Origin of the sequence: Flagellimonas amphidinii (assembly GCF_013090115.1) — a bacterium.
Classification (GTDB): domain Bacteria; phylum Bacteroidota; class Bacteroidia; order Flavobacteriales; family Flavobacteriaceae; genus Flagellimonas; species Flagellimonas amphidinii.
This window is the reverse complement of sequence record NZ_JABFNN010000033.1, coordinates 57,672-112,125: the sequence shown is the minus strand read 5'-3', so window position 1 is coordinate 112,125 and position 54,454 is coordinate 57,672. Positions and strand designations below refer to the sequence as shown.

General features: G+C 38.5%; 47 protein-coding genes and 1 pseudogene (1 of these 48 running past the window's edge). 29 read left to right on the top strand and 19 right to left on the bottom strand.

Translation table 11 applies throughout. The features are described from left to right. The 9 genes and pseudogenes from HJC33_RS10210 to HJC33_RS10170 form a co-directional block, all read left to right on the top strand. Positions 1-195, top strand: a pseudogene (locus tag HJC33_RS10210) (T9SS type A sorting domain-containing protein); the annotation flags it as partial. 111 nt (positions 196-306) lie between these two features. Continuing rightward, entirely contained in the window at positions 307-3,771 is a 3,465-nt protein-coding gene (locus tag HJC33_RS10205; protein WP_246245522.1) for a hypothetical protein, read from the top strand. A gap of 18 nt (positions 3,772-3,789) precedes the next feature. Then, positions 3,790-5,082: a glycosyl hydrolase family 17 protein gene (locus HJC33_RS10200; RefSeq protein ID WP_171658724.1), complete on the top strand. Its 1,293-nt coding sequence runs from the start codon at positions 3,790-3,792 to the stop codon at positions 5,080-5,082. 81 nt (positions 5,083-5,163) lie between these two features. Continuing rightward, complete coding sequence (locus HJC33_RS10195; protein WP_171658723.1) at positions 5,164-6,729, top strand: MFS transporter; 1,566 nt, start codon at positions 5,164-5,166, stop codon at positions 6,727-6,729. Positions 6,730-6,764: 35 nt separating this feature from the next. Beyond that, a complete protein-coding gene (locus HJC33_RS10190) occupies positions 6,765-7,652 on the top strand; it encodes a glycoside hydrolase family 17 protein (RefSeq protein WP_171658722.1) in 888 nt (295 codons plus the stop codon). 553 nt (positions 7,653-8,205) lie between these two features. Next, positions 8,206-9,174 carry a thioredoxin-disulfide reductase gene (gene trxB / locus HJC33_RS10185; protein WP_171658721.1) on the top strand — a complete coding sequence of 323 codons (969 nt, stop codon included), beginning with the start codon at positions 8,206-8,208 and terminating at the stop codon, positions 9,172-9,174. 366 nt (positions 9,175-9,540) lie between these two features. After that, positions 9,541-10,857 (top strand): 3-keto-disaccharide hydrolase, encoded by a 1,317-nt coding sequence (locus HJC33_RS10180; RefSeq protein ID WP_409557869.1) that lies wholly within the window; start codon positions 9,541-9,543, stop codon positions 10,855-10,857. Between the two features lie 10 nt (positions 10,858-10,867). After that, complete coding sequence (locus HJC33_RS10175; RefSeq protein ID WP_171658719.1) at positions 10,868-12,193, top strand: Gfo/Idh/MocA family protein; 1,326 nt, start codon at positions 10,868-10,870, stop codon at positions 12,191-12,193. Positions 12,194-12,196: 3 nt separating this feature from the next. After that, positions 12,197-13,375: a Gfo/Idh/MocA family protein gene (locus tag HJC33_RS10170; protein ID WP_171658718.1), complete on the top strand. Its 1,179-nt coding sequence runs from the start codon at positions 12,197-12,199 to the stop codon at positions 13,373-13,375. A 72-nt stretch (positions 13,376-13,447) separates the two neighbouring features. Here HJC33_RS10170 and HJC33_RS10165 read toward each other — a convergent pair whose 3' ends face one another. The 5 genes from HJC33_RS10165 to HJC33_RS10145 all read right to left on the bottom strand — a co-directional run bounded on the left by HJC33_RS10165 (position 13,448) and on the right by HJC33_RS10145 (position 17,643). Then, positions 13,448-13,897 (bottom strand): hypothetical protein, encoded by a 450-nt coding sequence (locus tag HJC33_RS10165; protein ID WP_171658717.1) that lies wholly within the window; start codon positions 13,895-13,897, stop codon positions 13,448-13,450. 196 nt (positions 13,898-14,093) lie between these two features. Continuing rightward, positions 14,094-14,816 (bottom strand): head GIN domain-containing protein, encoded by a 723-nt coding sequence (locus HJC33_RS10160; protein ID WP_171658716.1) that lies wholly within the window; start codon positions 14,814-14,816, stop codon positions 14,094-14,096. Positions 14,817-14,899: 83 nt separating this feature from the next. After that, on the bottom strand, positions 14,900-16,642 hold the full coding sequence (locus tag HJC33_RS10155) for a PspC domain-containing protein (protein ID WP_171658715.1): 1,743 nt from the start codon (positions 16,640-16,642) through the stop codon (positions 14,900-14,902). A 10-nt stretch (positions 16,643-16,652) separates the two neighbouring features. Then, positions 16,653-16,982, bottom strand: coding sequence for a PadR family transcriptional regulator (locus tag HJC33_RS10150; protein ID WP_171658714.1), 330 nt, complete (start codon positions 16,980-16,982; stop codon positions 16,653-16,655). A 178-nt stretch (positions 16,983-17,160) separates the two neighbouring features. Continuing rightward, positions 17,161-17,643 carry a DUF4870 domain-containing protein gene (locus HJC33_RS10145; RefSeq protein ID WP_171658713.1) on the bottom strand — a complete coding sequence of 161 codons (483 nt, stop codon included), beginning with the start codon at positions 17,641-17,643 and terminating at the stop codon, positions 17,161-17,163. A 167-nt stretch (positions 17,644-17,810) separates the two neighbouring features. Here HJC33_RS10145 and HJC33_RS10140 point away from each other — a divergent pair, with 167 nt between their 5' ends. From HJC33_RS10140 to HJC33_RS10120, 5 genes are all read left to right on the top strand, one after another. Continuing rightward, the gene (locus tag HJC33_RS10140; RefSeq protein ID WP_171658712.1) at positions 17,811-18,266 is read left to right on the top strand and encodes a DUF4442 domain-containing protein; all 456 of its coding nucleotides are present in this window, start codon (positions 17,811-17,813) and stop codon (positions 18,264-18,266) included. A gap of 152 nt (positions 18,267-18,418) precedes the next feature. Then, positions 18,419-18,748, top strand: a complete 330-nt coding sequence (locus HJC33_RS10135) for a YegP family protein (RefSeq protein ID WP_171658711.1) — start codon at positions 18,419-18,421, stop codon at positions 18,746-18,748. 114 nt (positions 18,749-18,862) lie between these two features. Further along, a complete protein-coding gene (locus tag HJC33_RS10130) occupies positions 18,863-19,660 on the top strand; it encodes a TIGR00266 family protein (protein ID WP_171658710.1) in 798 nt (265 codons plus the stop codon). 42 nt (positions 19,661-19,702) lie between these two features. Beyond that, positions 19,703-20,356 (top strand): DUF2461 domain-containing protein, encoded by a 654-nt coding sequence (locus HJC33_RS10125; protein WP_171658709.1) that lies wholly within the window; start codon positions 19,703-19,705, stop codon positions 20,354-20,356. Positions 20,357-20,366: 10 nt separating this feature from the next. Next, on the top strand, positions 20,367-20,954 hold the full coding sequence (locus HJC33_RS10120) for an NUDIX domain-containing protein (RefSeq protein ID WP_171658708.1): 588 nt from the start codon (positions 20,367-20,369) through the stop codon (positions 20,952-20,954). On the opposite strand, the gene HJC33_RS10115 is transcribed toward HJC33_RS10120, so the two are convergent. Next, the gene (locus HJC33_RS10115) at positions 20,948-22,234 is read right to left on the bottom strand and encodes a D-alanyl-D-alanine carboxypeptidase (protein WP_171658707.1); all 1,287 of its coding nucleotides are present in this window, start codon (positions 22,232-22,234) and stop codon (positions 20,948-20,950) included. The genes HJC33_RS10120 and HJC33_RS10115 overlap by 7 nt on opposite strands. Positions 22,235-22,349: 115 nt before the next feature. Here HJC33_RS10115 and HJC33_RS10110 point away from each other — a divergent pair, with 115 nt between their 5' ends. After that, positions 22,350-22,550 carry a hypothetical protein gene (locus tag HJC33_RS10110; protein WP_171658706.1) on the top strand — a complete coding sequence of 67 codons (201 nt, stop codon included), beginning with the start codon at positions 22,350-22,352 and terminating at the stop codon, positions 22,548-22,550. 39 nt (positions 22,551-22,589) lie between these two features. On the opposite strand, the gene HJC33_RS10105 is transcribed toward HJC33_RS10110, so the two are convergent. After that, positions 22,590-23,531, bottom strand: a complete 942-nt coding sequence (locus tag HJC33_RS10105) for a LysR substrate-binding domain-containing protein (RefSeq protein WP_171658705.1) — start codon at positions 23,529-23,531, stop codon at positions 22,590-22,592. 160 nt (positions 23,532-23,691) lie between these two features. On the opposite strand from HJC33_RS10105, the gene HJC33_RS17450 reads away from it, so the two are divergent. From HJC33_RS17450 to HJC33_RS10090, 3 genes are all read left to right on the top strand, one after another. Then, complete coding sequence (locus HJC33_RS17450) at positions 23,692-25,542, top strand: sigma 54-interacting transcriptional regulator (RefSeq protein WP_171658704.1); 1,851 nt, start codon at positions 23,692-23,694, stop codon at positions 25,540-25,542. 172 nt (positions 25,543-25,714) lie between these two features. After that, entirely contained in the window at positions 25,715-26,272 is a 558-nt protein-coding gene (locus HJC33_RS10095) for an OsmC family protein (RefSeq protein WP_171658703.1), read from the top strand. 21 nt (positions 26,273-26,293) lie between these two features. Then, positions 26,294-29,782, top strand: a complete 3,489-nt coding sequence (locus HJC33_RS10090) for a 4Fe-4S binding protein (RefSeq protein ID WP_216366682.1) — start codon at positions 26,294-26,296, stop codon at positions 29,780-29,782. A gap of 10 nt (positions 29,783-29,792) precedes the next feature. On the opposite strand, the gene HJC33_RS10085 is transcribed toward HJC33_RS10090, so the two are convergent. Together HJC33_RS10085 and HJC33_RS10080 are read right to left on the bottom strand one after the other, a co-directional pair. Continuing rightward, positions 29,793-33,311, bottom strand: a complete 3,519-nt coding sequence (locus HJC33_RS10085; protein WP_171658702.1) for an ATP-binding protein — start codon at positions 33,309-33,311, stop codon at positions 29,793-29,795. A 20-nt stretch (positions 33,312-33,331) separates the two neighbouring features. Then, on the bottom strand, positions 33,332-33,751 hold the full coding sequence (locus HJC33_RS10080; protein ID WP_171658701.1) for a DUF2141 domain-containing protein: 420 nt from the start codon (positions 33,749-33,751) through the stop codon (positions 33,332-33,334). A gap of 211 nt (positions 33,752-33,962) precedes the next feature. Between HJC33_RS10080 and HJC33_RS10075 the strand changes: the two genes are divergently transcribed. Next, positions 33,963-36,125 (top strand): TonB-dependent receptor, encoded by a 2,163-nt coding sequence (locus HJC33_RS10075; RefSeq protein WP_171658700.1) that lies wholly within the window; start codon positions 33,963-33,965, stop codon positions 36,123-36,125. 4 nt (positions 36,126-36,129) lie between these two features. Here HJC33_RS10075 and HJC33_RS10070 read toward each other — a convergent pair whose 3' ends face one another. Beyond that, the gene (locus HJC33_RS10070) at positions 36,130-36,552 is read right to left on the bottom strand and encodes a DoxX family protein (protein ID WP_171658699.1); all 423 of its coding nucleotides are present in this window, start codon (positions 36,550-36,552) and stop codon (positions 36,130-36,132) included. A gap of 154 nt (positions 36,553-36,706) precedes the next feature. Next, positions 36,707-37,204, bottom strand: coding sequence for a GNAT family N-acetyltransferase (locus HJC33_RS10065; protein WP_171658698.1), 498 nt, complete (start codon positions 37,202-37,204; stop codon positions 36,707-36,709). Positions 37,205-37,507: 303 nt separating this feature from the next. Here HJC33_RS10065 and HJC33_RS10060 point away from each other — a divergent pair, with 303 nt between their 5' ends. After that, the gene (locus tag HJC33_RS10060; protein ID WP_171658697.1) at positions 37,508-39,283 is read left to right on the top strand and encodes a PorP/SprF family type IX secretion system membrane protein; all 1,776 of its coding nucleotides are present in this window, start codon (positions 37,508-37,510) and stop codon (positions 39,281-39,283) included. Between the two features lie 6 nt (positions 39,284-39,289). Here HJC33_RS10060 and HJC33_RS10055 read toward each other — a convergent pair whose 3' ends face one another. From HJC33_RS10055 to HJC33_RS10040, 4 genes are all read right to left on the bottom strand, one after another. Then, positions 39,290-39,898 (bottom strand): FMN-binding negative transcriptional regulator, encoded by a 609-nt coding sequence (locus tag HJC33_RS10055; protein WP_171658696.1) that lies wholly within the window; start codon positions 39,896-39,898, stop codon positions 39,290-39,292. Positions 39,899-40,083: 185 nt separating this feature from the next. Further along, positions 40,084-40,602: a nuclear transport factor 2-like protein gene (locus HJC33_RS10050; protein WP_171658695.1), complete on the bottom strand. Its 519-nt coding sequence runs from the start codon at positions 40,600-40,602 to the stop codon at positions 40,084-40,086. A gap of 414 nt (positions 40,603-41,016) precedes the next feature. Further along, positions 41,017-41,862, bottom strand: coding sequence for a DUF4249 domain-containing protein (locus tag HJC33_RS10045; protein ID WP_171658694.1), 846 nt, complete (start codon positions 41,860-41,862; stop codon positions 41,017-41,019). Positions 41,863-41,866: 4 nt separating this feature from the next. Next, positions 41,867-44,266, bottom strand: a complete 2,400-nt coding sequence (locus HJC33_RS10040) for a TonB-dependent receptor (protein WP_246245521.1) — start codon at positions 44,264-44,266, stop codon at positions 41,867-41,869. Between the two features lie 205 nt (positions 44,267-44,471). Here HJC33_RS10040 and HJC33_RS10035 point away from each other — a divergent pair, with 205 nt between their 5' ends. From HJC33_RS10035 to HJC33_RS10000, 8 genes are all read left to right on the top strand, one after another. Continuing rightward, positions 44,472-45,581 carry a glycoside hydrolase family protein gene (locus HJC33_RS10035; RefSeq protein WP_171658693.1) on the top strand — a complete coding sequence of 370 codons (1,110 nt, stop codon included), beginning with the start codon at positions 44,472-44,474 and terminating at the stop codon, positions 45,579-45,581. Between the two features lie 161 nt (positions 45,582-45,742). Then, positions 45,743-46,366 carry a tetratricopeptide repeat protein gene (locus HJC33_RS10030; RefSeq protein WP_171658692.1) on the top strand — a complete coding sequence of 208 codons (624 nt, stop codon included), beginning with the start codon at positions 45,743-45,745 and terminating at the stop codon, positions 46,364-46,366. Next, entirely contained in the window at positions 46,363-47,712 is a 1,350-nt protein-coding gene (locus HJC33_RS10025; RefSeq protein ID WP_171658691.1) for a 2TM domain-containing protein, read from the top strand. The genes HJC33_RS10030 and HJC33_RS10025 overlap by 4 nt, the downstream gene beginning before the upstream one ends. Positions 47,713-47,929: 217 nt before the next feature. Continuing rightward, entirely contained in the window at positions 47,930-48,208 is a 279-nt protein-coding gene (locus HJC33_RS10020) for a 2TM domain-containing protein (RefSeq protein WP_171658690.1), read from the top strand. Between the two features lie 43 nt (positions 48,209-48,251). Continuing rightward, positions 48,252-48,554 (top strand): 2TM domain-containing protein, encoded by a 303-nt coding sequence (locus HJC33_RS10015; protein WP_171658689.1) that lies wholly within the window; start codon positions 48,252-48,254, stop codon positions 48,552-48,554. Next, positions 48,545-48,859 (top strand): 2TM domain-containing protein, encoded by a 315-nt coding sequence (locus tag HJC33_RS10010; RefSeq protein WP_171658688.1) that lies wholly within the window; start codon positions 48,545-48,547, stop codon positions 48,857-48,859. The genes HJC33_RS10015 and HJC33_RS10010 overlap by 10 nt, the downstream gene beginning before the upstream one ends. 6 nt (positions 48,860-48,865) lie before the next feature. Then, positions 48,866-49,201 carry a 2TM domain-containing protein gene (locus HJC33_RS10005; RefSeq protein ID WP_171658687.1) on the top strand — a complete coding sequence of 112 codons (336 nt, stop codon included), beginning with the start codon at positions 48,866-48,868 and terminating at the stop codon, positions 49,199-49,201. Between the two features lie 14 nt (positions 49,202-49,215). Then, positions 49,216-49,971 (top strand): LytR/AlgR family response regulator transcription factor, encoded by a 756-nt coding sequence (locus tag HJC33_RS10000; RefSeq protein WP_171658686.1) that lies wholly within the window; start codon positions 49,216-49,218, stop codon positions 49,969-49,971. 88 nt (positions 49,972-50,059) lie between these two features. On the opposite strand, the gene HJC33_RS09995 is transcribed toward HJC33_RS10000, so the two are convergent. Next, the gene (locus HJC33_RS09995) at positions 50,060-51,253 is read right to left on the bottom strand and encodes an LETM1-related biofilm-associated protein (RefSeq protein WP_171658685.1); all 1,194 of its coding nucleotides are present in this window, start codon (positions 51,251-51,253) and stop codon (positions 50,060-50,062) included. A 244-nt stretch (positions 51,254-51,497) separates the two neighbouring features. On the opposite strand from HJC33_RS09995, the gene HJC33_RS09990 reads away from it, so the two are divergent. Then, positions 51,498-52,148 (top strand): OmpW/AlkL family protein, encoded by a 651-nt coding sequence (locus tag HJC33_RS09990; RefSeq protein WP_171658684.1) that lies wholly within the window; start codon positions 51,498-51,500, stop codon positions 52,146-52,148. A 60-nt stretch (positions 52,149-52,208) separates the two neighbouring features. Here the strand turns inward: HJC33_RS09990 and HJC33_RS09985 are convergent, their stop codons facing one another. The 3 genes from HJC33_RS09985 to HJC33_RS09975 all read right to left on the bottom strand — a co-directional run. Beyond that, entirely contained in the window at positions 52,209-53,219 is a 1,011-nt protein-coding gene (locus HJC33_RS09985; protein ID WP_171658683.1) for a bifunctional helix-turn-helix transcriptional regulator/GNAT family N-acetyltransferase, read from the bottom strand. A 121-nt stretch (positions 53,220-53,340) separates the two neighbouring features. Next, on the bottom strand, positions 53,341-53,964 hold the full coding sequence (locus HJC33_RS09980) for a hypothetical protein (RefSeq protein WP_171658682.1): 624 nt from the start codon (positions 53,962-53,964) through the stop codon (positions 53,341-53,343). 394 nt (positions 53,965-54,358) lie between these two features. Continuing rightward, a protein-coding gene (locus HJC33_RS09975) for a bifunctional alpha/beta hydrolase/OsmC family protein (RefSeq protein ID WP_171658681.1) crosses the window boundary here: on the bottom strand, positions 54,359-54,454 show its 3' portion. Its footprint extends 1,125 nt past the window's final position; only the last 96 of its 1,221 coding nucleotides appear in the window; its start codon lies off the right edge, out of view; the stop codon is at positions 54,359-54,361.

Sequence of the window (54,454 nt, the reverse complement as noted above, 5' to 3'; positions counted from 1 at the left end):
GGAGAAGTTTTGGTCGTTGTACCGTTGACCCCTGGTTCATGGAACAGTGTGGATCTGCCAATCGGAGATTTCACAGGGATGACCTGGGATAGCGTGATTCAAATGAAGTTTGATGGTCAGTTCAATGGAGATGGCAGTGCCAATACAGATCCATTTGATATCTATCTGGACAATATCTATTTCTATAGAAACTAAGAATGTCTTAATGTTTATCAATTAGGCTGGAGAAATTTTTCTTCAGCCTGTTCAACCTAATAAGAAGGAAAACTCTAATTCTTTCAAATTATAGTTAAGTCAACCATAGTAATGAATATGCAGGTTGTCATCAAAAAAGAAGTCAAAGAAGGTATTGAAAATAAGATGGAGCAGATTCGAATAGAAGACGATTATTTTTTCAAAATTTCCAATAGCGATCAATTAAGGCCTTTCTTTATGAGCATTGTAAGTGATTCCGATCACTGGATGTTCATAGGTAGTAATGGTGGTATTTCCACAGGAAGAAGGAATGCTGAATATTCACTTTTTCCCTATTATACTGATGATAAGATTATTGAATCCCAAGAAATTACAGGAAGTAAGACCATTTTTAGAGTTGATACTGAAAATGGAGTGCAACTTTGGGAGCCATTTTCCCAAAGAACAGATGACTTGTATGCATTAACGAGGAATCTATATAAGAGTGTACACGGCAATAAAGTACTGTTTGAGGAAATAAATCATGACTTAGGACTTTCTTTCAGTTATAAATGGAGTTCTAGTGATTTATATGGATTTGTTCGACAGTGTTCTCTTAACAATCATTCCGACCATACCATTAAAATTTCGGCTTTGGATGGAATCCAGAATATTTTGCCCTACGGAGTGGGTAGCGACCTCCAGAACAGACAGAGCAATTTGGTTGATGCTTACAAGCGAAGTGAGCTTGTTAAGGAGACAGGTTTAGGAATTTACGCTCTAAGCGCTATTATTGTGGATAAAGCGGAGCCCAGTGAAGCCCTCAAGGCTAACATTGTATGGTCAAAAGGGCTTGAAAACCCTAAATACTTACTATCCTCTCTACAACTTCCCAACTTCAGAAAAACAGGGGTAATTGAAACAGAATATGATATCAAGGCCGAAAAGGGAGCTTATTTCATAGCTACGGATTTTATAATACAGCAAGAAGAGCAAAAGAAATGGCTATTTGTAGCCAATGTCAATCAAAATCACTCCAATATAGTTGCTATTGCAGAGCAAATTCAGAAAGATGAGAGCATTTCTGAACAAATTATACAGGATATTGAAAAAGGAACGCAAAATTTAATACAACTGGTTGCTGCTTCAGATGGATTGCAAATGTCCCAGGATAGACTCCGAGACACTCGCCATTTTTCCAATACCCTGTTCAATATTATGAGAGGAGGCATCTTTGATGATAATTATTGGTTGGAAAAAGAGGATTTTATCGGTTATCTGAGAAAAGCCAACAAAAAGGTTTACAAAAGCTCAGGGGAGATGCTTCTGGAGCTTCCCGAAAAGTTCACCTTGAGAACACTAAGGATTATTATTGAAAACGCGGATGACAAAGATTTTATCAGGCTTTGTATGGAGTACATGCCGTTAAAATTCAGTAGAAGACACGGGGACCCAAGTAGGCCATGGAATCGGTTTTCCATCAACCTAAGGGATGAAAATGATGGTTCCAAAATTTTGGATTACGAAGGAAACTGGAGGGATATCTATCAAAACTGGGAGGCGTTGGCACATTCGTATCCAGAGTTTGTGGATAGTATGATTTTCAAGTTCTTAAATGCCAGCACATTTGATGGCTATAATCCCTATAGAATTACCAAAGATGGTTTTGACTGGGAAATTATTGAGCCGGATGATCCTTGGTCCTATATAGGATATTGGGGCGATCATCAGATTATTTATTTACTTAAATTTTTGGAATTTCTAGAAAACCGAAAGTCTGGAAAATTGGCAAACTATTTCAACCAAAATGCATTTGTTTACGCCAATGTTCCTTACCGTATCAAGAGTTATGGGGACATTCTTAAAAATCCAAAGGATACTATTGATTTTGATTTTAAGTCTGACACCCAAATTCGTGCCAAAAGAAATGAAATAGGTGCCGATGGCGCTTTATTAAATGATAGTGACGGCAATATCCATAGGGTCAATTTCATGGAAAAGATTTTGGCAACAGTTTTGTCAAAACTCTCAAATTTTATTCCAGAAGCAGGTATTTGGATGAATACACAAAGACCGGAATGGAACGATGCGAACAATGCACTTGTGGGGAATGGGGTTTCCATGGTAACCTTATATTACTTAAGACGATTCCTAAAGTTCTTTCAGGGAATTTTAAAAGAATCAGATTTTACCAAAATTGAAGTGTCTTCTGAATTATTCAAGTTCTTCAATGATATTTTAAGCGCTTTTGATCAATATGTCTCTGTACTCACAGGTAAGGTGGATAATACCACTCGTAAACAGATTATGGATGCTTTGGGACAATCAGGCAGTAATTATCGATTGCAAATTTATCAACATCTATTTTCTGGAAAAAAAGAATCAATTTCCAAGGATGCACTTGAACAATTGGTAACGGTCAGTCTTCAATTTTTGGAACATTCTATTAAATGCAACAAAAGGAAAGATGGGATGTATGATGCCTATAATCTCATGACGGTGGAAAATGACAAGGAAGTTTCCATTTCCCATTTAAGCGAAATGCTCGAAGGTCAAGTGGCAGTCCTCAGTTCTGGATATTTAAGTTCCAAAGAAGCTGTTGACGTTCTGGATGCTTTAAAAAGCAGTGATTTGTTCAGGGAGGATCAATACAGCTATTTATTGTATCCAGCGAAAGAATTACCGCTCTTTATGGAAAGGAATACAATTCCACATGAAGCTGTTGAAAACATTGAACTCTTTCAACAATTGTTGGCCGATGAAAACCTTCTGATCATAGAAAAAGATGTCAAAGGCGAAGTTCATTTCAATGGGAATTTTAAGAATGCAAAAGATGTGGAGCTCGTTTTAGATGCAATATCTGGAACAAAGTATGCAGAACTATTAGAGCAAGATAAAGCAAAAGTGCTTCAGGTCTTTGAAGATATTTTTGACCATAAATCATTTACAGGAAGATCAGGGACTTTTTATGGCTATGAAGGTTTGGGTTCCATCTACTGGCACATGGTATCCAAACTTTTATTGGCAGTTGAGGAATGTTGTTTGAAAGCTGTTGAGAATGGGGAAGATGACGAAATAGTTGGAAGGCTCTTGGAACATTTCTATGAAATTAATGAGGGAATTGGAGTGCACAAGTCTCCTTCACTGTATGGTGCATTTCCCACAGACCCTTACTCGCACACCCCTACAGGAAAAGGAGCTCAGCAACCGGGGATGACAGGTCAGGTGAAAGAAGATATTCTAAGCAGATTTGGAGAGCTGGGAGTTTTTGTGAAAGAAGGAAAACTACATTTTGCACCATGCCTTTTGCGCAGAGAAGAATTTTTAAAAATTCCCAAAGTCTTTGAGTATTTGGACACAAACTCCAGCCTAAGAAAAATAAAGTTGGAGAAAGACACACTTTCTTTCACTTATTGTCAAACACCTATTATCTACAGGATTTCAGAGAAGGAGGACATGGAGGTAATTCTCCAAGAGGGCTCCTCTATAGCTTTTGATGGTTTATGGTTGGATGAAGACACGAGCAAAAAAATATTTGAAAGAACTGGGGAAATCAGTTTGGTCAAAGTGAATATTACAGAAAAGAAATTAAGATGAGTACAAAAGAGAAACGGTATGAAATCAATTATTGCATTTACTGTTGTTGCAATGGTTATGGTCACTTGCATTTCATGTAAGGAGTCAGACAAGAAAGAGCGTACAAACCAATCCCAAATACAAAAACAAGTGACGGCTAAAGATATTTTAGGCAACCCCGAATATTTGGCAATTTCCTATGGAGGATATAGAGAGATTACCAGAGAAATACAACCAACCATTGAAGAATTGAAAGAAGATATGAAAATTCTTTCAGCTATGGGTATCAAAATAGTAAGAACCTACAACGTGCAATTAGAGCAAGCTCCAAATTTGCTCAAAGCTATACAAGAACTAAAAGAAGAAGACCCAAATTTTGAAATGTATGTAATGTTGGGGGCTTGGATAGATTGTAAAAATGCTTGGACAGGTATGGAACCGGATCATTTTACGGAAAGTGAAAAAAATGAAGGGGAAATAAAAAGGGCAGTCGCCTTGGCAAAGAAGTATCCTGAAATTGTGAAGATTCTCGCAGTTGGGAATGAAGCCATGGTTAAATGGGCAACAAGCTATTATGTACAGCCATGGGTGATTTTAAAATGGGTGAATCATCTTCAAAACCTCAAGGAAAATGGAGAATTGCCCCAAGACCTTTGGATTACCAGCTCAGATGATTTTGCCTCTTGGGGTGGGGGGGATTCAAGCTATCATACAGAAGATTTGGAAAAGTTGATAAAGGCTGTGGATTATATTTCCATGCACACTTATGCCTATCACAATACCCATTACAACCCAGAGTTTTGGTGGGTGCCAGAGGATGAGGAACAACTTTCTGATATGGAAAAAATAGAAGCGGCCATGCTTAGGGCAAAAACTTTTGCCATGTCGCAGTATGATGCTGTATCTAATTATATGAAAAGCCTTGGAGTGCATAAACCCATACACATTGGGGAAACAGGTTGGGCCACAATTTCAAATGGGCAATATGGCCCAAAGGGTTCCAAGGCAACCGATGAATTTAAAGAAGCCCTATATCACAAGCATATCAGGGAATGGACCAATGAGGAAGGAATATCCTGCTTTTATTTTGAGGCTTTCAATGAAAAATGGAAAGATGCTCAAAATAGTCAAGGTTCCGAGAACCATTTTGGACTGTTTACACTGGATGGAAGGGCAAAATATGCTTTATGGGATCTAGTGGATCAAGGAGTATTTGAAGGCCTTACCAGAAATGGAAACTCAATTACGAAAACATATAGTGGAGATAAAGAGACTTTGATGAAGGATGTTCAGATTCCACCCTCGAAAAAAGAACAGGAAGCTATTCATTAGCCATAGAACTAGAAGCCACCATTGATTTTGGTGATGCCGAGAAAATAACTAAACCAAAAATATAACTAAAAACCAAACGATATGTCACAATACAAAACAGCCGCAAAAGACAAGGTGCCGGTAAGGCAAAAAGCTGCCTTTGGTGCAGGTCATTTTGTACTTAATCTCTTACCAGGAGTATTAGGCGTTTATCTTCAGGTATTTATCCTAACAGCATTTGGAATGGACCCAGTTTGGGCAGGCCTTTTGGGGGGATTACCCAGAATATTCGATGCAATTACCGATCCCATAATGGGTTTCATATCAGACAATACCAAATCTCGTTGGGGTAGAAGGAGACCTTATATTTTTGGCGGAGCCATAATTAGTGGGATACTTTTCATTTTGATGTGGCAACTGGATGAAAATGCATCGCAAACGTTCAATTTTTGGTATGTAATGATTTTGCAAATTCTATTCCTAGTTGGGAATACCATGTTTGCAACGCCACTTGTTGGATTGGGGTATGAGATGACCTCAGATTATAATGAGAGAACCCGTCTAATGAGTTTGGCAAACTCCATGGGGCAAATAGCTTGGATGATCGTGCCTTGGTTATATGTCATCATCCCCGATGCAAATACTTTTGATAATCCTGCCCAGGGAGTCCGGACCATGGCAGTTATTGTTGGGGTGGTTTGTATTGCATTCGGAATCTTACCCGCGTTCTTTTGCAGGGGTATTGATTCAGCTCATATGGAAAATCGACAAGAAATCAATTTTAAAACACTTTCGGCCAACTTGAAGGATTTGGTCAAGGGAATAAAACAGGTATCTAAAAACAAACCTTTTATGAAACTCTGTGGAGCTACCTTTTTGGTATTTAATGGATTTCAATTGGTCGCTGCTTTTTCTGTCTTCATTATTGTGTTTTATATGAATCAGGGTAGCTGGGAACAGGCGGGTACATGGCCAGCCTGGTTTAATACACTAAATGCCATGATCACAGCGTTTTTAGTGATTCCTATTATTTCAAAAATGGCAACAAAGTGGGGGAAAAGAAAAGCTTTTTTAATTTCTACATTTTTGTCGATTATAGGCTATTCATTAAAATGGTGGGGCTTTGATATCCAACTTAATGATAGTTTCAACCAAACTGCTTTTGGACAAAGTTTGAACAGTGGAGTGGCCTCAATCTTTAATTTTCTTGATCCTTATTTGGAAAGTGTTGGGATGACATGGTTCAGTGTGGATGCTAGTAATGGAATCCCGTGGCTCATCTTTGTACCTATCCCATTATTTGCTTTTGGTATGGGAGGGTTGTTTACCCTAATGATGAGTATGACTGCAGATGTTTGCGACTTGGATGAGCTTGAGAATGGAATGCCAAGAAAAGAAGGGACTTTTGGAGCTATTTATTGGTGGATGGTAAAATTGGGCCAGGCTTTGGCAATTATATTGAGTGGTGTTATATTGAAGATTGTTGGATTTGACCAAAACATAAGCCAACAAGCCGCTGAAACCATGTCGCGACTTAGAATTGCTGATATTGTTGTGCCTGCCACTACCGCGGCAATGGCAATGATAGTAATGTGGAGATATAGTCTTAGTGAAAAGAGAGCCAAAGAAATTAAGGCCGAATTGGTGAGTCGTAGAGGAGAACTTTAGTTTAGGGGAATTAGTTTGAATAATACAATTATATCATGTCTTCAAGGAGAAAAGAAAAATTTTTGGCGCTAGCTGCCTTGGATTATCGAGGTAAGTCTTTGCATCAATTACAGACCATTGGCAAAGAGGTTTTGGAAAGTGGTATGCACGGATTGTGCTTTAGCCCTTATGAAGAAGGGCAAAGACCAGGAGACCAGATCTCGGAACAGCAAATTCGTCGAAGAATGGAAATCATAAAGCCTTATACCCGATGGATACGTTCATTCTCATGTACGGATGGCAATGAAATCATTCCTAAAATCGCAAAGGAATATGGTATCAAAACAATGGTAGGGGCCTGGTTGGGAGATGATCCAAAAATTAATGAAAGAGAAGTTGCGGGATTGATTACGTTGGCCAATGAAGGTTATGTAGATTTGGCCGCTGTAGGCAATGAGGTAATGTACAGGGGTGATTTGGCTGAGAATGAACTCTTGGATTTTATTTTTTTGGTAAAAGATTCCATTCCAGAAATTACTGTAGGTTATGTTGATGCCTATTATGAATTTGTGGAAAGACCTCGGATTACAGAAGCCTGTGATGTAATTCTTGCCAATTGCTATCCTTTTTGGGAAGGTTGTGATTTGGATTATTCACTACTCTATATGAAAGATATGTACCAAAGAGCCCTTAGAGCTGGTAATGGAAAAAAAGTGATTATTTCCGAAACGGGCTGGCCCAGTAAGGGGACAAATTTGGAAGGGGCCTTTCCATCCTACGAAAATTATCTTAAGTATTTCATCAATACCCAAAGATGGGCCAAAGAGGAGAATATTGAGATTTTTTATTTCTCTTCTTTTGATGAATCTTGGAAAGTAGGCGCAGAGGGGGATGTAGGAGCCTTTTGGGGGCTTTGGGACAAAGAGGAGAAGTTGAAATTTTGAAAAATCAACCAAATCTAGGTTCATCAAGCTTATCATTTTTCTAAGAATCGAATAAGCGTACTGTCTAATTTCATACATTGATCCAAAACACCCATTCGTTAAAAGATAGACCCCATTGATTAATTTAGGGAGTATCATGGGGAGATTCCATCCTATGTTTGTTCAAGAGAACGAAAAGCTTTTTAAAAATTAAAAGCAAACCTCCAAAAAATAGGATGGGGTAATTGTAGGGGTACTTTTAGTGTTCTTTATCCAAATCGTCTTATTCAAAAGAGGTTCCCGTTACGCCGAGGGGTTTTGAGGTTGAGCCCCTTGGTTGTAGCGGATTTTAAAAAAATGTTTCCACATGACTTGACCTACTTATCAGAAAAAAAGAGCTATTAAAGGCTCTTTTTTTTTATGCAAATACTAAACCTCAGGAAGTTTTCTGGTTCAGAATACCATTGTTTACATCTTGTGAAAAAAAGAGCAACTCAAGAACTTGGTTTTACATGTAAGTTTCAAGACAAAAAACCTACTTTTGTATAAGAACATATTGAGGAAGATTTTTGTTATGTCAGAACAAGTTGAAAGAATTAAAACATTGATTATCGGATCGGGTCCAGCAGGTTATACAGCTGCCATTTATGCAGCAAGAGCCGATTTGAAACCTATAATGTATACCGGTATGGAACCTGGAGGGCAGTTGACAACTACTACAGAGGTTGATAACTTTCCTGGATATCCTGAAGGGATTGATGGCCCTACTATGATGGTGCAATTGCAACAGCAGGCAGAGCGGTTTGGAACAGAAGTAAGAGTTGGAATGGTCACAGCGGTCGATTTCAGTAATGAAGTTGGCGGGATTCATAAAATCACGGTTGACGATTCCAAACATATTGAAGCTGAAACGGTTATTATTTCTACAGGGGCATCAGCAAAATATTTGAATATCCCTAGCGAGCAACGGTTAAGAGGAGGAGGTGTTTCTGCTTGTGCCGTTTGTGATGGATTTTTCTACAAAGGCCAAGAAGTAGCCATTGTAGGTGCTGGTGATACTGCTGCAGAAGAAGCTTCGTACTTAGCCAATATCTGCAAGAAAGTAACCATGTTGGTGCGTAAAGATTATATGCGTGCCTCTAAGGCTATGCAGCATCGTGTTAATAGCATTGAGAATATAGAGGTTCGTTACAATACCGAAGTGGATGAAGTTATAGGCGATCAAGTAGTTGAAGGTCTAAGAATGGTGAACAATCAGACTGGGGAGAAGGAAGAAATAGAGATTACAGGTCTTTTCATTGCCATTGGGCATAAACCCAATACAGATATCTTCAAAGGTCAGTTGGATATGGATGAAACTGGATACATTTTAACTGAGGGAAAATCCACTAAAACCAACAAACCAGGTGTTTTTGCAAGTGGTGATGTTCAAGATAAGGAGTATAGGCAAGCTGTAACTGCTGCAGGCACAGGATGTATGGCCGCATTGGACGCAGAACGTTATTTAGCCATGGTAGAAAGTCATGAGACAGCTGTTTCTTAGCTGTTTTTAAAAAGTAAATAATAAAAAAGTGGGCAATTTGCCCACTTTTTTATTATGGTTTGGATTTAGGTTTTATTATACAGGACACTTTATATATGGTCAAGGTTGATTTCATTTCAATATCACAAACTATTTTGTGATTTTTATGAATCGCTGTGGTTTAATTGATTCATAAAGCAAAGAAATTATAGTAAATTGTGTCGGAGTTGGGTAGCTCGTCCTACTCAATCTTCAAAAAAATGCTTCATCTTGAAGCATTTGGCTTATCCAAAAACTGAAAAATTTCTAAAGACAAACCAAGTGAAAAAAAACAAACGCTTTTTTAATGCCAACATAATAGGGGCATTATTTTTATCGACCCTTGTTGTGGGATGCAACCAAGAGCCAGAGGAAGAAGTTCCATGGCAATCGTTGTTTAATGGAAAGACCCTTGAGGGATGGACCATATTGAACGGTGATGCAGAGTACCTTATTGATGATGAAAGTATAGTAGGGATAACCAAACATGACACACCAAATACCTTTCTGACAACAGAAAAAACCTATGGGGATTTTATTTTGGAGCTGGATTATCTTGTTGATTCCACTATGAACTCTGGGATTCAAATCCGTAGCAATAGCATACCAGAATTTCTAAATGGGAGGGTACATGGTTACCAAGTAGAGATAGACCCATCGGAAAGAGCTTGGAGTGCAGGTATTTATGATGAGGCAAGAAGAGGCTGGTTGGTACCACTTGTGGGAAATGAAGAAGCCCAAAAAGCTTTTCATCAGCACCAATGGAACCATTACCGAATTGAGGCCATTGGGGACACCATCAAAACTTGGATCAATGATGTGGAAGCATCATACTTGATAGATGATGCAACTCCGGACGGTTTTATAGGGCTTCAGGTACATAGTATTGGAGAAGACCAAAAAGCAGGAACTGAAATTCGGTGGAAAAACATCCGAATCCTCACCGATAGCCTTCAGAAATACAGCAAGAAATCGACTTTGCAACCCGTTGTCACCAAAAACCATCTCACACACCATGAAAAAGAAGGTGGATGGGATTTGCTCTGGGACGGAGAATCCACAAAAGGGTGGCGTGGCGCTAAATTGGACCACTTTCCTACGGAAGGTTGGATTATCGAAAATGGAGAGCTCATAGTTTTGTCCACTGGTGGTGGGGAATCAGAAGCGGGCGGTGATATTGTTACGGAAAAACAATACAACAATTTTGAACTAAAGCTGGATTTTAAAATAACAGAGGGGGCCAATAGCGGCATAAAGTACTTTGTGGACACCGAAATGAACAAAGGAGCAGGATCTGCCATTGGTCCAGAATACCAAATACTGGATGACGCCCGTCATCCGGATGCAAAATTAGGTAATCATGAAGGCAGTAGAACATTGGCTTCATTATATGATCTCATTAGGGCGGATACCTTAAAATATGTAAAACCGATTGGTGAATGGAACTCTGCCCATCTTATTTCAAAAGACAATCATATCGAACATTGGTTGAATGGCATGAAGGTGTTGGAGTATGATCGAATGAGCAATGATTTCAAAAAACTAGTGTCCGAGAGCAAGTATAAGATCTGGCCGGATTTTGGCGAAGCGGAAAAAGGAAATATCCTGTTACAGGATCATGGCGATAGGGTAGCATTTAGAAATATTAAAATCAAGGAACTCTAAAGATTTTGTCATGAACAAAAGAAGGGATTTTATTAAAAAAACTGGCCTTGGGGCCACAGGATTGACCTTGGCGGGGATTATGCCCGCGCAGGGCTTTTCAAATATTTTAGGAGCCAATGACAGGCTGAGGGTAGCTGTTATAGGGGTTCGAAGTAGGGCAAAGGCCCATATCATAGCAATTCATCAAGATGCCAATGCGCAGATTGTTTACAATTGTGATGTTGATGATGTAATTATTGAAGAACACAATGTCTGGTGCCAAGCCAATATTGGTTATGTGCCCAAAGTTGAAAAAGACTTTAGAAAGGTGTTGGATGATAAGAGTGTGGATGCGGTTTTTATTGCAACCCCCGAACATTGGCATGCGCCCATGGCGATTATGGCACTACAGGCCGGAAAGCATGTATATGTGGAAAAGCCCTGCAGTCACAACCCTTATGAAAATGACCTTTTGGTGGCAGCGCAAAAGAAATATGGCAAAAAGGTTCAAATGGGGAACCAACAGCGTTCTGCCATAACATCCATTACGGCGATAAACGATATCCGGAATGGAATTATTGGGGAGCCCTATAAAGCAGAAGCGTACTATTCCAATAACAGGGGCTCCATTGGTAAAGGTTCTAAAATTGAAGTACCCAAGACCTTGGATTGGGAACTCTGGCAGGGACCTGCACCGAGAGAATCCTACAGGGATAATGTGCATCCGTACAATTGGCATTGGTTCCGCAATTGGGGTACAGGTGAAATCCATAACAATGGAACCCATGAAATTGATATCAGTAGGTGGGCATTGGGGGTCGACCTACCAGAAACGGTAACTTCATTTGGTGGAAAATATACTTATGATGATGATTGGGAGTTTGTGGACAACCAACAAGTGACCTACTCCTTTCCCGGAAATAAGTTCATCACATGGACAGGGCATAGCCGAGGCATCATGAAACCGGAACGGCCCGGAAGGGGAACTACCATTTACGGCAGCAAAGGAACCATTGAACTGAGCAGGAATTTTTATAAGCTCTATGATTTGGCAGGCAATCCAATTAAGCTGGAGTTTGAAAAATCATCCAGCGCAACTACCAATACACAGGGCATAGGCGGTTTGGATGTGGACCACGTGAAGAATTTTTTCAACGGAATACGAAAAGATGAATCACTACATGCCGATATCAAAGATGCCAGTATTTCCACAATGCTATGTCATTTAGGGAATTTTGCCCAAGATGCTGGACATACCCTTCAAATTGATGTTAAAACCGGAAAGATCCTCAATGATGGGGCAGCGATGAAGAACTGGAAAAGAGAATATGAAAAGGGTTGGGAGCCCAAGCTTTAAAAAATGAATAGAAGAGATTTTGTAGTAAAGAGCGGCACGGCTGCAATGGGAGTTTCAGCGCTAAGCGCTGGCATGTATGCGCCATTCACCACTAAAACAGTGAATGTTGGTGTAATTGGAACAGGAGATAGAGGAGGAGGACTTGCAGCCATTATGCGAGGAATTCAAGATTTGAATGTTACGGCATGTTGCGATGTACTTCCATTTAGATTGGAGGATGGAATTAAAAAGGCTGGGGGCAGTGCAAAGGGCTATTCTGATTATAGAAAATTATTGGATAACAATGCTATTGATGCCGTAATTGTTACCACCCCTTTTAGCACCCATGAACAGATTGCCCTAGATGCCCTTGACGCTGGAAAGCACGTTTATTGCGAAAAGACCATGGGAAAGGGTTATGAGGGAATCAAAAGAATGCTCCAAGGAGCTTCCAATTCAAAAAAAGTGTTCCAAACAGGACATCAATTTCATAGTTCCCGGTTGTATACCCATGTGGTCAAAATGATAAAGGAGGGTGAAATAGGTAGAGTGGTGGACATTGAATGCCAATGGAACCGGAATGGAGATTGGCGTAGACCAGTGCCCAAGTCAGAATATGAACGTGCCATCAACTGGAGAATGTACAGGGAGTTTTCAGGTGGTCTTTTGGCCGAGCTCTGTTCCCATCAATTGGATTTGACCAACTGGATTTTGGAGGCCACTCCATTGCGTGTTGTTGGTGAAGGGGGCATCGACTATTGGAAAGATGGTAGGGAAACCTATGACAATGTGCATATGATCTATACCTATCCCAATGGAGTTCGGGCCAAGTTTACTTGTCTTACAAGCAACTCGAAAGATGACTATCTGATTAAAATTCTTGGCGATAAGGGAACCATTACCATTGACTATACCAAGGCATGGTTCTATCCGGAGAAAAAACAGGAAACAAAAACTCTTGGTGAAGTGGATGGTGTTTCTGGAGCTACTTTGAAATGGGATCAAGATAAGGGATACCCAATTGAAGTAGAGCATTTAGACCCTAGTAAACAGGCCTTGTTGGACTTTAAAGATGCTATCGTTGATGGTAAATTGCCTATTTCCAACGCTGAAACTGGTGCTAAAGCCGCAGTTTGTGTTCAAATGGGACTGGATGCTTTATATGGCAAAAAAGCAGTGTCTTGGAAAGAGGGTATAGTATAGTGATACATCCAATAAAATAAAAGAGGGCACCCGTAGGGTGCCCTCTTTTCATGGAGTGCTAATTCAATTGACTTAATCTATTCTTTTGTAATTCTCTGAAAATGTTCTGTTGCCTTCTTCATCAAAACTTATTTGGCTATAGGTGTTACCGTTTAGTTGCAATTCAAACGTAAAGACGCGCAAGGTGTCCAGGGCGCTCATCATGGATGCTGATCCATATTCCAAGGTTTCAACCAGAGAATCTGTTGTAATTCGGTACTTTCCATATCCGAACCATTCCAAGGAATCCTGGGGGGCGTATCTGCTCCACATGACCTTTCCGTTATAGAACATCTTTACTTGCCGATACCCATCTGCCTTGGGAACCGTATCAGAAATATTAATGCCATCATCGTAGTTATAAAAGCCTTGCAATTCCCAAGTGCCTTCTATGGAATGCATATTTATAGGTTTTGGAGATTCAAATTCTGTAGCAGAAATCAGAATTAGCAACAACAAAACCAATCCAAAAGTTTTTTTCATCGTGGCGTGTGTTAGTGTTAGAGTTTAAGTTTTGTTTTCACATAAAAGATAATCTATTTTTAATAATAAATCAATTTTAAATATGTTTATTTAATGATTTGATAAACAATTAAGAATAAAACAAAAAGCCTAGCAAACGCTAGGCTTTAGTTGGATTGGTTTGATTTGTTCAATCTTGGTCGTTCAAAATACCATTTTAATATTTATGAACACTGCCCGAAACTGATTTTTTGGTTTGGACGCTTGCTTCTCCCGAGTAAGAGATATCCGCGCCACTACTGGCATCGGCCACTAAAGATTCAGATACATTTATAGAAATGTCAGCACCACTACTGGCATCCGCGTTGCATTTTTCTGCCATAAGATCTCGTGCTCTAATGTCTGCCCCACTGCTGGCGTCGGCATATAGCATTTTAGTTGTGCCTGCCACTTTAATGTCTGCCCCGCTACTGGCATCTGCAGATACTTCGTTTGCAGTCAATTCCACATGCAAATCAGAACCACTACTGGCATCCAATTCAATTTTTTCAGCATCAATAACATTTTGAGCAATGAGGTCTGCGCCGCTGGAACTTCTTAGTCCAGTTATCTCAGGAAGCGAAACATATACCTTCTTGGTTGCTCTTCCAATATTTTCAATAGCATGGATTTTGAGTTTTCCATCTCTAATATCGGTTCCGATGAGGTCAATGATATTTTCATCGGCTTCCACGGTGATTTTAAATTCGCTGTCTTGGGTAACAAATACATCAATTCCTTCTGATGCGGATACCACGGTAAAGTCTTCAGCAACTTTTCGGGTTTCTTCCACCACTTCCCCGTTTCCTTTAACGCCACTGCCAAAATTTAGGTCCATGTGGCAAGAGGAAGCGAAAAGGGCAAATAATACTGCGATTGCGATTCTTGCTAGTGTTGTCATGATTGTTTTTTTTGATTGATTAAAATTCGTGTTTATATAGTTGTTTAATTAATAAAGCTTACTCAATTGTCAAAATTAGTGGCTCAATTGTCGTTATTGTCCCCTGCTTTTATTTTGATGCCGTTTTCGTCTATTTTCATTTCAAAGGAATCATTGTTGTCCTTTACGTCAATATTTACGCCATCTTCATTAATGATTATTTTTCCACCGTCTTCTTGCTCTTCAACTTCCTCTTCCAATACTTCCTCAGGACAATTCAAACATTTTAATTCACCATCTTCGCCCATCTGCCAAGTATGCCCAGCGATTCCGCTACGGTAATAATCCCTGTCATTGCTTATTCCACTACCTATATGAGCTTTTGTGGATTCATCAAATCGAATAAAGCTACCTTCAGGAATATAAAGCGTTGAAGTTACCTCTTGGTTTCTAGCCTTGTTCTCTGGAGCCGTAGTAAGAAATTCATCAAGAAAAATCTCGTTGCCAACAAGTGTATAACCGTAATGGATTTGCCTGGCCCTATCCCTAGCTTTCGGAGTGGAACTTCCATGTGCGTCTTTTCTAATGTCAATTTTAACAATAGAATCTTCAGCTTTTCTCAGCTTGATGTCAACATCGTCAGAAATCAATATTTTAGTATCATTTTTGTCATAAGTGAAGCCCATGCGTCCAAAGTGCATTCCATCCATGTCATGATCTAGATTGGATTCTTTGATTTTGATGATGAGCGTATCAATTGGGTTTTCCATGACCAATTCATTTTCTATATGTACACTTCCCACGTTTGCAAATTCAGCGGCCTGACGAACTCCTAGAGCAATCAAAACACCAATGGAAATCAACCAAAGACCCAACAATGAAAATTTGGCAATGTTTCCAATGGATTTAAGGTTGTTCACCAAAATCTTCAATCCAAGATAGAGGACAAAGAAAAAGGGGATGCCTATTGTAAAGAACAACAGGAGCGAAACCAACCAAACTGGAGCCCCCGTAGTATTTACAAGTTCATAGAAATCAACTCCTGGAAAATGTACCGCATCAAACATACCTACGGTAAATAAGGCAATGAACAGCCCTATTAGTGTTGAGGCACCAATGATGATCAATAAGATGCCAATGAACTTACCAATAATCTTAAAGAAAAACATGATGATGTCCCCTAGGGTATCAAAAAAGGTCTTGGAGCCGCTTTTGACCTTGTTGCCTACTTTTTCGTAGTCAACACTTTTTACTTTATCTGCAACATCATCAAACCCCTCTTTAACTTTGCGTTCTATATTGCTGATGTTGATAGGCTCTCCCCGCATGTCCAATTTTTGCGAGGTGGTTGCAGCTTCTGGTACCAAAATCCAAAGTAGGATATATGCAATCAGTCCAAAACCTGTAAATACGGCCAAAAGAATAAAGATCAACCTGATCCAAAGCGCATCAAACCCTAGATAGTGTTCCAGACCAGAACATACACCGCCAATATATTTTTGATCAATGTCGCGATATAGTTTTTTGGCCTTGCTTGTGGTTTGTGTTTGACTTTTCTTTGGTTCGTCCTCAAAAATATCTTCGTCTACCATGTAATCTTCGGGTTGTCCCATTACATTGATGACCTCATCCACCTCTTTGTGGGTAATGACCTGTCGCTCATTTTCCATTTTTTCAAGAAAAAGCTCTGCAATCCTAGCTTCAATGTCCGCTATGATTTCTTCGCTGCCCGCTGTGCCTGAAAAGGACCGTTTTATAGACTCCAAATAACGTTTCAGCTTATTGAAAGCATCATCGTCTATATGGAAGAGCGTGTTTGCTAAATTTATGTTTACTGTCTTGTTCATTTTCTGATTCTTATTTCGTGTTGGTTACCAAATTGACTGCGTTTCTAAGTTCATCCCAGGTACCGTTGAGTTCATTGAGGAACAACCGGCCTGTTTCGGTAAGTGCGTAATATTTACGTGGTGGTCCTGAGGTGGATTCTTCCCAGCGATAGTTGAGAAGTCCGGCATTTTTCAGCCTTGTCAGTAGTGGGTAAATAGTACCCTCCACCACTAGCATCTTAGCGTCTTTTAGAGCTCCGAGTATTTCTGAGGCATATTTGTCCTTATCACTTAAGATGGACAGTATGCAATACTCAAGAACCCCTTTGCGCATTTGTGCTTTTGTGTTTTCTATATTCATAATTTCATGGTTCTTATGTTGTGCTGAACAAGTTCAGCCTCTGATTAACTGTTCGTTTTGTGTTTCCACCACGATCCCCTGTGATGAGCAGGGGAGTGGAAACGGTTTTTTGATTGATGATTGATTGATTTGATTGATGAATTGTTCGTTTTTTGATTGATGATTAAACTCCTTGTCGTTATTTGATGAATTTTATGGTAAAGGGATATTTAAAAGTTTCTCCCTCATTAGTTCTTATGGTTGCCAAAATGGTGTAAACCACATTAACCACTCCAATGGCTACTTGCAGAATCCCACTAATGCCCGCTGGCCAAAACAATCTGCCAAACCTAAAGTCATCGCTACTGATATGAATGTTCAGGTTGTTAAGGTCACTTAATTTGTGGATTCCCCAAAAATCCCAGTTGAAGAGATCTGGTGCAAAACCAACAAAGAAAGGAATACTGATCAAACCTGCTACAATGGAATACAAAAGCATGCTTATCTGAAAATTAAGTGCTTGTTTACCGTTATAATCCACAAAGCGGTGCTCTTTCTTATTGGCCGTCCACAAAATAAGTGGAAGGATAAAGTTTCCAAATGGAATAAAGTATTTGGAAAATGTTGAGGCATGAATCAGTGCTGATAAATTACGTTCGTGTTTGGTTAAAGTTGTTGCCATTTTCGATTGATGATTTTATTGTAATATAGGTTTACCTATTAGCTTACGATGCAAATATATATCCAAAAGATGGTACTATGCAAAACAAAGTACTATAAATTAACATTTATTTAACAATCATGGATTCGCTGGTTTTTGCTTATTTTTAGCATTGCTAAACAAAGAATATGGCGCTAACGGCTAGTAAAATCAACACTTTTACATTTTGGAAGTTACCTTCGGCCTGGTGGGGCGGGGTTAGACTTATTTATATTGACGATCAAAAAGCAATTACTTCGGTAAAGCATCGGTGGGTTAACCAGAATCCGTTTAAATCGATGTTTTGGGCCATACAGGGCATGGCGGCAGAGTTAAGTACTGGTGCCATGGTCATGAATGAAATTCAAAAAAGTGGTAAACGAATTTCAATGTTAGTGGCCAACAATAATGCTACGTTCACTAAAAAAGCTACAGGAAGAATTAAGTTTACTTGTGAAGATGGTCATTTGATCAAAGAAGCTATTCAAAACACTATTGAAACAGGTGAGGGGCAGACGTTTTGGATGAAATCGGTAGGGGTGAATCAGGAAGGCGTAGAAGTGTCCACATTTAATTTTGAATGGACAGTTCGGATAAAAAGCTAAATTGTTTTTGTGACTTTTTTTATCAAAAAGTGTCCAAATGAGTACCGATTAAAATGAATAATATAATGTGTTCTAGTTTCTAAAGACTTAGAAACATTATTTTTTAGTAATTTCAACTTCAACTATACACTAATTAGAAATTAAATACCACAATGGGAAAATTCGAAATCAAAACAGGTAGCTCAGGTAAAACCATGTTTAATCTTAAGGCAGGAAACGGACAAGTGATATTGACCAGCCAAAGCTATGAAAGTAAAGATGGCTGTAAAAACGGTATAGAGTCCGTTAAAAAGAATTCACAAGACGATGCACGTTTTGATCGTAAAACTGCTAAGGATGGTAGTCCTTTCTTTACTTTGACTGCTACAAATGGTCAAATTATAGGAAAAAGTGAAATGTACAGTTCTACCTCTGCTATGGAAAATGGAATCGCATCAGTGAAGAAAAATGCTCCTGATGCTGATGTGGAGGATAACTCTTAGTTAAATCCATTTCAATATAATAAAGACAGCTTTTTTGAGCTGTCTTTTTTTTTTCATACTGTGTAACAAATCAAATAAACGTGCAACTCATAAAAAAATCAAAACAATCAAAAAATGAACGCACACGAAATAGACTATGAAATTTATGGGGAAGAGATGCAATATGTGGAAATTGAACTGGACCCCCAAGAGGCAGTTGTTGCCGAAGCCGGAAGTTTTATGATGATGGATACCGATATCCAAATGGATACTATTTTTGGTGATGGTTCCAATCAAGATTCTGGGGTGTTGGGTAAATTGTTCTCTGCCGGAAAGCGTCTGCTTACAGGTGAAAGTCTTTTTATGACCGCATTTTTGAATGTGGGACAAGCCAAAAAGCAGGTAAGCTTTGCTTCGCCTTACCCAGGTAAAATCGTGCCGATAGATCTTTCTGAAAAAGGCGGAAAGTTCATCTGCCAAAAAGATGCCTTTCTCTGTGCAGCAAAAGGTGTTTCCGTTGGTATTGAGTTTTCCAAGCGATTGGGGCGTGGACTTTTTGGGGGTGAGGGTTTCATTATGCAAAAATTGGAAGGTGATGGACTTGCTTTTGTCCATGCGGGCGGTACTTTGGCCAAAAAGGAATTGGCACCCGGTGAAGTTTTAAAAGTGGACACAGGTTGTATTGTGGGTTTTTCCCAAACAGTGGATTATAATATTGAGTTTATAGGCGGTATTAAGAACACTGTTTTTGGTGGAGAAGGACTTTTCTTTGCCACCTTGCGCGGACCTGGAACAGTTTACATTCAGTCGTTGCCTTTTAGCCGATTGGCAGGCCGAGTGCTTGCAGCCGTGCCAAGAGGAGGTAAGGATAAAGGAGAAGGAAGCATTTTGGGCGGATTGGGCGATATGGTGATGGGAGACAAAGGGTTTTAATCCAATAAATGCTTTTCGGTGCGATTTTCATAAGTTCGCACTATGAATTTTCAGGACCTTTTTATTTTTTTGGAAGAACTCCAACAGCACAACACCAAAGAGTGGATGGATGCCAATAGAAAGTGGTACAAATCCTTGAGGAGTGATTTTGTTAAATGGTTGGATGAATTGGACTATACCATGGCCCAGTTGCATGACGATTATTATCCTACACCTGGTAAAAAAGGTATCAATAGGATAAATAATAATTTAATGTTTCATCCGCACAAACCTATCTACAAAGACCACTTTGGGGCTGGACTGGACAAAGCGCCCAACTCTGCCGATTTTTATATTGAAATAGGTTTGAAACAATGTCTTTTGGCAGGAGGGTTTTGGAGACCAGAAACTAAAATATTGCGAAGTATTCGTGATGGAATTGATTATAATGGAGAGGAATTGCAACGGCTATTGGATAAGCCTTCGTTCAAAAAACTCTTTGGAGGTTTGTATGAAGATGAAAAACTGACCAAAGCGCCCAAGGGATTTGCAAATGACCATCCCCATATCACATTATTAAGGAATAAAACCTTTGCTGTGGAGCATTCATTTGATAGGGAAGAGGTGTTTCAAGATGATTTTAACGAAAAAATCAAAAAAGTGTATTTGGAAATGCTTCCTTTCCGTCGATATTTGAACAACGCGGCAACAGTTTAAATCCATCTTCATGAAATACGGTAATGTTAGGAACATTAAGAAAGAACTACTTTCGGATAATTGGTACTCCTTGAACAAGGTCACTTTTGAATACCAACGGGAGGATGGCCAATGGGAGACACAGGTGCGGGAAGCCTATGATCGGGGCAACGGTGCCGCAATCTTATTATATAATAAGGTAAAAGGAACTGTGGTCCTGACCCGCCAGTTTAGGATGCCTACCTATTTAAATGGCAATTTGGACGGTATGATGGTAGAGGCCTGTGCCGGACTCTTGGAAAAGGGAAATGCAGAGGAGACCATTAAAATGGAAGTGGAAGAAGAAACAGGGTATAAAATTGACAAGGTTGAGAAAGTCTTTGAGGCTTACATGTCACCCGGTTCTGTAACCGAAGTGCTCTATTTTTTTGTGGGGCAGTACGAAGATAACATGAAAGTAAGTGAAGGTGGAGGAGCTGAGGATGAAACCGAGAACATTGAAGTCTTGGAAATGAGTTTTACAGCAGCACTACAACTAATGAAAATTGGAGAAATCAAAGATGCCAAGACAATCATGCTCCTACAATATGCACAGATCAACCGTTTATTTGATCAATAATCCTCGTATAGTTTTTTAAGAACGATATAAATTTCACTTCTTATTTGGGAGGTGGGAATCTTAAAATGGTTGTTCATAAAACTAAAAATGAGCAGTTTCCCTGATTTGGTTTTTACATAACCACTGAGATTGTAGTTGTTTCCCAATGAGCCAGACTTTGCAAAAATAAAAGGTTCTGTAGTTGAATCCTGCCATTTCTCAACAGTCCCGGAAGCGTCCCAGATGGGAAAAAGGTAAAAAAGGCGCTCATGAGGTGTTTCGGTATAAATTTTTCGAAGAATTTGAACAAAGGACTGTGGTGTAAACAGGTTATACCGGGATAGACCAGAACCATCTACCCAGCGTGGTTGCTGTTCCAAATTAGACAAATCATTTTCCAGCATATATGCAATTGCTCTATGTACACTTAAGGTGTCCGAAATTGTAGAAGAAGCTGTTATCATCAATTGTTCGGCTAAAAAATTGTCGCTTTCAAAGAGCATTTGTTTGTAAATGGAGTCGGTTTCTATACCATGCAACACTTTTTTTTCACCTTCAGGCAGATAATGAGCGGTTGAAATCTTTTTACCCAAAACGGATTCCAATAATTGCTTCGTCAGTTGTGGACTGGTAATGAATGGTACTTCAACGGTGTCTTTTTCTGATGGATTGATATAAAAACGGTTGTTGAACTCTTCTCGTCGCTTTGGAGCATCATCAATAAATGAAATACTGTCTTGAAAGAACCTTGGAATTACCGATAAGCTATCTCCGGTACTAATTGTCACTACATTCCCATAAAGTGGAAGTGTGCCTTTTTCAGGAGAGAAATAGGTGTCATAATCTTCCCATGCCCAACCTGGTCCATAACGTGTTTCTTCAGAATTTTTAAGATAGAGACAAATATTATTATGCTTTTTCAACCATTTTATGGAGGTACTGTCTTGAAAATAGGGATGCAACCAAGTAGGGTCTCCTGTACTTTCAACAAAAAGAGTGTCGTTGGCAACCAGATATTTTAGACTTGGAATGTTTTTGGGCAGCAATTTTAATCCAGAATAAAAAGTGGCAATTTTTACATTACTGGCTGGGGTAAAATATAGGGAACTGTTGTTTTTGTATACGATTTTTTGAGTCTTGGCATCCATTACCATAAGTCCATGCAAAGAATTTTGCAATATGGGATTTTGCAATTGTCGGTCTATGCCTTTTTTGATGGAGGTACACCCTGAAAACAATAGGGTCAATAGTAAGAATATGAAAATCAAATACTTGTAATAAAGACAAATACGGTTTCCCATGAGGCAGTTAATCGAATTTAACACGAATTTATCCAATTTTTAACCATGGCCCCGAGAATTAAGCTCTGATTTTTCGTAACTTAGAACTCAACCAATTCAAAATAAGCAAAATTTTATGCCCAGAGCTATGTTAGATTACAGCAAAACTGTCTTACAAAAAGTTAGTTTTGATGCTAAACTCTTCGCTAAAGAATTGAAGAAAGCTATTTCAAGGCTATTGCCCAATGAAATTGAAGAACTTAGAATCTGGTTACAGTACTTCATTGTAGATAAACCAGAGTTGCAACAACCATCTTTATTACTATTAAAAGCATAAATAAAAGGGTCGCATTTGCGGCCCTTTTTCATTATCTGGTTAGGCTTTGGCAACAGGGCTGATGATTTTCACATCCTGAAAGGCTATTGCACCCCTCACAATACCAGAAATGACCTCCTTTAAAGCTTCGGTGATTTGGATTTTAAGCTCACTTTTGTGGTAAATGAGACTTATTTCTCTAGCTGGTGAAGGGGTTTGAAAGGGTTTAAGGAATTTTCGCTTTTCACTTTCAAGGTGCATTGTGTTTAGGTAGGGAAGTAGAGTCATACCCATTCCCTCATCTGCCAAACTCACCAGGGTCTCAAAACTTCCACTTTCAATTTTGAACTGGTCTCCTTCAATATTTTTAGAGGCTTTGCATAAATTAATGACTCCATCTCTAAAACAGTGCCCATCCTGTAGCAAGAGGATATCATTAACATTCAAGTGCGCTGTGGTCAATTGTTTTTCTGAAGCTAAGCGATGGTTCTGCGGTACATAACCTATAAAGGGTTCGTAGTAGAGCGGCCGTTCTTTAATAAATTCAATTTCCAAAGGAGTGGCTGCAATGCCAGCATCCAAGTGTCCATCCAGAATATTTCGAATCATCATATCCGTTGGTTGCTCTTTAATGATGAGATTGACCTTGGGATACTTTTTAATAAAAGTATTTAAAAACATGGGAAGCAGCGTAGGCATGACCGTGGGTATGATTCCCAAGGTATAATCACCACCAATAAAACCTTTGTCCTGATCAACGATATCCTTAATGCGTTCCGCTTCTGCAACAATGTTTTTGGCTTGGGCGACTATTTTTTTTCCAACTTCGGTTATTGAAATAGGTTTTTTACTTCGGTCAAAAATCAAAACATCCAGTTCGTCTTCCAATTTCTGAACCTGCATGCTCAAAGTGGGCTGGGTAACAAAACTTTTCTCAGCGGCCAGCGTAAAATTCTTGTATTCTGCAACGGCTAAAACATATTGAAGTTGGGTGATTGTCATAAACTATAAGTTTGGGATATAAAAGTATAAAAAAGCATCAGTTTCTTCTATGCTTAATACTATATTATGTTGTTCATGATTACTTCTTGATATAAAACATTTCGGGAACTTAATTTGCAAATCTTTATATTTAGTTCAACAGAACGATTCATTTGTAGCAATGACCGCTGAGCGACTCAACCAACTCGTAGATTTTTTAAAAAAAGTTCCATTTTTCTCTGAAGTGGAAAAAGCATCACTATTGGAGCTTTGTGAAAGTTCTCAAGAGGAACGGTTTGTAAAAAACAATCGGATAATCCAAAAAGGGGAGTTGGCTGATGGTATGTATGTTCTGCTTAGTGGAAAAGTAAAGGTACATGACAAAGAGCATCTGTATAGTATATTATCAGTTGGGGATTGCTTTGGAGAGTATGCTTTGATTGATGAAAAACCAAGATCGGTATCTGTCACTTCCATTGAGGAAACCAAACTACTTAAAATAGAATCTACCCGTTTTTCGGAATTGATGGATGCTGACAAGGGCTTTGCCAAAGGTATTCTGTCGGTATTGATTAAAAGGCACCGAGAGTTGGATATAATTCAAGAACGTTTATCGGCTTCTAAAGAGGAAGTAGAGTTGGCCAATGCTAAAATGATGGGGCTGATTGATGGCGCAATGGATGCCATTGTGATGTTTGATCAAAATTTTAGAATTGTATTGGCCAATGCTTCGGCCCAAATAATTTTTGAAAATGATGATGTGTTACAGCGGAATGTTCTTTTCTTTTTTGATGAGGATGGTGCGCAACTATTGGAATCTTTGGTGAAGGATGATATTGAAGGGGAAGGAGATGGACTGAATACCTATCTGTCTAGAATTGTAAAAGTAATTGGGTCTGAAGAAAAAGTTACTCTTAATGAAGGAACCATAAGCAGATATGGGAAGCAAACTAATAGATTTTACACGTTAATTCTTAGAAATATAAACGACCGCTTATTGGCAGAGGATAAAATATTGACCTTAAAAACACAAACCAAATATTTGGAGGAAGAAATCAAGGAACTTTCTAATGATCACGGAATTATTGGTCAGCACCCATCCATGAAAAATCTGCTTGGGCTAATCGGTCAAGTTGCACCCACTAAGGCCACTGTGCTCATACATGGTGAAACGGGGACAGGCAAGGAATTGGTGGCTAGGGCCATACATGCGGCAAGTGATAGAAGTGCCGGTCCAATGATTCGAATCAACTGTGGGGCAATTCCAGCAAATTTGATTGAAAGTGAATTTTTCGGACATGAAAAAGGTGCATTTACAGGAGCTACTGCTAATAGAAAAGGACGATTTTTATTGGCGGATAAGGGAACCATTTTCTTGGATGAAATAGGGGAGTTGCCAATGGATTTACAGCCAAAACTATTACGCGTGATTCAAGAAGGGGAATTTGATCCAGTTGGTAGTTCTATCACTCAAAAAGTAGATGTTAGAATAATTGCCGCTACCCATCGCAATCTTTTGGAGCTTTCCAAAAAGGGGAAATTCAGGGAGGATTTGTATTATAGACTTAATGTGTTTCCTTTAGAAGTTCCTTCTTTAAGAGAAAGGGGCAATGATATTTGTTTGATAGCGGGAGAAATGCTCCAAAACCTTTCCCGAAAGTTGAATAAGGATATAAAACCGCTGACCGGGGCACAACAAAAACTGCTGTTACGATACGAATGGCCAGGAAATGTGCGGGAATTGCAGAATTTAGTGGAGCGTGCAGTTATTGTGTCAAAAAATGGAGCCATTGATTGGTCCCAAATAATCCCCAATCCAAAAACTACTGATTTGATTAATTCCAAAAATGATGATGACCATATCTACACTTCCAAGGAATTGATTCAAATGGAAAAGGACAATATTCTTAAGGCGTTGAGAAAGACCCAATGGAGAGTTTCCGGTGAAAAAGGAGCTGCGGCACTCTTGGGCATACCGCCAACAACACTTACTTCAAAAATTAGATCTCTAGGTATTAGAAGACCTATTTGATGACGAAATTTCGTTGTTATTTTTACGAAATATCATGAATAAGCTAAATATCGTTATGATATTTTATGCTATATAATTTGTAATAAGTTGATTTTCAGGTTTATATGTTTTTGGCATGCCAAATGCAAATACTATGGCAAATACAAAACAATAATCTTAAAATCGAAAAAGAATGATTACAACAGCAAACATTAAAAACGGAGTAAACGTAGATCAGTTGGTTGAAACAATCAACGCAGTACAAGGAGACCCTAAATTGGCAAAGTTTCAATTTAGAGCCAAAAACAATTGGATTGATGGAGGTCACTGTATAACCAGCATCAAAGAGTATTATGGAGTTGGCGAAGAACACACAGAGAGAAAAGAAGGAGCCTTTACCATGGAGGCAGACCATGTAGAAGTACTTTTGGGAGAGGACAAAGCTCCTAACCCAGGTGAGATTGTTCTGCATGCCCTAGGGTCTTGCTTGACAGGTGCCATGGCTTACCATGCCGCTGCCAACGGAATTGATATTGAAGGAATGGAGTCTACCTTGGAAGGTGGTGTAGACCTTCATGGTTTCTTGGGACTGGATCCGGAAGTTAGAAAAGGTTACGAAGGTATCAAAGTTACTTTCAAGGTAAAGTCCGATGCTTCTGAAGAACAATTGAGAAATTTGGCTCAATTCTCCCCAGTATTCGATATGTTGACTAACCCAACCCCTGTTACTATCGAATTCGAAAAACAGTAAAATTTGCTAAGCCGCCCATTCATGGGCGGCTTAATTTCTTCCAATAAAACCAACACTTCAGAAGTAATTCAACTCATGAAAAATCAACAACATATCATTGTTAACGGTAATCAAGCTGTGGCACATGTGGCCTATCGTACCAATGATGTGTTTCCGATATACCCCATAACACCATCTTCAGAAATGTCTGAATTGGTGGAAGAATGGAGTACATTACAAATAAAAAATATTTTTGGTAATGTTCCTGAGGTTTTTGAAATGCAAGGCGAGGGCGGAGTGGCCGGGGCCATGCATGGCTTAGTACAGGCAGGGTCATTGTCCACAACCTTTACAGCATCTCAAGGATTACTTTTGATGATGCCAAACATGTGCAAAATTGCAGGGGAATTAACCCCAAATGTGATTCATGTTCCCACAAGATCTGTCGCAACGCATGCATTATCGGTATTTGGAGATCATAGCGATATTATGGCGGTCAGAAATACCGGTTACGCCTTTTTGGGGTCCAGCTCTGTACAGGAAGCAATGGATTTTGCATTGATAGCACAGGCCGCTACTTTATCATCCAGAATTCCTTTTGTGCATTTTTTTGATGGTTTTAGAACTTCACATGAAACCTCTAAAATTAAAGAAATCAGTAACGAGGTCATTAAGATTATGATGTCTCAAGACCAAATCGATTTACATAGAAAAAGAGCACTCGACCCTAATAATCCTGTAATTAGAGGAACTTCGCAGGGACCAGATGTGTTTTTTCAAAGCAGGGAAGCTGTCAATTCGTACTATAATGATTGTCCAAAACTTGTTCAAGAACAAATGGACCATTTTGCACAATTGACAGGAAGACACTATAAATTGTTTGATTATGTAGGCCATCCAGAAGCAGAACAAGTTATAATAGCTATGGCGTCTGCTACGGAAACGCTGCAAAAGACAATATCATATTTAAATACCCAAGGAGAAAAATTGGGTTTGATTAAGGTAAGATTATTTAGGCCCTTTAGTATGAAACACCTTTTGGATAGTATTCCGGATTCATGCAAAACCATTGCGGTACTGGACAGAACTAAGGAACCCGGAGCAAGCGGAGAACCGTTGTATTTAGATGTGTTCCATGCCGTAATGCAATCCAAGAGATTTAAAACCAAACCGAAAATTGTTGGGGGGCGATATGGTTTAAGTTCGAAGGAGTTTTCCCCTGCAATGGTGAAAGCCATTGTGAATAATTTGAAGCAAAAAGAACCAAAGAATAATTTTACGGTGGGCATTAACGATGATGTAACCCACCTAAGTCTTGATGTTGAACCCTTTCAAATACCGCCAGAATTTCATCAAGCAATGTTCTATACGACCAAAAATGATGAAACTTTAAAATGTTTTCAGCGAATATTGGAACTGATGGGCAGCAATTCAAATAATTATGTCCAAGGTTATGTGGAATGCGACTATAAAAAGACGAATTCTAGGAGCGTGGCACATTTACGGGTTGCTACAGCGTCTATTAATGCCCCTTATTTAATATCAAATGCAGATATTATTTTTTGTGAGGATATTACATTTCTGCAAAACGAAAATGCATTGAACAAACTTAAATACAAAGGGAAAGTAGTTCTGCAATCCAAGTTACATCCTGAAGTTTTATGGGGAAAACTTTCTAGGAAGGAACAAAGTTTGATTCAAGAGAAGCAACTGGAATTGTATCTAACCTTCAGTAGCCCTGAAAATCTTTATGAGGTCAATGGTGTGGCAATATCTTTATTGCAGGCCTGTTACTTTGCATTGCGCAACACATTTTTGGACTACGCTGATATTAGAAGTGCTAAGAAAAACTTGCAAAAAGTTGACACTACTGAAATGATATTGGGCAATCAGATCAGATTGATTGAAGATACTGAGTTTTCAAAGACTCTTTTAGGTAAACTATTGGCTGGAAAAGGCAACGATGTATCTGTTGGTGAACTTCCTTTAGATGGCACTTATGATACTAATACTTCGCATCATAATTCCTTTAAAACCCTATTAGAACTACCTGTATGGGATACTGATTTATGCACACAATGTGGAGCTTGTAGTATGGCATGTCCTTCGGGAGCACTTCGTATAAAGGCATATAATGATGACGTTCTAGCAGAAGCACCGCAGGGCTTTAAATCCAAGTTGTTTGGGGAGGATATAAATGGTTTTAGCTTGTTGAATTATACCATTCAAGTGTATCCTGGGCATTGTACGTCTTGTAATAATTGTGTGGATGTCTGCCCGGTAAAAGCATTGACTATGACACAAAGTAAAATCAGTATTGAAGAAGAACAGATGCATTGGGATTATTTTGAAACCATTCCTGAATTTAATAGAACCAAAATAGATGTTTTTAATGTGGCGCAACAACAATTGCAAGAACCGCTTTTTAAGTATCCTATGGGCGAAGATGGTTGCGGAGAGGAACCATATCTAAAATTATTATCCCAATTGTTTGGAGACCGAATGATGGTGGCGAATGCCACTGGAGCCAGTTCTATTTTTGGTGGAGCATTGCCAACAACCCCTTGGTCAAAGAATGAAGAGGGAAGAGGGCCAGCTTGGTCCAATTCTCTTTTTGAAGACAATGCAGAATTTGGTTTGGGTTTCAGATTGGCCTTTGATCAGCAAGAAAAACGAGCCAGGAGATTAATAAATCTGTTGAAGAAAGATGTTGGATGCGAACTTGTGGAAGCTATTCTGAATTCAGCACAAAATACAGAGTTGGAAATTCAAGAACAACGTGCTAGAATCATGAAACTGAAAGCTATATTGAATACTATCGATAAGGTTGAGGCGAGACAACTTGCCGAGATGGTGGATAATTTGATCAAGAAAAGTGTATGGATTGTAGGAGGGGATGGATGGGCTTATGATATAGGTTTTGGTGGATTGGATCATGTATTGGCCTCCGATAAAAATGTGAATATTTTAGTTTTGGACAATGAAGCTTATTCCAATACAGGAGGACAAATGTCCAAAGCAACACCGTATGGGGCAACTGCTAAGTTTGCAGCCCAAAGAAAACAGAAACAGAAAAAAGACCTTGGTTTTTGGGCCATGCAGTATGAAGGGGTTTATGTGGCTTCTGTAGCTATGGGAGCTGATAAAGAACAAACCTTACGGGCATTAATTGAAGCGGAAAAGCATGACGGGCCATCATTGGTTATAGCTTATTGTCACAGCTCCTCGCATGGAATTGATATGAGAAAACCTTCACAATATCACCAAGCTGCGGTTGTTTCTGGACAATGGTTACTATATAGAAATGACCCAAAAAGAACCAAGGAAGGGTTAGTGTCGTTACAAATGGATTCTGATGCCCCAAGCATTCCAGTTGAGTCTTATTTTAGGATGGAAAAACGTTTTGCACAACTTATTGAAAGTAATACCAAAACTTTTGAGGAAGCAATACAAACAGCACAGGATGCTGTAGACAAACGATATGCCAAGTATAAAGGACTGTCGTCTGCAATTCCATTGGAGTTTATTTAGGCGGCTCTCATTATTTCTCATGCAATATAGTTCCCGACTTCCAACCTTCGGGAATTCCTAGTACTGCATATTTTTTAGCCTTTTCGTTGAAATATTTTACAACTGAGTCGCTCGGATTTTTATAAAGAACACCCTCAAAATTCGTTGAGGCGTCATTAAAATTCCCATTGAAAAAGTGTTCAATGCCTTCGTCATAGAGTTTTTTAGTTTCCAACTTCAGGGAAATACTTCCAATACTATCACCGTCTATACACTCATAAATTTCAATTGCTTTCTGTTTCCCTTTCACCCTAACTTTTCCTAGATATCTAAAGTTAAAACCTCTTGGGTCTGTTATCAAATTCAAACTGTCCTCGCTAATAATAATGTTGGCCCCAAAGTGTTTGGTTACTCCTTCAACTCTAGCGGCACTATTAACTGTATCAGCAATAACAGCCGGGTCGTTTCTTTTAGAGTCACCAATAATTCCCATAATCAATGGTCCGGTGTGTATACCAATGCCTACAGCCAATGGTTTATAGCCTTTTTCTTCAACCCTTCTTTTGTTGTATAGTGCTAACGTTCTTTGCATTTCTATAGCCGAGTCCAAGGCATTTTCTGGTTTTTTAGGGAATAAGGCCATGATACCATCACCCAAATATTGGTTTACGAAGCCTTCATTTTCTTTTATGATGGGTCCCATTCTACCTACATAAGCGTTCACAAACTTAAAATTTTGTTCAGGAGTCATACTTTCAGATAGGGTGGTGTAATCCCGGATGTCTGAAAACAATACTGAAACACTTTTTTCTATATGATCTCCCAATCTAACCTCTGTAATGGATTCTTTTCCTACGGAACGGACAAATTCTGAAGGAACAAATTTTGAAGTGGCCCTGTGAATCGTATTTAAGTTAAGGTGCGTCTTAATGCGACTTAACAGCTCGTTCTTGGAAAAAGGTTTGGTCAAATAATCGTTTGCTCCGGCACCAAATCCAGTAACCAAGTCTTCCACGGTGTTCTTTGCGGTAAGTAAAATTATGGGAAGTTCATTGGCTCCTTGGGTTTCCCTTATTTTTTCGCACACCTCATACCCCGAAATTTCGGGCATCATAATATCCAGAAGCACAAGATTGAAGGATGGGTCATCTACCAACAATTGTAATGCTTCGTTACCAGTACTTGCTTCTGTAATGCGATAACCTGCTACGGTCAAATGATTTTCCAAAACTCTTCTATTTACGGGTTCGTCATCAACAATCAAGATTTTTGGAGTTTCTTCAGAGCTTTGATGTTTTTCTACTGCTAAAGTGATGCCTTCAGGGACAGGCAATACGGATTGCACAAAATCCTTTGGAGTATACTCTTCTTTTTTCAGCTCTTTTCTACCTTTTTCACTTAAAGGCAAGGTAAAAGTGAAGATAGAGCCCTTGCCTTCCTGGGAGGTGACTGAAATAGAACCGCCGTGCAATTCAACCAATTGTTTGGTCACAGAAAGACCAAGACCGGTACCACCATATTCTCTTTGGGTTGAACCATCAACCTGTTCAAATGAATCAAAAACTGAAAGTAATTTGTCTTTGGGGATGCCAATTCCTGTATCGGAAACTGAAATGGATAGCATGGTATCTTTTACTTCGGAAGTCAATGTAACATATCCTTTATGTGTAAACTTGATGGCATTGCCCACAAGATTGTGCATAATTTGTTGAAGTCGATTTTCATCGGCATTGACTAAAGGCACTTCTTTAGGAATGGAATTGATAAGCTTTAATTTTTTGTCTTTAACCAAGGGATGGGATAACCGTATGACTATGTTGGTAACTGCGTGGATATCCACAGGTCTTGAGGCGAGTGCCAGATCTTTGTTTTTAAGGCGGGAAAAATCCAGAATATCATTTACTAAATGGGAAAGTCGTTTTCCACTATTGGCAATCATGTCCAAGTTTTCGAGCGCAGCTTTTGATAACTTCCCTGCTACGCCATCCTTTAAGGATTCCGTAAGACCGATAATGCCCACCAAAGGTGTTCGGAGTTCATGAGAGGTGTTGGCCAAAAATTCATCTTTAAGTCTATCTATTTTTTGAAGTTCAGCCACACGTTGTTTTTCTATTTCGGTTCGTTTACGTTCTTCCAACAATGCCCTTTTTTTCTCCTCTTCTATTTGTTTTGCCCTTTGGGCATCTTTATAGCGATTGAAAGCAAACCAAAGGAAAAAAAGTGTAGCCATGGATATGCCAATGACCACATTGCGAAGTGTTTTTTGCTGCTCTAACTTCAGCTCCCCAATTTCTGCATCTTTTTGAAGCGCTGCGATGGCATCCTGTTTTTTTTCAGTATCAAAACGCACTTGAAGTTCTTCTATCTGCTTGGACTTTACCTCGGAAAAAAGACTGTCTTTCAAAAAAGAGGATCGGTTTCTATAAATCAAGGCGTTTTCAAAATCCCCGGTTCTCTCATAAATCTGGGACAATACATCGTAACTTTTCTGCAATTGGGGTTTTGCACCAATCGTTGTTGCAATTTCCATTGCTTTCAGGATACTTTTTTTGGCATTGGCATAGTCTTTGGTTTCTAAATTGATGATGCCAATTTGGTTATGACTCATGGCGAGTTCCAATTGCTGGTTCAGCTTTTCTCGAATAGCCAACGCTTTCTTATGGTATTCCAAGGATAGGTCAAACTTTTGTTGATAGCCATATACTTTTCCCAATGCCTCAAAATCGTAGGCTCTTCCCCAATCACTATTGGTAGCTTCATCCAATGCTAAAGCTTGATGAAAATAGGTAAGTGCTTGATCATAATCCTTTTGCTGCATAAAAGTATCTCCAATATTGAAAAGACAATTGGCCATTTCCGTTTTGTCACTTAATTCCTCAAAAATTTTCAAGGCTTTGGTATAACTTTCCATGGCCTCGGACATTTTACCCGTCTCTTTTTTAATTTCACCAATGGCGTTCAATGTGGTGGCAACGCTGAAAGGATTATCGTACTCTTCATATATTTTTAAAATGTCATAATAGATTTCCAGACTCTTTTCAAAACTTCCAAAATTGTCCAAAATGATGGCTTTTTGGTAAAGGCCGTTGGCCATTGAAAAAGGTTCCTCTTTGGTAAGGTCAAAATCCAAGTACTTATCAATATAGTCCAGAGCAGCACCATAATTGCCATTTTGCCTTTCAAGTACTGCGTATTGATAATTGGCCAAGGAAAGTCCCCACTGTATATTCGCTCTTTTGCTAATGGTGTAAAAACTGTCGATGTGCTTTTTGGCCAATCCGGCATTTCCTCTGTTGTTAAGGAGTTGCCATGAAATGTCCTTTAAAACCCTAACTCTTAAAGAATCTGTATTTACCAATTTGTACTGATTTCTGAGACTGTCTAAGAGGTTTGACTGACTTTGCAACTGACTTGAAAAAAGGAACGAAAAGAGCAGTATGAGGATTGGTTTTTTGATAGCAGTAGTTTGTTGGTTGATAAACAGTCTTTTAAATGTAGTGTTTAAACCAATACGGACAAAATAAGGCTTGCCAACGGCAAGCCTTTTCAAGATTGATGAATGTTGTATTGTTAGAATCGAATATTAAACTCCAAATCCTCGTTTTCTACTGTAAATTTAGCGTCATTAAAGGCTGGTGGTCCAAAGGACATGTCGTTGCCAGACATACCATAGCTTTCTTTAGGCATTCCATTGATTTCATAATCCATTCTGTTATTTCCGTTTGCATCATGCATGGCCATAACCGCGTAATCTCCAGGGGCTACATTTTCAAAAGTGAGGGAAACCTTGCCATTTTCGATGGTGCTTTTTAGGTTTTGAATTCCAGGACCTTTCATAAAAGTATCGGCAGTATGTAAACTGATCAATACTTGTCCAGTATCGCTGGTAATCTTATCAATAGTTACTTGAATGTTGATTCCAGTTGTTTCTTGTGCTAAGCCTACGAGGCTGGTCAATGCGAATGCGAATGTCAATAAAATAGTTTTCATAATGATTGCTTTTTGATGTTTTGATGCTCCAAATTTCTTTCGATAGGAATGATTTTTAAATTTCAATGTGCCGAAATGTTGATTTTTCGGAGTGAATTGTAAATCCAATTTTCCAATTTCAATTCATCGCTAAAATTCTACGATTGGGTAGTTCAGATTAGTGATTTTTTCCGTGGTGACTCAATTTTGACCCATCAAAAAATGAGCAGTCATGAAAAACCTAATCTTTTTAATTCTTTTACTTCTTAGTGTGAAACTTACCGTGGCACAAACCATGGTTTCCGGTATTGTTACGGATACAAAAAACAATCCTATTGTTGGGGCCAATGTATATTTGGAAGGAACCTACGATGGTGCTTCAACCGATGATAATGGACAATTTAATTTTGAAACTATAGCGGAGGGAACCCAAACCTTAGTGGTGTCCATGTTGTCTTACGAACCACACTATGAAGTGGGCGACATCAACTATTTCAAAGACCTTTCCATTAGTTTAATGGAATCCATCAATGCATTGTCTGGAGTAACATTGACAGCAGGTACTTTTGAAGCTGGAGACAATTCCAAGGTTTCGGTATTAAAACCATTGGATATTGTGACCACTGCCGGTGCAGCTGGAGATTTTGTAGCTGCTTTGCAAACTTTGCCAGGAACAAGTACAGTTAATGAAGATGGTCGATTGTTTGTTAGGGGAGGGGCAGCAGGTGAAACCCAGGTTTTTATAGATGGACTTCGGGTATTTCAACCCTTTAATGCCACTGCGAACAATATACCTACCCGTGGACGTTTTTCTCCTTTTCTTTTTAAAGGAATTACTTTTAGTACTGGGGGATATTCCGCAGAATATGGTCAAGCACTTTCCAGTGTATTGCTACTGAATACAACCGATGTTCCAAATCAAGAGAAAACAGATATTTCCATGATGTCCGTAGGGGGAGGTCTTGGCCACACCAAAATTTGGGGTGATCAATCGTTGAGTTTGAATACCAGTTATATCAATTTGGCACCTTATGAAGCATTGATTCCATCTACACAAGGGGTGCGTTGGAACCGTCCTTATGAATCCATTTCTGGCGAAGCGGTTTTTAGAAGTAAAGGAGACCAAAGTATGTTCAAGCTTTACACCGGGTTCAACCACGCAGACTTGGATATTGAGCAGGAGGATATCAATTTTGAGGATTTTGTCCAGTTTCAATTGACGAATAACAATTTATATTTCAATGCTTCCTATAAGTATTATTTTGATAATGACTGGAGCGTCACTTCAGGGGCATCTATTTCATGGGACAACAATGACATCGTATTGCAGGAAGATATTATTGATGCAAAAGAGATAGCTTCACACTTGAAGCTAAAGGCACGTAAAAATTTTAGCAGTCGGTTTGACCTTAATTTTGGGGCAGAGGTTTTTATTTCTGATTACAAGGATAAATTAGCTACCGCCGATGATTTTACTTTTGATAGTGGGTACAATGAAAGTCTATGGGGCAGTTTTGCTGAGGCTGATATATTTTTTAGCAATCAATTTGCTATGAAACTGGGAGCTAGGGGAGAGTATAGTTCTCTTTTAGATGATTTTACAATTTCTCCAAGGGTCTCCTTGGCCTATAAATCAAGCGAGAAGGGACAATTTTCTGTGGCATATGGTGATTTTTATCAGAATCCAGTTGCGAATGTGCTTAAGTTTGATGCTGCTGTGCTTTCCGAAAAAACCTCACATTATATTGCCAATTATCAATATTTGGGAGATGGTAAAACCTTTAGGGCCGAAGCATATTATAAAGACTATGATAATTTAATCAAATATGACACCCAATTCCCTCAATTTGATTCAAACTTTACGAATACAGGAAACGGTTATGCGGCAGGACTTGATTTATTTTGGAGGGATAATAAGAGCATTGAATATTTAGATTATTGGGTATCCTATTCCTATCTGGATACGGAAAGGGATTATCAGGATTTTAGGGCTCAAGCAACTCCCAATTTTGCAGCTAAACATAATTTTTCATTGGTTACAAAGTATTGGGTGGATAAATTGCGGTCGCAAGTTGGACTTTCTTATTCCTTTGCTTCTGGGAGACCATACAATGATCCAAACTCCACAGAATTTATGGCAGAAAGAACCAAATCTTTCAACAACTTGAGTCTGAATTGGGCCTATCTTATAGATCAACAGAAGATTCTTTACTTTTCAGTAAATAATGTTTTGGGTTTCAATAATGTGAGTAATTATCAATATGCAGATACCCCAAACATGGATGGAGTTTTTGATAGAAGAGCAATCACACCTGCAGCAGATAGCTTTTTCTTTGTTGGCTTCTTTTGGACCATAAGCTCTGATGGTAAAAGCAATCAACTGGATAATCTATAGCCAACTATTGTTGCATTTTTAAATAATAATCTACAGAATGTTTTCCAGAACCATAGACTAAAAAGAACAGGCAAGCTATTAGTGTGATGATGGACAAAATCAAATTTATTGTGTTCATTTCCCCTAAAAAGTTGGTCAGCACAGCTCCCATTAAAATAGGTACTTGAGCTAAGGATGCCCAACGTGTAAGCAAACCAACAACAATTAAAAACCCACCTACAAAATGAGCGGGAGCTATATAGTGCAAAATAATCATTCCTCCAGGCATGTCTTGAAAAGGGCGAGCCATTTGGGCCATTTGTTCATGATTGGTCATAAATTCCACCCCTTTGATGAAAAGAAAAACTCCAAGAGCTGCACGAAGTAAATCTAATGGATAGTACGTATGGGCATTGGCCCATTTATTCAAGTTTTTAACGGTTTCCATGATTAAATAGTTTTAGCGAGATAACCTTATAATATACTCATTTTTAATGAGATATAAAAATTTGATATCTGTACAGGAACTCTTGGGGGAGTACAGGAACTGATAGATAAAATCAAAAACAAGAATTTGCTTGGTTTTTAGGAAAGCCTATTAGTTATGGATTTAAGGTGAAAAAGGAATTGTCTATAACCAACTCCATTTGAATATCACTGCGTTCGTAAGGTGATGTTGCTCCTACAATTTCCACAAAACCTAGTTTGCGATAAAGACCAAGCGCAGGTTTTAATACCCTGTTGCTTTCCAAAAATATTCTGGTCGCACCCATTTCTCGAGCTTTATCAATAATATGTTCACCCAATAGTTTTCCAATACCTTTACCTTGGGCTTTAGGTGAAACTCCCATTTTTGCGAGCTCAAAATCAAATTCATCACGATTACTGGGAATAAGGGCGCAAACACCAATAGCTTCACCATTAAACAAGGCTACAGCTATATACCCTCCTTTATCCAAAATGTACTCCTTCGGATTGTTCAAGGATACTCTGTCCATTTCTTCCATTTTGAAATACTTGACAATCCACTCCTCATTTAGTGATTTGAATGCTTCGCCGTATTCAGAAGAAAAAGGGACTATTTTTAGGGAATTATCCATCGCGATTTACAACAAGAATTGAAGAACAAAAATAACTTAAATCAGCAAAATTTTGTAAGAAATATGACTGACAATCACTTTGATTATTTTTTAGTTTTTTGAATCTTATCTGAATCATGAAGCATATGAACAGATATTAATCGCCATTCAACGAGTAAATTGGTTATTTACCGAAAAAAAGTGTAATATTGAAATACTATTAATAGTAAAACTCTTACAAGCTCCCAAATCTTGTCATGAGAAAACGCAAAAAACACCAACCTGTCCCAAACAGGTATCTTAACCTACAAACATCTCTCGGCTATGGACGTAAAACTACTCCTATTCCCAAAGAACACCATTGTATTTCGTAACATTTGGATTTTTTATCTAGTGCTTTTATTTCTTCCTTTTCATGAAGAAGTCAATGCACAGGAAAGTAATCCTTATGTAAGTTACGATGTGCCCTTTCAAAATTTGTTGAAATTCAACAGGTTTTTGATTAACCCCACCTTTTCGGCGGTGCGGGAAGACAAATCTTATGTAAATCTCTTTCATAGAAGTCAAAGTGCTGATTTTAGCGATAACAATCAGAATTATTTTCTAAGTTATAGTGGAAAGCTTAACGACCGAATTGGAATGGGTGTCAGCCTTTACAATCAACAAGAAGGGGTTATTTCCAATCTTGGGATTATGGCGAACTATTCGCATGGAATTCAGTTAGGGCAAAAAAGCAGTCTTACATTTGGGGTTAATATACCTTATTATGTAAGTAGTTTTGATCCAGATAGGGCAGTTGCTCTTGAGGATGATCCCATTTTGAACGATGCTTCACAAAGCTCCATTATTTCTTTTCAACCTGGATTAAATCTTACGCTAGGAAAGTTTGATTTTGGGGTTTTTGCCCAAAATCTGGTCGATTATAACATCAAATCGGGCAAATCTTTGACGGATTTGAGTCAAAAAACTTTCTCAGGACATATTCAGTTTGCCCATAAATTCAAGAATGCCGCTGGAATTTTGGAAGATGGCCGTTTGATGCCTTTGGCAAGAGCTCGTTTTGAAGCTGACCAAGACCCGATTTTTGGAGGTGGTCTTATTTTGGATTTGCCCAAGCTTGGTTGGATTCAAGGTGGATATGACCAATTTTATGGTGCCTCTGCAGGAACTGGATTTAATTTGAATCGAAGGCTATCTTTTGGGTACAATTTTGAGAAGAACATCAACAGTAATCTTTCCTACCTAGGCGTTACCCACGAAATATCCATTGCATATTCTTTTATTCCGATGCCATCGCACAGTATCATAGTTTCTACAGATGAATCTGGCCAAGAGCCACTGGAAGGAACCTTTGTTGCTGATGCAAAATCCAAGAAAAAGGAAAAGACCAAGAAGAGCAAATTGGATGCACAAACTGTATTAAGACCTACCAATAAGGAGGATTTGGCTTTTTGGGAAGAACAAATTGAATTATTGAGAGAACAACAGCGCGAAAATTATGCAGTAATCAACGAATTGATTTTCAAAATGGATTCCATGGAACAAAACAGACAGCGAGATCTAGAAAAACGTTTTGAAATGGTGATGCGTATGGTAAAGCGCAAGACCAATGATGAGATTCCAGAAATTGAGGCGCAAGCACAGCAACTATATTTAGCTAAAAATGAAGACTTGGATTCTATTTACTCATCTTTGCAAACAGAAGCTGTGGCGGATAATTCAATGGCAAAGAAGAAAGATGTAAAATCCAAACCCGAAGGTACTTTTACGGGAGGAGCTTATAAGCCTATTGAAAAATTCATCAAATTGGATGGAGTGGGCAAGGGGCATTATATAGTGGCCAATGTTTTTAAGAATGAGCGCTACTTGAAGAGTTTTATGGCAGATTTAAAGTCAAAAGGGTTGGATGCCAAATATTTTAAAAACCCTGATAATGGTTTAAACTATGTTTATTTGGCAAAGTATGACCAAAATGAACATGCTTATGCGGCATATCGCTCCAAAATGAAAGGACAATATAAAGATGATATTTGGATCATGCATGTGGAAAACCCGAGATACTCCAATTGGACCAATACCATTTATCAGGATAACGAATAAAAGCTGTTAAGTCTTTGACTTGTCCATTAGTTGGGCAATAACCTTACTGTCACCATCCCTTTGTTTGAGCTCAGCAATAATCTTGGAATGGTCATGCGGTCTGGTTTGTGAAAGTTTGTAAGCTGCCTGTACTTCAGCAATCTCAATTTGAAAGCCAACAACACCTTTAACCTGTCTCAGGGTTTTTGGTGACATTTCATGCAGGGAAACCGGATTTTTGGAATCCTCTTCATATTTATCTACCAATTTATGAAGGGCATCCATCGTTTCCTTTTCATTTAAAATATTGAGTTTCCCATATACGTGCACGGCGATGTAATTCCAAGTGGGAACTTCCTCCTCTTTATACCAAGATGAAGAAACATACGTATGGGGCCCATTAAAAATGCAAAGAACTTTGGAATCTTTGCTAAAGGCTTTCCATTGTGGATTTGCCTTGGCAATATGTCCTGAAAGCACTTCTTTACCATTTTCATCAATGTCCAACTCCAAGGGAATATGGGTTGCCCAAGGTTTGCCGTCCAATTGATTGACCAAAATACCAAAGCTGTTTTTCCTGATAAAATCTTTGACCTCTGTTAGATTTTCATTCTTGTAATAGTGTGGGATGTACATGGTTTTGATGCTATATGAAAAGGAATCTCAAAGATAACAATAAGGTATTTTGGTTTAATCATGAAATACTGAAACATCAAGAATGCTGATAGGGAAGTACCAAAAAACAAAAAGAGGGCATAAAGCCCCCTTTTTTAATAGAAGATGAACTACGATTGACTACAAGATTTGGTTTTAAAGTCTGGCTATTCGGTTTCTTCTTGATTTTCTTCGGCCATTTTAGCCTCAGCCGCTATTTTTTGAAGTTCCAATACAATTTCAGTGGGGTCCCAATACCCGTATTCTCTAACAATCTTTCCGTCAACGAATTGATAGGTTAAATGAATTGGAATTACTATTTCCTTTCCATTGGCAGCTAGGGAACCTTTCCAATCCAACCAACAGTTCACCCAGGTTTCACCATCATTGGTGACCACCATTTCATACTCTTGATGGTCGTCCATAAAACCCCGAGATGAATAATTGGCATCACTTTGCTTGTGATAGTCCATGGTTTCGGTGGGAGACATTGGATTGTCCTTAGTGTTGTAAAAAGTCTTTGAAGTATCCGCATACATGCTTGTTTCAAAGTTTTTACTGTCATAATTGGCAATCAATTGTTTAATAGTGTCAATCTCAGGAGATTCCTGTGTGTAGCGTACAGGTCCCTGGCAAGCGGTCAGGCACAGCAAAACAGCTGTGCAGTAAAAAATGATTTGTTTCATTGTTGTTGATTTTGGTTACTTAATAGAAAATGAAATCTCTGCCTTGCGCAGTAACGGTCGGTTTGTTTTTTGAGTGAATGAAATAAGATTGGTATTGAAATTCTTAGGAACAACTTGCTTAATTTCAAACAACATGGAACACCTTCTATTGCAAGTAAGGATCAATCATAAAGCGGGGAACAAACCGAGGACGAAATGGGACGGAATATGTATTGTTGCCTCGGTTATGTAATATAGTAAAAAACTGATAATGAATTGGTTGAAAATCATAAAATGTTATTGAAATCATGTTTTTGACCTTCTTTTCCTACATCGTTCCTTGTCGTTTCTTTTGCAAATGTCCGTGACGGAAGTACTAACTAAAAAACCCTTGTCTAAAATGGACAAGGGTTTTAATTTTTGAAATAATGCGCCTTACTCAAAAGTATAGCTGGAAGTAATCATTTCGGTGACCCTAAAATAGCCGTAGGGCGTATTATCTGGGTCGTCTTCGTTTACACAGTTTCCAATCAACGGAACAGGAGGTGGACTGAAAGGGCCTCCTGCAGCTTCATATTGATCTATCAGTAGCCTCAAATAATTGTGGTATTGCTCCGAAATACCATAAAATTCGATATCAACAATTTCTCCTGGGACAAACTCGGAAGTCCCATCATCCTCGTCTTCCAGTTTTTCATAATAAATGGTAAACTCATTGCCATCAATGAACTCATCCTTGATATAAAAAAGTTCTGGAAAAATTTCATTTCTACTCTTAAATCGGAGGTAATAGTAATTTTCAATATTAGCGGGATCCAAAAAAGATACATTGACTTCAAGGGCCTCGTCATCTTCTCCGTCTTCCCGGGATTGGTTTATTTCAGTGATATCACTAACAGGAAATAATGTTTCTACTCCAGTATATCTTTCACCATTGTAGCGTATTTCAAGGGCATATTGGTTTCCTACGATCGGCTCAAAGGTAGTGGTGGTATAATTACCGTTTCCTTGGTCTTCAAATACAAATTCAGAACCATTATTGGTATTGGTGACCCTTACTGTGGCTCCAGTGGCTGGAACAAACTTATCATCACTAAAAAAAGGTGTTGAGGTACTCAGTACAATGGTCTGATTGTTTCCAGTAGTGCCTCTTTCCCAATCCAAGGAGGCTTCTATGGTCAGTCGAGTGGGCCCTTCAGGTACGTTCACTTCAATAACATCGGTACAAGAAAAGCCTGTTAGTATCCATGCACAAAAAAGAAATTTATAAAAAGCTTTCATCAGTTTAGAATTTAAAATTATAGGTTGCAGAAGGTACAATGCCAAAAATGGCTGTTCGGGTGGCTTCATTGGCACCGGTCTCCAAATTTTGACCAAAGGATATGGATGCGGCATTTTTTCGGTTAAAAACATTGTAGATGCCAAAAACCCATTCCCCTTTCCATTTTTTATCAGGTCTTCTATTGGGTCGAAAGGTTGCTGAAATATCCAATCTATAATAGGCAGGCAACCTATCTGCATTACGTTCAGAATAACTGGCTATGGAAAGACCTTCGTACTGGTATTGACCATTAGGATAGGTTACTGGTCTTCCAGTTTGGTAAATAGCGTTGGCCCCGAAGCTCCATTTATCGTTCAATTTATAGGCTCCGGTCAATGAAATATCGTGGGTTCTATCAAAAGGGGTACTGTACCAATCCCCATTATTGATTCCTGGTCCACCAGCATTTCCTCCAAAAGTTCGTTGTTCTGCTTTGGATAGGGTATAGGCAATCCAACCGGTAAAAGCACCTTCATTTTTTCGAAGCAAGACTTCCAAGCCGTAAGCTCTGGACTCACCATTCAAAATTTCAGTTTCAATGGTATTGTTCCCGATAAGGTCAGAACCATCAATATAATCAATACGATTATCCACAGTTTTGTAGAAAGTCTCAACCTCCATGGAGTAGATTTTATCTTTAAAATTTCTGAAATACCCTAAAGCAAATTGATCAGATAATTGTGGTTTGATATATTTTCCGCTGGGGGTCCATACATCGATAGGAGTTACAGAAGAGGTATTGGACAATAAATGAATGTACTGTGCAGCTCTGGTATACCCCATTTTAACCGAAGAATTTTCGTTGAGTTGATATGCTAAAGATGCTCTGGGCTCAAGATTACTGAACTTTTCAATGCTCTCACTCTTTTTATAGACTGTTTCCCCAATAGGGTCTGTTCTTTCGTAAATACGAAGCACATCATTATAAACCAAAGGCTGGTCATTCTGATATTCGGATAAGGGTTGACCTCCCATTCTGTTGAAATGGCTAAAACGGAGTCCATACTGTAAGGAAAGTCTATCGGTAAGCTTGTGTTCTGCACTAATATATGCTGCACTTTCCAAAGCACGTTTCTTATCCAATTGCAGTTCGTTGATGGCTGAATTTGGACCAGTTGGTTGAATTTGACCTGGATCGAAAATGTATTTAATGGTACTGATTCCAAAGTCAAGCTTAAAGGCATCACTGAAATAATACTTCAGGTCATATTTGGCATTGTAGTTCTGGATGGATGATATCCAGTCGAACTCAAAATCCTCAATTCCCAATTCATAATCATAATTGCTGTAGATCAATGATAGGTTGGAGAAAAGACGGTCATTAAAAATATGGTTCCATCGCAAATTCCCTGATGCATTGCCATAACTACTGCTGAAGGAACCTCCAATATCAAAGATATCTCGGCCAAAATAGCCCGAAAGATATAGTCTGTTGTTTTTGTTGAGACTGTAATTGGTTTTTAGATTGAGGTCATAAAAACTGGCACTGTTATCTTCACCTGCAAGCTTCAGGAAAAGATGTGCGTATGATCCACGGCCCGCGACCAAAAAGGAACCTCGATTATTGAACATAGGACCTTCTGCGGCTAGTCGGCTTGAAATAACGCCGATTCCCCCGGTCATAGCAAATTCTTTGCTGTTTCCATCCTTTTGGCGCACATCCAACACGGAGGAAACCCTTCCGCCAAATTTTGCTGGAATACCTCCTTTATACAGTTTCAAGTCTTTAACCGCATCTGCATTGAAAACCGAAAAGAAACCTAGTAAGTGGGAAGTATTGTAGATAATTGCTTCATCCAATAGGACTAAGTTTTGATCAACAGCTCCGCCACGGACATGGAATCCGCTGGAACCTTCACCATTTTTAGTCACTCCTGGTAAAACCTGAAGGGATTTGATGATATCCACTTCCCCCAATACTACGGGCATTTGCTTTACGGTTTTAATGTTCAATTTGGAAACACTCATTTCTGGTTTGCGAAGGATGGCGCGTTCGGGTTCTTCTGCGGTTACTTCCACTTCGTCCAGTTGAGTAGAGAATTCTTCCAGCTCCATATCTAATTTTAGATCTTGGTCTAAAATGATTTCTTGGAAAAATTCTTTATATCCCATGTACGAGAATACTAAGCTATAAGTGCCGGCTGGTGCGCTGATGGAATAAAATCCGTACTCGTTGGTCACAGCTCCAATAGTGGTTCCTTTTAGGAAAATAGAAGCACCAAATAGCGTTTCGCCATTGATTTTGTCCCGTAAAGTCCCACTAATCGTAAAATTGTCTTGGGCATAACTGATTGAGGCGCCCATAAGGAGACAAAAACCTAATAAGGTCTGTATGAGTCGTTGTCTCACTTTCGTTTTCTTCATTTGTTTTTTGATTTATAGGTTTTAGCAAATCAAATTTTGATTTGTTCGACCTTAAGGACATTCCAAAAAAAGAAGGGTTGCATCAATAGGAAAAAATTAATCAAGTTGATTAGTGTTCGTTGGTGCTGAGATGTTGTTCGTCTAAGATTCATTTCTTGACCCAAAAAGATTTTCTAAATTACAGTTTGATTTAAAATTTGACATAATGAGAAGATTTCTTTTGTTGATGGTCTGTGTCATCTCTTTGGTGGCCTGTGAAGAAAAAAGTAAAATACCTGTTTATGCTTGGATGGGAGGCCCAGGAGAGGCTACGGATGAAGAACTTTTTGCTAATTTCTCAGACCTGAAAGAGAAAGGTATAGATGGTTTAATGTACAATGGCGGGCATGATCCTGAGATTTATAGAAGAGTGGGGAAACAGGCGAAAAAAGCTGATTTGGAATTCCATGCCTGGATTCCAACGATGGTACAGGGAGAAAATCCAAAATTGAAAAAAGAGTGGTACGCTATAAACGGTTTGGGAGAATCTGCTTTTGAAAAACCGGCTTATGTGCCACATTACACGTTCCTCAGTCCCTGTTACGATGGAGTGTACAATTTTTTAGCGGATTTATATGGAAGTGTCGCTGAAGTCGATGAGGTAGATGGAGTGCATTTGGACTATATACGATTCCCTGATGTGATTTTGGCCCGTGGTCTTTGGGATAAATATGGGTTGGTCATGGATAAGGAATATCCTCAGTACGATTATTGCTATTCCGATAAATGCGTGGCCGACTTCAAGGAAAAAACCGGAATTGATATTAGAGAAGTGGAGGATCCTTCACAAGTTCAAGAATGGAAAGAGTTCCGCTATGATTTGATTACAAGCATTGTCAATAAATTGAATGGAGTGGCCCATTCCAAGAACAAAAAAATAAATGCAGCTGTTTTTCCTGGACCGTCCATTGCCAAAAAATTGGTGAGACAGAATTGGGGTGAATGGGACTTGGATGCTATATATCCAATGAACTACAATGATTTTTACTTAGAGGGTACTAAATGGATCGGGGAAATGGTAAAAGAGGAAGTTGCCAATGCCAAAAATAGAACGCCAGTTTATAGCGGATTGTTCATTTGTCCAAAACCTGAGAAAAAGGGCAGTGAAAAAGATCCCGAAAACCATGGCCTATTACCAGAAGAATTGGGAGAGGCGATTAAGGAATCCATGGTGAACGGGGCAAAGGGGATTTGCTTGTTCACACCTGATAGGATGACCGATGCCCACTGGGAAGAATTTGAAAAGGCCATATATAAGGATTACAATAACCAATAACCAACCAATTTTTTCCTTTGTGCCCGATGTCCTATTCTTGGTCATCGGGTATTTTTTTGTCTACGGTTCATCCCTAAAAAAGTACAGTTCAGTAATTCCTTCTTTAGATATGCCTCAAAGCAGCACAATTTTGCACTGTTACAAATTAAAAACGAACAGTCATGAAAAAACTAATTCTTCTTTTTGTCTTTATTGGCGCAGCTACTATCAATGCCCAAGACCAATATACCAAGGGTATGGAAAAGGCATTTCAATTATGGAAAGAGCAAAAAAACACAGAGGCTTCCAATTTGTTTGAACGTATTGCTATGGCAGAACAAGACAATTGGTTGCCCCATTACTACGTTTCACAAATCAATACAATAATTTCATTTGGTGAAAAGGATGAAAAGAAACTGTCCCAACAATTGGAAAAGGCTAAAGAATTTTTAGATTTGGCCAAGGCCATTTCGCCAGATAACCCAGAATTATTGGTGCAAGAGGCTATGATCAATACTGCTTGGATAGCTTTTGATGGAGCAACTTACGGAATGACGCTCTCTGGAAAGAATGTGCAGCTTTACCAACAAGCTTTGGCTTTGGCACCAGATAATCCTAGAGTAGTATTTTCAAAAGCCGAATGGGATATGGGTGCCGCCAGGTATTTTGGCAAGGATACAGCTCCCTACTGCAAGGATGTGGAGAGAGCCTTGGAACTTTTTGCTAATTTTAGCGAGGATACGCCATTTTATCCATCATGGGGTAAAGAACGTGCCGAGATGGTGTACAAGCAATGCAGCGAATGAAAAATACCACAAAATATAAGTATGTTGTTCGGATACTCCTAATATCCATAGTGGTTGGACTTGTAATTTCTGGCTTCTTTCTAGGTTTGGATGTGTTATCTGGGAATCCTATTTTCTTTGATGATGATTTCTTGAAGGATATAGGATATACTCTTTTTTATTCGCTAGTACTTACTACCGTTAATAGTGTCTACTACGATTATTTGAACCACAAAGTGGTTTGGAAGCGTTTTGCAAAGTATCGGATTGTATTGAGTGCTTTGGGAAGCATTGTACTGACAATGCTGGCTATTTTTTGGATTAGAATCACCATTAGTTTAGGATTTGAAGGGAGAACTTGGGAACAATTTAGTGCTGGAGAGAAGCCAATCTATTATGTGATTGCTCTTGTGATTACCATAGTGATATCACTCTTTTTCCACGCGTTCTATTTTTATAAGAATTGGCAGGAAAAAAAGGTAAAAGAACAAAAAATTATTGCTGGTAGTGCTTCAGCTCGATTTGATGCCCTAAAAAATCAATTGGATCCCCATTTCCTTTTCAATAGCTTGAATGTGTTGACCAGTCTTATTGATGAAGACCCTCATCAAGCCCAGAAATTCACCACCTCCTTATCCAAGGTATATCGATATGTATTAGAACAAAAGAACAAGGATTTGGTCACCGTAAACGAAGAATTGGATTTTGCCCGTACTTATGTGCGATTACTAAAAATGAGGTTTGAGGACAGCATTGTTTTTGAAATTCCGGAAAACTCCTCAATTGCTGATGCCAAGATTGTACCCTTGTCCCTGCAACTGTTGCTAGAGAATGCAGTAAAGCACAATGTGGTTACTGCTTCAAGGCCATTGCATATAAAAGTCTTTGAGCAAGATGATATGCTTACGGTAAGCAACAATCTTCAAGAAAAGCAGGTTGTAAAAAAAAGTAGTGGGGTAGGATTGCAAAACATAAGACAACGATACAACATACTCACAGATAGAGAAGTCATTATTGATAAGACTTCTGCAAACTTTAGTGTATCTCTCCCTATGTTGACCAAACAAGTTTCCGTAATGGAAACACAAGAGACATTTATTGAGGAAAAACGGTATTTAAAGGCTAAAGAGCGCGTCAAAGGAATAAAAGACTTCTACAGTAATTTAATTGCTTATTGCATTATCATTCCATTTTTATGGTGGCTTAATTATAGGACCACTGACTTTTTATGGGCATTTTTCCCCACTTTGGGCTGGGGATTTGGTGTCGTTGCACATGGAATGGAAGCCTTTGGTTATAATCCACTTTGGGGCAAGCGTTGGGAAGAAAGAAAGATCCAAGAGCTTATGGATAAGGAGGACTTTTAGTTCCTTTTGCTTTTTCCTTTATTGTAAACCTTTCTTTTTATTCGTTTTGTTTGAGGGATACAGATGTTCATAAGTCCCACTTTTTCAATACGTAAACGATCCATCCCTGAAAAACAACAGTTCGCGAATCCTTTTTTTCTACGCTACTTAACTATCACGAAGTTTGTCTTGTAAATCAAAATAATTCAACAATAAAAACAATAAAAACAATAGAACAATGGACGAAGTAAAAAATTACAGGTATAGAAAAGCTAAGGAAAGAGTGGATAAAATAAAGTCTTTTTATCAAAATATGCTCGCATATTGTTTAGTGATTCCATTTTTGGCCTTTATCAATTATACGACTACAAGTTACCCTTGGGTAGTTTTTCCAGCTATTGGATGGGGGCTTGGTCTCATTATTAATGGTCTCTGTGCTTACGGTTATGTTCCGTTTTTAGGACGGGATTGGGAAGAGCGTAAAATCAATCAATTAATGAATAGTAATGAATTCTAGTGATTCAGTATATTTAAATACACAACCAATCAACACAATCAGCATGGAAAAATTAGATAAAGAAAGTAAATATATAAGAGCCAAGGAACGGGTAGATGAGCTTAAAAAGTTTTACGCCAATTTATGGTCTTACATTTTGATCATCTCGGTTTTGGCCTTGATCAATTACCTCACCAACGGATTTAGTTATATGTGGTTTCTTTGGGCTGCATTCGGATGGGGCATAGGTGTCTTTTTTCATGCCATGGGTACATTTAACCTCAATCCTTTTTTCGGAAAGCGGTGGGAAGAGAAAAAAATTAAAGAGTTGATGGAAGAAGATGAAAAAACAAAAAAATGGAGATAATCATGGATAAGGAGCAAGAAAAATTAAAAAGAGCAAAGAAGCGCGTAGAAGAATTGAAGGGTTTTTATATTCATTTTTCAATTTACATTGTGATCAATGCCTTCATTTTGGTAAATATCTATCTCAATACCGACTATTTCTGGCAATGGCACCATTTTTTTACCTTGATAGGTTGGGGCATAGGAGTAGGCTTCCATGGGGCTAAGGTTTTTGGATTTAACCCAATGTTTGGAAAAAAGTGGGAAGAACGACAAATCCAGAAATACATTGACAAGGACAAAGAAGAAATGAAGAAATACAAGTAGAAGACCATGAATTCAGATAACAGCAACTATGAAAAAGCCAAGAAACGTGTCAAGGAATTGAAGGATTTTTATAGACATGTAAAGATTTTTGTTATCATAAATGGGCTATTTTATTTGTTAAAAAGTGAAATATTACTGCCCTATATCCCTGAAGAATTTTGGTTGGAACCATATTTCTTTAATTGGGTTGACATTAATGTCTTGATTTGGGGAGTGATTTTGGCCATCCATGCCCTTTACTTGAATAGAAACAAGTTTCCGTTCTTGAAAAAGTGGGAAGAAAAGCAGATAAAAAAATATATGGACATGGAGCAAGAAGAAAATCATAAACGATACAAGTAAACAAAAGCATAAAGATGAACGTGATTATTATAGAAGATGAAAAACCTGCGGCAAGAAGATTGAATCGGTTGCTTGCCGAACTTGATGTTGAGGTATCCACAATGTTACATTCCGTGGATGAATCTTTGGAGTGGTTCCAGAACAATCCGCACCCCGATCTTATATTTCTGGACATCCAATTATCGGACGGATTATCGTTTGAGATTTTTGATATGATAGAGGTCAAAAGCGCCATAATTTTCACTACTGCATTTGACGAATATGCACTCCAAGCATTCAAGTTGAACAGCATCGATTATTTGTTGAAACCCATTGATGATGAAGAGCTGGAAAGAGCGGTGAAAAAGTATCGGGATTTTAAGTCCGAAACCCGGAATATTTCGGTCGATTTTAACGACATAAAGAAGTTGTTGGTAAACCCTTTGGAACGGGAATACAAAAAAAGGTTTACGGTAAAAGTTGGACAACATTTAAAAATTGTAAACGCCGACGATGTTGAATGTTTTTATAGTGAAAACAAAGGAACCTATGCGGCAACATCCGATGGAAGAAATTATTTGTTGGATACTACTCTGGAGCAACTGGAAAACGAATTGTCGCCAGAAGTTTTTTTTAGGGTCAGCCGAAAATTTTACATCAATCTAAATCACATCAAAGACATTATTTCATACACAAATTCTAGGCTGCAAATCAAATTAAATAAGTTCGATGAACAGGAAATCATTGTGAGTAGAGAGCGAGTAAGAGATTTTAAGCTTTGGTTGGAATAAGGGGATTTAAAAAATTGATTATCAAATTATTGTAATTAATAAAAAAATAACTATAAATATTTCTTATAGTAGTTTTTTTGATGAAAAATCACTCAGTTTCTTCAACACGGTTTTCATCAAAAGCAGAAGGCAATAATTTTGGAATCAATTTAATAAAAATCGGCAATAAAACGGCTCCGCCTGGTAGCATAAAAATAGCTAACGAAGGAATAGTTTTAAAAATATCCACCAACTGATTTTGCACTTTTTTTCGTTCAGATGGAGTCAACTCCTTGACCGCTGATTTGGAAAGTAAGGTGACCAATTCTCTACTTTCAGCAAGCTCTTTTTTGAGTCTTTTACTGTTTCGTAAAATTAATTTACTCACATTTTTAGACATCCCATCATAGAATTGAAGCGCTAAATTTTGGTCGTTTAAATAGGGAACTCGAGAGGCATTTTTCTCAAAGAAAACTTTCACAAAATCCAAGGAAGATTTCACCTCGTTTTCTGTCTTTTCAAGGTCCTTTCCCAAGCCAAAAATATAACCCGTTTCTGTATGATCCAAGAGCTTATCTTCCCATAAAGTTAAACAGGCCATATCCAAAAAATAATCTTTTTCACAGGGGGCAAAATTTTGACGTAAAAGATCAAGATAAGTGCCTTCGAAATTTGCCTCGCTCAAGTCAACATAAGTTAAGGAAGCAGCCAAAAGTTGAATGAGTTTAGCATCCTTGTCATGTGTTTCTTTGGAGTTCAATGCTTGGTATACAATGTTCATGGTTACATACTCCAAGAGTTGGGCATGCTCCATGGTGGCCTTTTGTTTTTTTAAGTATGTCCGGAAAATTAGGATATCAACATAAAGTAATGAATTGGTAATGCTATTTCCAAAAGCCCTATTAAAAGCATTACCTCCTAAATAGATTCTGGAATCAATCAATTTCTCCAATTGGGATTCTGTGTGCTTCCCTGTCAATATTTTATTCAAAAAGGAAATTTTGCCAACTTCCAAAGATTGATAATAATCAAAAACAGTATTGACAAAAGTATTGAAGTCGGTTTGCCCTTTTTCAAACAGATAAGTGAAATAAAGGGCGGTCAAGAGATTGATTTTGGCAATCTCATCTTCAGTTAAGGAATGTTCAACCGGAATAAACGAGGGTATCTCTAAATGAATGCCATAAACGAACCCGTTGGTCTTCAGTTCATCATATAGTTCCCCAAAGTCTGAAAAATTGGAGGCCTTATTTGCCACGATATGTCCAAACTTATTGATCCAACCTGAAGCAGAGGGGTTCATTGGGCAGCTTTTACCATTCAAAGTAAAACAAAATATCACATTTGAAGGAACCAAATGGAGCTTTTATATAAATAATTTTTAAGAGCTTCTTATTTGAACTGAATGGTGGTTTTTCCAAGGCACTTACATCTGATTTTATATTGACAGTAATAAAAGCTATGATTATAATTTTTATCCAATGATAAACGTCATATTCCTTGATTGCTGGACGCGGTAGCTTTGACCCATATTTAAAAAGCATACGATGAAAAAAACGGTAATTTTTGTAATGACAGCATTAATGGGGGTTATGAATTTTGCAATAGCGCAAGACGCTCCCCAAAGTAACGATGGAAGTAAATGGCAATTCCGATTAAGGGGAATTGTGGTGACTCCAGATGAAAGTGCTGACATTGAAGCAATAGGAGGAGATGTGTCCATTTCGACCGCCTTTGTACCCGAGTTGGACATTTCTTATTTCTTTAACGAAAACTGGTCTTTGGAATTGATATTGGCCACAACCAAACATGATGTTGAAGCGGTGAGCACTGATGCCGGGGATATAGATCTGGGGCATGTATGGCTACTTCCACCAACACTTACGGGTCAGTACCACTTTACCGGAGGTGATTTTGTTCCTTATTTGGGTGCAGGCGTCAACTTAACACTTTTCTATGGAGTTGATGAAGGACCGGTTGCTGACGATATAGATTATGATACTGCCTTAGGTTTTGCGCTACAAGGAGGTTTTGATTTCATGCTCAATGATAAATGGTTTTTGAATGTGGATGTGAAAAAACTATTCTTGAACACTGATGCAACGGTAAATGCGACCACTGCCCTCGACGCAACTGTGGTAGCTGATGTTGACATTAATCCATGGATTTTTGGGTTTGGTGTTGGTGTTAAACTTTAGGATGGGTTTTTAAGGTTATTTGATGAGGGAAGCGGCCTGGATTTATCCAGGCCGCTTCTTTTATTTAGATGATACCTCATTCTTAAATTTTAAACGAAACCCGTATACAGGAATATCCCCTTGTTTAAAATCAAGGTCAGTGGATCGTTGAAACCCCAGTTTTTCATACATTTTCAATGCTACTTTCATAAAAGCAGTACTGTGGATGATTATTTGATTTTGACCTTCTTTTTTGGCTTTTTCTATACAGGCCACAGTCAATGCTCTTCCCACTCCCATACCTCTGGCTTTGGGGTCAACTGCCAATAGCCGAAAACCGGCAGCATTTTTTTGACTTGTTACAATTCCTTTGGTGCCATAATATTTCATATCATTGAAGAAAAGCACACCTCCCAATATTTTGTCGGTGGTGGAAACTGCAATCAAGAGCTCTGTCTTCGGCTTTTTGGTGAATTCTCCAATGTTGGCCAAGGTGTTATAATATTCCGGCATAGCATCGGCTTTGGGAAAGCCTTCCAAGCTGGAATAGCCTCTAACCATTAATTCCCCAATTTCCTTAAACTCGGAAGATTTGGCCTTCCTGATGATAAAGCCTTTTTTTGCAAAGTGTGACGCATAACTTTCATGGAAGCTTTGCTTTAAAAACTTATTTTCCAAAATATCCAACTTATTTAAAAAATCATTGCCAACAAACTCTTCAAGAATCTCCTGTATTCGAAACCATTCTTGTTCAAAGGTCGGCAAGATTTCTTTGCCTTTTTTGGAAATCTGTATTAAGGTTTTTCTACCATCTTTCTCATCTTTAAATGTTTCAAGATAACCCCGTTCTTTCATTTTGCGGGTAATCTTGATTATTGCAGGATGCGAAAATCCAAGAGTAGTTGCTATTTCGGTAACAGATAATTTTTCTTTTTCCTTGAGCAACAAAAAAATTACATGCCAATTGGGGTCAATATCTAATCCAAGACGTGAATAATGATCAATGGTACTGGAAACGATTTTTTCATTGAGTCTTTTCATTCTGGCAGTAAAACCTAAATGTCCAATTTGAGTTAAAAAGTCATTTTTCATATTAGAAATGTAACTGGTAACGCAAATATATTCAAATTGCGTAACTAGTTACATAGTTGGGTGTTAAATAAGAAAGCCCCATAATAGGGGCTTCTATATTTTAAAGCTTAATTGCGAAGAGTTATTTCTTTTCCAAAAGAATAGAAGCTTTTACAGCAACATCTTCCCAAGTTTTGCTAACGCCATCGGGTCCCGTGTGCAATTGAAAACACGCTTTGTTCAAAGAAGCCAATGCATCCAATGCATTCCATTTGGCTAGATTCATTGTGCCGGAAAATGTGACATGATTGTCATCGGTCATTTCATATTCCATAGGAAGGTCAGCAGACACACCATTCATAGATAGTTTGGCAGAACAATTTTTATTCTCATCAAATTCAAGCACTCCATTAATAAGTTCAGTGTTTTCCATTACCCCAAAAAAGAAATGTAAAATTTTTGGATCTCTTGTGTTTGTGGTATCATTTGTGAAAAGACTGCTTACTGGAATTGAAAATTCAAGCCCATTCAATGTTTCCATTGGAGTTTCTGAAGCGGTGTAGGTATAAGTAACTTTGGTAAAAGAACCTCCAACCGGTTTTTTCTCAGTGGTTTTATAAGCAGTGAAACGAATATCTGTGGAGTCTTCAACTACACTGTACACTGGCTTGGTTTCTTCTTCTTGTTGTGTTTCCTTTTTGGCTTTTTTACAGCTAAAAGCAGCTACAAAAACGACGGCTAAAGGCAATACAATTACTTTTTTCATCCTCTTGTAATATTTGGTTTGGTCTAAGTTACTCAATATTCAGGGAGGCAGCAATAACTTTTCAGCTTTATCCAATCAATTTTCCTACACTTAATATTTTTAACACTTTTGTTTAATAATGATCATAGATTTACCACGTTATTTTGTTAACAAGATTTAGTGTAACATATTTAAAAAGAGGATTTTGACCTATCTGGTATCCAATTATTACAACTTCTGGGTGTATTGCAATAAGAGAAAATCTTTTTGCAAAGGATATCAGCGTTTAAAAAGGGAAAGGTTCCGTGGTTACATTGATCAAAAAAGCTACGTGCAGTCCTTGCGTAAGATTCATAGAGCTGCATTGGAACTTGAATTGGACTACTTCGACATTCTACATATGCGCTTGTAGTTTTTAATCTACCAACTTACTGATTACTTGAGTTTCACTGTGTAAAGTTCTGTGGACAGGGCATTTATCTGCTATCTGCATTATTCTTGCTTTTTGCTT

What these genes read in the sequence shown, in the direction of transcription:
- HJC33_RS10205 (WP_246245522.1), top strand. Translation starts at nt 307, where the DNA reads ATGAATATGCAGGTTGTCATCAAAAAAGAAGTCAAAGAAGGTATTGAA.
- HJC33_RS10200 (WP_171658724.1), top strand. Translation starts at nt 3,790, where the DNA reads ATGAAATCAATTATTGCATTTACTGTTGTTGCAATGGTTATGGTCACT.
- HJC33_RS10195 (WP_171658723.1), top strand. Translation starts at nt 5,164, where the DNA reads ATGTCACAATACAAAACAGCCGCAAAAGACAAGGTGCCGGTAAGGCAA.
- HJC33_RS10190 (WP_171658722.1), top strand. Translation starts at nt 6,765, where the DNA reads ATGTCTTCAAGGAGAAAAGAAAAATTTTTGGCGCTAGCTGCCTTGGAT.
- trxB (WP_171658721.1), top strand. Translation starts at nt 8,206, where the DNA reads ATGTCAGAACAAGTTGAAAGAATTAAAACATTGATTATCGGATCGGGT.
- HJC33_RS10175 (WP_171658719.1), top strand. Translation starts at nt 10,868, where the DNA reads ATGAACAAAAGAAGGGATTTTATTAAAAAAACTGGCCTTGGGGCCACA.
- HJC33_RS10170 (WP_171658718.1), top strand. Translation starts at nt 12,197, where the DNA reads ATGAATAGAAGAGATTTTGTAGTAAAGAGCGGCACGGCTGCAATGGGA.
- HJC33_RS10165 (WP_171658717.1), bottom strand. Translation starts at nt 13,897, where the DNA reads ATGAAAAAAACTTTTGGATTGGTTTTGTTGTTGCTAATTCTGATTTCT.
- HJC33_RS10160 (WP_171658716.1), bottom strand. Translation starts at nt 14,816, where the DNA reads ATGACAACACTAGCAAGAATCGCAATCGCAGTATTATTTGCCCTTTTC.
- HJC33_RS10155 (WP_171658715.1), bottom strand. Translation starts at nt 16,642, where the DNA reads ATGAACAAGACAGTAAACATAAATTTAGCAAACACGCTCTTCCATATA.
- HJC33_RS10150 (WP_171658714.1), bottom strand. Translation starts at nt 16,982, where the DNA reads ATGAATATAGAAAACACAAAAGCACAAATGCGCAAAGGGGTTCTTGAG.
- HJC33_RS10145 (WP_171658713.1), bottom strand. Translation starts at nt 17,643, where the DNA reads ATGGCAACAACTTTAACCAAACACGAACGTAATTTATCAGCACTGATT.
- HJC33_RS10140 (WP_171658712.1), top strand. Translation starts at nt 17,811, where the DNA reads ATGGCGCTAACGGCTAGTAAAATCAACACTTTTACATTTTGGAAGTTA.
- HJC33_RS10135 (WP_171658711.1), top strand. Translation starts at nt 18,419, where the DNA reads ATGGGAAAATTCGAAATCAAAACAGGTAGCTCAGGTAAAACCATGTTT.
- HJC33_RS10130 (WP_171658710.1), top strand. Translation starts at nt 18,863, where the DNA reads ATGAACGCACACGAAATAGACTATGAAATTTATGGGGAAGAGATGCAA.
- HJC33_RS10125 (WP_171658709.1), top strand. Translation starts at nt 19,703, where the DNA reads ATGAATTTTCAGGACCTTTTTATTTTTTTGGAAGAACTCCAACAGCAC.
- HJC33_RS10120 (WP_171658708.1), top strand. Translation starts at nt 20,367, where the DNA reads ATGAAATACGGTAATGTTAGGAACATTAAGAAAGAACTACTTTCGGAT.
- HJC33_RS10115 (WP_171658707.1), bottom strand. Translation starts at nt 22,234, where the DNA reads ATGGGAAACCGTATTTGTCTTTATTACAAGTATTTGATTTTCATATTC.
- HJC33_RS10110 (WP_171658706.1), top strand. Translation starts at nt 22,350, where the DNA reads ATGCCCAGAGCTATGTTAGATTACAGCAAAACTGTCTTACAAAAAGTT.
- HJC33_RS10105 (WP_171658705.1), bottom strand. Translation starts at nt 23,531, where the DNA reads ATGACAATCACCCAACTTCAATATGTTTTAGCCGTTGCAGAATACAAG.
- HJC33_RS17450 (WP_171658704.1), top strand. Translation starts at nt 23,692, where the DNA reads ATGACCGCTGAGCGACTCAACCAACTCGTAGATTTTTTAAAAAAAGTT.
- HJC33_RS10095 (WP_171658703.1), top strand. Translation starts at nt 25,715, where the DNA reads ATGATTACAACAGCAAACATTAAAAACGGAGTAAACGTAGATCAGTTG.
- HJC33_RS10090 (WP_216366682.1), top strand. Translation starts at nt 26,294, where the DNA reads ATGGGCGGCTTAATTTCTTCCAATAAAACCAACACTTCAGAAGTAATT.
- HJC33_RS10080 (WP_171658701.1), bottom strand. Translation starts at nt 33,751, where the DNA reads ATGAAAACTATTTTATTGACATTCGCATTCGCATTGACCAGCCTCGTA.
- HJC33_RS10075 (WP_171658700.1), top strand. Translation starts at nt 33,963, where the DNA reads ATGAAAAACCTAATCTTTTTAATTCTTTTACTTCTTAGTGTGAAACTT.
- HJC33_RS10070 (WP_171658699.1), bottom strand. Translation starts at nt 36,552, where the DNA reads ATGGAAACCGTTAAAAACTTGAATAAATGGGCCAATGCCCATACGTAC.
- HJC33_RS10065 (WP_171658698.1), bottom strand. Translation starts at nt 37,204, where the DNA reads ATGGATAATTCCCTAAAAATAGTCCCTTTTTCTTCTGAATACGGCGAA.
- HJC33_RS10060 (WP_171658697.1), top strand. Translation starts at nt 37,508, where the DNA reads ATGGACGTAAAACTACTCCTATTCCCAAAGAACACCATTGTATTTCGT.
- HJC33_RS10055 (WP_171658696.1), bottom strand. Translation starts at nt 39,898, where the DNA reads ATGTACATCCCACACTATTACAAGAATGAAAATCTAACAGAGGTCAAA.
- HJC33_RS10050 (WP_171658695.1), bottom strand. Translation starts at nt 40,602, where the DNA reads ATGAAACAAATCATTTTTTACTGCACAGCTGTTTTGCTGTGCCTGACC.
- HJC33_RS10045 (WP_171658694.1), bottom strand. Translation starts at nt 41,862, where the DNA reads ATGAAAGCTTTTTATAAATTTCTTTTTTGTGCATGGATACTAACAGGC.
- HJC33_RS10040 (WP_246245521.1), bottom strand. Translation starts at nt 44,266, where the DNA reads ATGAAGAAAACGAAAGTGAGACAACGACTCATACAGACCTTATTAGGT.
- HJC33_RS10035 (WP_171658693.1), top strand. Translation starts at nt 44,472, where the DNA reads ATGAGAAGATTTCTTTTGTTGATGGTCTGTGTCATCTCTTTGGTGGCC.
- HJC33_RS10030 (WP_171658692.1), top strand. Translation starts at nt 45,743, where the DNA reads ATGAAAAAACTAATTCTTCTTTTTGTCTTTATTGGCGCAGCTACTATC.
- HJC33_RS10025 (WP_171658691.1), top strand. Translation starts at nt 46,363, where the DNA reads ATGAAAAATACCACAAAATATAAGTATGTTGTTCGGATACTCCTAATA.
- HJC33_RS10020 (WP_171658690.1), top strand. Translation starts at nt 47,930, where the DNA reads ATGGACGAAGTAAAAAATTACAGGTATAGAAAAGCTAAGGAAAGAGTG.
- HJC33_RS10015 (WP_171658689.1), top strand. Translation starts at nt 48,252, where the DNA reads ATGGAAAAATTAGATAAAGAAAGTAAATATATAAGAGCCAAGGAACGG.
- HJC33_RS10010 (WP_171658688.1), top strand. Translation starts at nt 48,545, where the DNA reads ATGGAGATAATCATGGATAAGGAGCAAGAAAAATTAAAAAGAGCAAAG.
- HJC33_RS10005 (WP_171658687.1), top strand. Translation starts at nt 48,866, where the DNA reads ATGAATTCAGATAACAGCAACTATGAAAAAGCCAAGAAACGTGTCAAG.
- HJC33_RS10000 (WP_171658686.1), top strand. Translation starts at nt 49,216, where the DNA reads ATGAACGTGATTATTATAGAAGATGAAAAACCTGCGGCAAGAAGATTG.
- HJC33_RS09995 (WP_171658685.1), bottom strand. Translation starts at nt 51,253, where the DNA reads ATGAACCCCTCTGCTTCAGGTTGGATCAATAAGTTTGGACATATCGTG.
- HJC33_RS09990 (WP_171658684.1), top strand. Translation starts at nt 51,498, where the DNA reads ATGAAAAAAACGGTAATTTTTGTAATGACAGCATTAATGGGGGTTATG.
- HJC33_RS09985 (WP_171658683.1), bottom strand. Translation starts at nt 53,219, where the DNA reads ATGAAAAATGACTTTTTAACTCAAATTGGACATTTAGGTTTTACTGCC.
- HJC33_RS09980 (WP_171658682.1), bottom strand. Translation starts at nt 53,964, where the DNA reads ATGAAAAAAGTAATTGTATTGCCTTTAGCCGTCGTTTTTGTAGCTGCT.